Below are 57,227 nucleotides of genomic sequence, written 5' to 3' on the forward strand. Positions count from 1 at the left end.
CCCGCCCTGCGCCGCCCCCACCGCCGCGGGCGGCGGGCACGCAGCGCGGCCCGCCCGCCGTCGTCGTTGTGCTGTCGTGTGGTGCGCCTAGGCGAGTGAGATCTGGCCGTCCTCGACGGTGATCTCCACCGGCGGCAGGTCGATGTCGGCCGGGCCCTGCTCGAGCGTGCCCTCGATCGTCCACGTCGATTGGTGCTGGGGGCAGATGATGTTGCCGTCCGCGTCGGGGGCCGCGACGGTCGCGCCCTGGTGCGGGCAGACCGCCGTGAACGCCAGGAACTCGTCCGCGGTCGGCTGCACGATCACGGTCTGGTCGACGACGATCCCGCCGCCCACCGGCACGTCCGAGGTCGCCGCGATCCCGCCGCCCTCACCGGTCGAACCGCCTTCGGTGCCGCTCGAGCCCGTGGTCGAGGAGTCGGAGCCGCTCGGGGACTCCGTGCCGCAGGCCGCGAGCGCTCCCGCGGCCCCCAGCCCGGCCAGTCCGCACATCATGCCGCGCCGGGTCGCCGCCTGACGGCGTACGAGCGGCGCCGTGGTGGCGGTATCGGCCGGGATTCGCACCGCCGGATCGGACCCGTTCCGGGTGTCGGTCATCGTTGAGCTCCTTGCGCTTCAGGTGCGGCGCCGTGAACGGCCGCCGCAAGGCGAGCCGGGGCGCTGCCGCTGCGACGCCTGCGGCGCAACGCTAACGCCCGAATGCCGAGCCTTTCACGCGATACGTCCCCGATCAAGCCTTCTAGTTGAAACTTCATCGAGTTCTCAGCAAGCTCACAGCCCCGCTACACCCCCAGCGACCTCGCGATCAGCATCCGCTGCACCTCATTCGTCCCTTCACCGATCTCCAGCACCTTGCAGTCCCGCCAGGCACGCGCCACCGGCGTCTCGTTCATGAACCCGTACCCGCCGAAGATCTGCGTCGCCTCCCGCGCGTTCTCCACCGCCGCCTGCGACGCGTGCAGCTTCGCCAGCGCCGCATCGGTGCTGAACGGCTCGCCCGCGTCCGCCTTCAGCGCCGCGTCCTGCCACGCCAGCCGCGACGTGTGCGCCCGCAGCCGCATGTCCGCCAGCATGAACGCGATCGACTGGTTCGACGCGATCGGCCGCCCGAACGCCTCGCGCTCCTTCGCGTGCGCCACGGACTCGTCCAGGCACCCCTGCGCCGAGCCCGTCGCCAGCGCCGCGATCGCGACCCGGCCGCTGTCGAGCAGTTCCAGGAACTGCACGAATCCGCGGCCGCGCTGGCCGAGGAGGTTGGCCTCGGGGACGCGGCAGTTGTCGAAGTAGACGGGCCGGGTGTCGGAGGCGCGCCAGCCGACCTTGGAGTACTCGGGGCCGATCTCGAGGCCGGGGGTGCCGGGCTCGACGGCGATGCAGGAGACTTCGCCGGGGCCGGTCTGGGCGGTGGTGACGATGAGGTCGGTCATCTCGGTGCCCGCGTTGGTGATGAAGCACTTCGCGCCGTCGATGACCCATTCGCCGTTCTCGAGGCGGGCCTTGGTGTCGGTGTGGCCGGCGTCGGTGCCGCCGCCGGGTTCGGTGAGGGCGAAGGCGACGAGGCCTTCGCCGGCGGCGAGGCGCGGGAGCCATTTGGCCCGCTGCTCGGGAGTGCCGTAGCGGGCGATGCCTTCGGCGCCGAGGGTCACGGAGGCCTCGACGGTGACGGCGACGGAGGCGTCGACACGGGCGATCTCCTCGAGGGCGAGGCCGAGCATGAAGAGGCCGGCGCCGGCGCCGCCGTACTCCTCGGGGAGGGTGACGCCGAGGACGCCGAGCTTGCCCAGCTCGCGGACGAGGTCGGCGGGGAATTCGCCGCGCTCGTAGAAGTCGCCGATGACCGGTTTGATCTGGTCCTGGGCGAAGGCGCGCACAGCGGCGGCGAATTCGGTCTGCTCGATGTCGAGTCTCATGGCTGGCTCCCTGTTGATGTGCGGATCGCAGGCGTCGCGGGCGGCGGCTACACCGGTGTGATCGGGTGTCTGCGGTCGGAGAACCGGCGGTCCTTGTGGGTCAGCCGGCGGTATCGGGCGATGAGGTCATCGCGGAGGTGGGCGGGTTCGATGATGTCGTCGACGACGAGTTCGCCGGCGAGGCGGCGGAGGTCGACGTCGGCTTCGTACTCGGCGCGCTTGTCGGCCACGAACCGCTCCCGCGTCGCGGGGTCGTCGATGGCGGCGATCTTGTTGGCGTACACGGCGTTGACGGCCGCTTCGGCGCCCATGACGGCGATGCGGGCGGTGGGGAGGGCGAGGCACGCGTCGGAGCCGAAGGCGGGTCCGGCCATGGCGTAGAGGCCGGCGCCGTAGGCCTTGCGGACGACGACGCAGAGTTTGGGGACGGTGGCCTCGGCGACGGCGGCGATCATCTTGGCGCCGTGGCGGATGATGCCGCCGTGCTCGACGGCGGAGCCGACCATGAAGCCGGGGACGTCGGCGAGGAACAGCAGCGGCACGTTGAAGGCGTCGCAGGTGCTGACGAAGCGGGCGGCCTTGTCGGCGGAGTCGGAGAAGAGGACGCCGCCGCGGACGGCGGAGTTGTTGGCGACGATGCCGACGGGCCTGCCGTCGAGGCGGGCGAATGCGGTGAGGAGCTCGCCGGCCCAGCGGGCCTGCACTTCGAGCATCGAGTCGCGGTCGACGAGCCCGTCGAGGAAGTCGTGCATGTCGAACGGCGCGGATTCGCTGGCGGGGATGCTCGCGGCGAGGTCGACCGGGAGCGGGGGCCGGGCGGCGCGCACGGGTGCGGGCTGCGTCCAGTTGGAGGGCAGGTAGGAGAGCCAGCGCCGGACGGAGGCGATGGCCTCGTCCTCGTTGCGGCACAGGAAGTGGCCGACGCCGGACTGCTCGCAGTGGACGCGCGCGCCGCCCATGTCCTCGAGGGTGGTCTTCTCGCCGGTGACCATCTCGACCATGCGGGGGCTGCCGAGGTACATGGAGGCGTTGCCGTCGACCATGGCGACGATGTCGCAGAACGCGGGGATGTAGGCGCCGCCGGCGGCGCTGGGACCGAAGAGGGCGCAGGCCTGCGGGATCTTCCCGGAGGCGCGGACCTGCTCGTGGAAGATCCGGCCGGCGCCGCGGCGGCCGGGGAAGAGCTGGACCTGGTCGGTGATGCGGGCGCCGGCGGAGTCGACGAGGTAGACGATGGGGTGCTGCTCGAGCTGGGCGGCCTCGACGGTGCGGATGATCTTCTCGACGGTGCGCGCGCCCCAGGACCCGGCCTTGACGGTGGAGTCGTTGGCGACGAGCCGGATGGGACGGCCCTGCACGGTGGCGGTGCCGACGACGACGCCGTCGGCGGGGAGGGTCGGGTCCGGGTTGGCCCAGAGGCTGTCCTCGCGGAACGAGTCGGGGTCGCACAGGCGCCGGATGCGCTCGCGCGCGTGGTACTTGCCCGCGGCGGCGGCGGCCTGGTGGTATTTGGCGGCGCCACCGCGCTCGATCCGCTCGCGCTCGGCCGGGTAGTCCCCGAATTCCACGTTGCGGCCTCCTTGCCGAAACAGCGTCCCTTAACGATCGTTAAGGCAAGCATATTGTGTCCCGCCGATCCCCGCGTGTCAACGCATTCGCGTTTCGTGTAATTCAGTTGTTCACCGGCGGGTTCACATCCGGCGCAGAGCGCTGTGCGCCTGCGGTCGCAAACCCGGCCCGTCCGCCCACTCGCATTTCGCCCCGCTCACGCCCGGCCGCAACCGCCCCGTTCACTCCACGAACCCGCCGCGGCTACCCTCGGGGAAACCACCGCGCCACTCCCACACCGCCACCGCACCGCGCCCCCGCCACGTGCCCCGGCACGCCGCCTCCCCCGGAGTTCGATGAGCAACCCCGTGAGCACCAGCGACGCCCCGACCGCGCCCCCCGCGCACGCCCAGCCGGCCCCCCGGCCGCCGCGTCTGCGCGAGATCGACGGCCTCCGCGGCCTCGCCATCGTCGTCATCGCCGTCTACCACATCTGGTTCGACCGCGTCTCCGGCGGCGTCGACGTGTTCCTCCTGCTCTCCGGCTTCTTCATCACCGCGAGCCTCCTCCGCTCCGTCGACCGCACCGGCTCGGTCGCCCCCCTCGCGTTCGCCGCCCGCATCGTCCGCCGCATCTTCCCGCCCGCCCTGGTCGTCGCCGCCGCGAGCGTCGTCATGGCCGTCCTCTGGCTCCCGCGCGCTACCTGGATCCAGCAGCTCGGCGACCTCCTCGCCGCCGCCCTCTACTACGCCAACTGGCACCTCGCCTTCAACTCCGTCGACTACCTCTCCTCCAACAACGGCGCCAGCATCGTCCAGCACTACTGGTCGATGGGCGTCCAGACCCAGTTCTACGTGCTGTGGCCCCTCCTCATCGCCGCCGCGACCGCACTCGCCGCCCGCACCAGACGCAGCCCCCGCCGCACCCTCGCCGCCGCCCTCGCGCTCGTCTTCGCCGCCTCGTTCGCCTTCGCGCTCTGGGAGACCGCCGAGAACCAGGCCTTCGCCTACTTCGACCTCCGCGCCCGCCTCTGGCAATTCGCCGCGGGCGGCCTCCTCGCCCTCGCCCTCCCGCGCCTCCGCACCGCCTTCTCTGACCCCACTGCGCCGCAAGCGAAATGGACGGCCGCGCTCCTCGGCTGGGCGGGCGTCGCCGTCCTCCTCGCCGCCGGGTTCTTCCTCGAGAGCACCCAGTTCCCCGGACTCGCCGCGCTCTGGCCCGTCGGCGGCGCCTGCGCCGTCGTCATCGCCGCGTCCCTCAGCCCCGGCGCCGGCGCCGGGCACCTCCTCAACACCCGGTTCGTCCAGTGGCTCGGCGACCTCTCCTTCACGCTCTACCTCTGGCACTGGCCGATCCTCATCTGCTACCTCAGCGCGACCGGACGCGACACCGCGACCCTCCCCGGCGGCCTCGGCGTCCTCGCCGCCGCGACCGCGCTGGCCGCCGCCACCAACTGGGCCCTGGAGCGGCGCCTCCCCGCCACCGGCCTCGGCCAGCGCACCAAACGCGGCGCGTTCGCGCTCGGCGCGGCGTTCATGGCGCTCGCGCTCGCCGCCTGCGCCGCCATGGCCGGGTACATCGCGTTCGAGCGCGACCGGCTCGCCGAGGCCGCGAACGACCCGGGCCGCTACCCGGGCGCGGCCGTCCTCGCCGAGGGCGTCGAGGTGGCCGAAGCGGACTTCACGCCCTCCACGCTCGACGCCGCCCTCGACTACGACCCGGCGCTCTCGGGCCGCTGCAACCAGACCATGGAGGGCTACGAGCCGATCCGGTGCGACTTCGCCCCCGCCGCCGACGCCGGCGAGGAGTCGGACGGCGACGAGGAGGAGGACGAGGACGGGGCTGCCGACGGCGCGGGCGCCGCCGCCACCGTCGTCATGTACGGCGGCTCCAAGATCTGGCAGTGGCTCCCGGCCGTGCTCGACGCCGCCGCGGACCGGAACTGGCACGTCATCGCGTTCACCAAGAACGCCTGCATCATTGAGACCGGCCAGGAGGCGCTCGGAGAGGAGCGCTACCGCTCGTGCGCCGCGTGGAACGACGCGGTCGTCGCCGAGATCGACGCGATCCAGCCCGACCTGGTGCTCACCTACGGCTCCCGGGTCGGGTACGAGGCGTACGAGACGTTCCCCGACTACACCGACCGCTACGAGCAGCTCCTCGCGACCGGGACGACCGTGGTCGCCCTGCGCGACACCCCGAGCCCCCGCTTCGACATCCCGCTCTGCGTGGACCTCAACGGCCCCAACGCGAACGAGTGCACCGTCGACCGCGCTTCGTACTACGACGAGGGCGCGTTCGAGGCCCTGGAGGTGCCCGCGGGGGTCCACAAGGTCGACCTCACCGGCTACATCTGCGACGGCGACGCCTGCCCGCCGGTGGTCGGCAACGTCCTCGTCTACCGCGACGACGCGCACCTCACCAACACGTACGCTGCGACGCTCGGCCCCTACCTCGGGGCCGAACTCGCCGACGCCCTCGCGAATCCGGCTGCGGGGTAAGCGAAAGGCCCGGCTCACCCGAGCCGGGCCTGAGCGACGGTGTTACGCGGTGACGGCGTCCAGTGCGATCTCCACCATCTCGGAGAACGACTCCTGGCGGTCGGCCGCGGGCAGCTCGGTGCCCTTGAGGATGTGGTCGGAGATGGTGCACAGCGCGAGGGCGCGGGCCTTGAACTTCGCGGCGAGCGTGTAGATCGCCGCGGCCTCCATCTCGATGGCGAGGATGCCGTAGTCGGCGAGCTTCGCCTCGACCTCGGGAGCGTCGGTGTAGAACGTGTCCGAGGAGTACAGCTGGCCCACGTGCAGGTTGATCCCGCGCGCGGCCGCGGCGTCGGCGGAGGCGCGCAGCAGCCCGAAGTCCGCCACCGGCGCGTAGTCGACGACGCCGTTGAAGCGGATGCGGTTCATCGAGGAGTTCGTGGAGGCGCCGATGCCGGCCACCACGTCCCGCAGCTCGATGTCGTTGTGGATCGCGCCGGCCGAGCCCACGCGCACCACCGTCTTCACGCCGTACACGTCGAGCAGCTCGTGCGTGTAGATCGACGCGGACGGCTGGCCCATCCCGGTGCCCTGCACGGACACGCGCTTGCCCTTGTACGTGCCGGTGAACCCGAACATGTTCCTGACCTCGGTGTAGCAGGTCGCGTCCGTGAGGAAGTTCTCGGCGATCCACTTCGCGCGCAGCGGGTCCCCGGGCAGGAGGACGCTCTCGGCGATGTCGCCCGGCTTGGCGGAGATGTGTGCAGTCATGACGCCAGCTTCTCATAAACATCCCATGAATTTGCGGAGACCGGCTGTGAGCTGGATCGCCGGGCCCGCTGCAGTGCGCGCCACCGGGGTCCGGTAGTGTTCTCCGCGGTGGCGTGTCCGAGCGGCCGAAGGAGCTCGCCTCGAAAGCGAGTGTTGGGTAACCCTCAACCGTGGGTTCAAATCCCACCGCCACCGCCAACGTTCCGGATGCCGGGCCTGTGATCACAGGCCCGGCATTCGTTGTTTCTCGCCAAGGGCGGCTAACCTGTCGGGACCGCGCCGCCACCCGGCGGCGCCGACGGCGCTGGAGCGCCGCTCACACGGAGAAAGGCGGCAGCGGGTGAGCCGATCATCGACGGGCGGGAAGATCTTCAGCGGGGCGATCATCGTCCTCTCGCTGCTCCTCGCCGCGATCCTGCTCCTGCACCGGTTCATCCCCAACCGCTGGTTCAACCTCGGCAGCCTCATCGAGACGTTCCTGCCCTGGTTCGGCCTCGCCGTCCCCGTCCTCCTCCTCCTCGCCGCGATCCGCCGCAAGCCCGTGGCCATCGTCTGCGCGATCGTGCCCGGCCTCGTCTGGTTCCAGATGTACGCCGGCCTCATCCCCGACAAGCGCTCCGGCGAAGGGGACTTCCGCGTCGTCGCCCACAACGTCAACGCCGACAACGCCGACACCGCGGGCACGGCCGCGACCCTCCTCGCCGCCGAGCCCGACGTCATCGTCCTCGTCGAGCTCACCGAGGACCAGCGGTACGCCTGGAGCGAGCTCCTCGACGGCCAGTACGAGTACTCCGTCTCCTACGGCACCGTCGCCCTGTGGTCCACCCACCCCGTCCTCGACTCCTACGAGGTCGACCTCGACCTCGGCTGGGCCCGCGCCTTCCGCGCCGCCGTCGACATCGACGGCGAGCCCGTCGCCTTCTATGTGGCGCACCTGCTCTCCGTGCGCGTCAACACCGAGGGCTTCACCTCCGCCCAGCGCAACGAGACCGCGCTCCTCCTCGGCGAGGCCCTCGCCGACGAGGAGCTCGAACGCGTCGTCCTCGCCGGGGACCTGAACGGCACCTCCCAGGACCGCGCGCTCGCCCCGATCACCTACCAGCTGCACTCGGCGCAGGCCGACGCCGGCAAGGGCTTCGGGTTCACCTGGCCGGCCGACACCCCGATGGCGCGGATCGACCAGGTCCTGTACCGCGGCATGGAGGCCACCGGCTCAGAGGTCCTGGACGCGACCGCTTCCGACCATCGCCCGGTCATGGCCGACTTCTCGTTCTCCTGACGTCCGGGACCCCTGGCCCCGAGACCCGTCGGCGCCCTCCGGAATGCAAAGTCCGGGCGGCGTGCAACCACTCGCGACGGTCCGGGCGTCTTGGAGACGTGACCGAAGACGACGCGACCATGATCCTGCCGACCGTCAGCGGCGGCGCCGCCAACGGCTCCGGCGACGACACCGCGGTGTTCGCGCGCGTCGCAGGCGGAGGGCCGGCCGAGCCCGTCCGCGCGCTCATCGAGCTCGACGGCGTCGGCATGACCTACCCCGGTCCGCCGCCCGTCGAAGCCCTCAAGCCGGTCGAGCTGCGCATCGACGACGGCGAGTACGTCGCGATCGTCGGCCCCTCCGGCTCCGGCAAGTCCACCCTCCTGAACCTCCTGGGGCTCCTGGACGCGCCCACCGCGGGCACGTACTGGCTCGACGGCCACGACACCTCCAAGATGAAGGAAGCGCACCGCACCCAGCTGCGCGCCGACAAGATCGGCTTCATCTTCCAGGCGTTCCACCTCATGGCCCACCGCACCGCGACCGAGAACGTCGCCATGTCCCTGGTGTACCAAGGGGTCCCCAAGCGCAAGCGGCGCCAGATCGCGCGCGAGAAGCTCGAACTCGTGGGCCTCTCCCACCGCCTCGACGCCCTCCCGACCACGCTCTCGGGCGGCGAGCGCCAGCGCGTGGCGATCGCCCGCGCTCTCGCGGCCGGGCCGAGCCTGCTGCTGTGCGACGAGCCCACCGGCAACCTCGACTCCAAGACCGCCGACTCCATCATGGCCACATTGGACGAACTGCACGCCGAGGGCCTGACCATCCTCATCATCACCCACGACCACGAAGTGGCCGAACGCGCCCAGCGCGCCGTCACCATCCGCGACGGCCAACTCCGCGAAGGCAACCACCTCCACGACGACGGCCACCACACCGTCCCCACCGACCGGGTCGCCCCCGGCACCCTGGTGATGCCGAAGGCGAACTGAACAGACTTCCTTCCTCCCAAAAGGACTGCGGGCCCGCGCCGAAAGGCGCGGGCCCGCAGTTCGCTTGCGGCGGTGTCAGTCCCGGTCGTCGGGCGGCGTGCTCGCGTCCGGCGGTGTGGCGCCGTCCGTGGGCTCGTCCTCCTTGTAGTCCTTGCCGTTGGAGACGAGGATGTAGATCGGGCTGCCGCTCGGCGCCGAGCCGGTCATCGAGGTCGAGAACGCTTCGCCCTCTTTGCAGTCGGAGTCGAAGGTGCCGGCCGCGATCGACGCGTCGAACCCGGCGTTCGCCACGCGCGAGCGGGCGTCGTCGGCGTCCATGCAGTCGATGGACGGGATCGACACCAGGTTCTTGCCGTTGATCATCGCGTTGGTCGGCTTGCTCCAGTCCTCCTCGGGGAGGTCCTTCACGGCCGACTTGAGGATCGAGACGCCGACCTCCTTCACCGAGACCTTCAGATCCGCTGTGGCCACATTGGACCGGAAGCTGGCGTCAGGGTCGCCGACGAACGTCGCGGTGGTGGCGTTCGGCGTCGACCCGATGAACCAGTAGGAGCGGTCGGAGTCGGCGGTGCCGGTCTTGCCGAACAGCGGCCGGTCGAAGTTGCCGGTGTAGGAGGCGGCGGTGCCGTTCCCGGAACAGCGCGTGCCCTCCGGGCTCTGGCCGACCACGCAGCGCCCGGCGGAGACGGCCGCGTTCGCGACCTCCTTCGGGAAGGCCTGGTCGCATTGCGGCGCAGCGGCATCGGGCAGTTCCGCGCCGTCGGCCCCGAACACCTGCATCACGGGCAGCGGCTCGCAGTGCAGCCCTTCGGCTGCGACGGTCGCGTAGGCCTCGGCCATCTCCAGCGGCGTCGTCGCGTCGAACCCGAGGGTGAAGGTGCCGTAGTCGTTCAGCGAGTCGCTCTCCGCGTGCTGGGTCGCGGTGCTGTCAGGGGCGAAGTCGATGCCCGAGGCGACCGCGGCCTCGTAGGCCTTCTTGGTGCCTACCGCCTGCTGGAGCTGCACGAACGCGGTGTTCGAGGAGCGCCCGAACATGGCCCACATGTTCATCGGCCCGGAGGACCAGCCGCCGTCGTTGGACGGGCACCAGTGGCGCTGGTCGTTTTCGGTGGTGCTGCCGCACGCGGACGGGTCGCTCGCCGCGGTGAGGTACTGCGACGTGAGTCGCCCGGGCGAGGGGAGCGCGGTCCGCAGCGGGAAGCCCGCGTCGAGGGCCGCGACCATCGTGAACATCTTGAACGTCGAGCCCGCCGGGTAGCCGGAGACCTCGTCGTTGCCGCTGAGGAGCGGGATCGTCGTGTTCGGGTAGTTCGAGGGCTTGGAGTCGTCGCCGTCGGTGCGGGGCTTGTTCTCGGTCTGGTCGAGACTGTAGTTGCGGTTCACGGCCATCGCGCGCACGTGCCCGGTGCCCGGGGTGATGGTGACGGATCCGAGGGCGGCGGAGTTGTTGACGCTCACCTCTTCGGTGAGGCGCTCGGTGGCCTGGTCCTGGAGTTTCGCGTCGAGGCTGGTGACGATCTTGAAGCCGCCGCGCTTGAGCAGGCTCATGCGGTCGCGTTCGGTCTCCCCGAAGGCTTCCTGGCTGGTCCACCACTCTTTGAAGTAGTCGCAGAAGAAGCCCCAGTTGGGGGTCGCGACGTCGACGCATTCGCTGCGGACGGGGCGCGGGTTCAGGCCGAGCGGGAGTTCCTTGGCCTCGTCGGCCTCGGCCTGCTCGAGCTTGCCGAGTCCGACCATGCGGTCGAGGATCCAGTTGCGGCGGTCGACGATGGCCTGGTCGTCGCCTTCACCGTCGAGGAGGCCGTCGGCGAGCGAGGGGAACTTCGGCAGTGAGGCGAGGGTCGCGGCCTCGGCGGCGGTGAGCTCGCTGGGGGACTTGTTGAAGTACGTATACGACCCCGCGTGCACACCGTAAGCCTGGTTGCCGAGATAGATCACGTTCAGGTAGCCCTCGAGGATGTCCTCTTTGGACATCGTCTCTTCGATGCCCATGGCGTACCTGGCTTCTCGGAGCTTGCGCTCGTACGTGTCCTCGGAGGCGGCGATGACCTCGTCGATGGTTGAAGCCGAGTAGATCAGGGTATTGCGTACGAACTGCATGGTGAGGGTCGACGCCCCCTGGGAGTCGCCGCCCTGGTTCGCCACGGCGGCGCGGATGATTCCGGCCCAGTCGACTCCGTTGTGCTCGTAGAACTTCGAGTCCTCGGCCGCCAGGAGCGCGTCGATCATGACAGGAGAGACCTCGTCGAGGGAGACCTCGCGGCGGTTCTCCTCGTAGAAGGAGGTGATGAGCGTCTCGCCATCGGACGCGTACACATAGGTCGTCTGCGGCAAGGTGGGTTTGGTGAGTTCTGTCGGCAGCGACTCGAATGAGTTGACGCTGTTCTCGGCAACGAGGCCGCCGAGTCCGACGAGGGGGAAGGCGGCCGCGGCTGCGAGCACGCCGGCGAGCACACCGCAGATCAGCAGTGCGATGCCGTCCCTCAGGGGACTCCGGTCGCGTTTCAAGGTCTCCACCGCCTCAGATTAGAACGAACGTCGGGAAGTGCGAACCGGCAGCATCCTCGAACCGGAAGGCGACTCACATGCAAGGCGACATGAATGCCCGCAATTGATACGCCCCCATCCGGAAGGGGAGATGCGCTCGTATCGGAATCGTTATTATCGCGAGCTGCCATCGCGTAGTGAACCGTAGGGGTGAAGCCGTACCGCGGAGTCCGATTTTCGTCTCGGAGAGTAGTCAAACCCTTACGAGAGGTGTAAGGTCCGTTCTGACGGCCACATTGAGTGATCGAGAGGTCACTCTGATGTAGTCGTCGGGGGGTATGAAGGGGAAAGATCTCACGGGGAGGTCATGCGGATGGGACTGCTGATCGACTGGACGACCAAGGCGCTATGTCAGGAAGGTGATCCTGACGCCCTGTTCGTGCAAGGAGCAGAGCAGAACAACGCCAAGAAAGTGTGCCGAGGCTGTCCGGTACGGCTGGAATGTCTCGCCGACGCGCTCGACAATCGCATCGAGTTCGGCGTCTGGGGCGGCATGACCGAGCGGGAGCGGAGGGCACTGCTGCGCAGGCACGCGGACGTCCGCTCCTGGAGAGCGGTCTTCGAGGTCGCACTTGAGGAGGAGCAGCGAAGCGCCCGCAAGGGCAACCGGCGCCGGATACCGGTGGACGTCAACTTCTTACCGGCGAGCCTCTCCATGAAAGGCTTGAACGCCGCGCCTGGACGGCATCCCCGTCCGGGCGCGTTTTTCATGCCCGCGCCCCACCTGTGGATAACACTACGCCTAAGGAACAGGCAAAATAAGCAATACTCGCAAAGTTATCCACAGGCTGAAAAAGAGTGCTTGGCATCCGGTACCGGACATGTGATTGTTGATAGATAAAAACGGTTGCTCCGCCGGTGGTGGTGGAAGTGCGGAGTGGCGATCCGGTCCTGGCAGGACTGGCGGCGAATGTGGGAACCCCGGGGGCCGCCCCCGAAGACCGCGCGGGAGTGCACTCCCGCGCGGCTCCTGCCAGGAGACCTCGCGAGGAAGACGCGGGCGCATCGGCAAAGGCGCCGATGCGCTCGCACCACAACCTCACCGACCGGCACCAGACCAGCCGGCCAAGACCAAGCAGCAAGATCAACCCAGCACCGAACCAGGCACCCGACCGACCAGACGGCAGCCAAGCACCTGAACCAACGATCGCCGACAAACGCACGATCCGAAGCGCCTCGGCGAACCGCTCGACTACTCCGAGCCCACGCTCGGCGCAAGCGCCCGCCCAGGACCCGGCCAACAGGATCCTGGACGGCGACCGGCTGGCAGGCATTCGACCAGCGCTCGACAGCTAGCAGCCGTTAAGCGCCCGCGGCCACCGCGCCGAAGGCGCGCAGGTCGTCGAGGTCCACGACCTCCACGCCCAGCGCCGGCAGCCGCCGCTGCGGGACCTCAGGGCACGCGGCCGCATAGCGGGCCGCGACCCGCTCCTCGGCGGCCCGCCGCCGGGCCAGGTCCGCGTGGGTCCGCAGGACCGCCGCGACCGGGTCGTCCGCGTCGGACTCCTCGAGGGCCGCCGCCGCACCGAGCGCCCGCTCAGCCGTCAGATCGGCCGCGACCGGGGTCAGGCGGTTCAGGATCATCCCGTCGAGCGGCATCCGCTCCTCGGTGAGGCGCCGCGTGAAGTACACGGCCTCGCCCACGGCCGCCGGCTCCGGGGCCGCGATCACCAGGAACGAAGTCTGGTCGTCCTGCAGGGTCCGGAAGGTCGCCTCCGCGCGCTTGCGGAAACCGCCGAAGGTGTCCTCCAGGCTCGCGGTGAACTCCGCGACATCGGTGAGCAGGTGCCCGCCGAGGACCTTGTTGAACACCCGCGTGAACACCGCCGCGCTCGCGCCCATGAGCGACAGCATCGACCGCCGCGCGCCGGGCGTCGAGGCCGACAGCAGCCGGATGACCCGGCCGTCGAGCAGCCGCGCGAGCCGCGCCGGCGCGTCGAGGAAGTCGAGCGCCGACCGCGAGGGCGGTGTGTCCAGCACGATGAGGTCCCACTGACCGGTCGCGCGGAGCTGGCCGAGCTTCTCCATCGCCATGTACTCCTGCGTGCCCGAGAACGTCGACGACACCGCCTGGTAGAACGGGTTCGCGAAGATCTCCGCCGCCCGCTCCGGGGTCGTATGCGAGGCCACCACCTCGTCGAACGTGCGCTTCATGTCGAGCATCATCGCGTCCAGCGAACCGCCGCGCACCGCCTCGACCGCCTTCGGGACGTTCCCGAGGGCCTCCATCCCCAGCGACTGCGCGAGCCGCCGGGCCGGGTCGATCGTCAGGACCACCGTGCGCCGCCCGTGGACCTCGGCCGCGCGCAGCGCGAGCGCCGCCGCGGTCGTGGTCTTCCCGACGCCGCCCGAACCGCAGCAAGCGATCACATGCTTGCCCGCGTCGCCCAGCAGGGCGTCGATGTCGAGCTCAGGGACCTCAGCCATTGCGCCGTCCTCCGATGATCAAGGGCCGCAGGACGCGGGCGAGCTGGTAGAGACCCGAAAGATCCACGCCCTCGGGCAGCAGCGGCAGCTCGGCGACCGGGCGGCCGAGCCGCTCAAGCCGATCCCGGTACGCGTCCACCGACTCGATCTCCGCCCTCGCCGCCGTGTACTCCTCGACCAGGCCCGAAACCATTGCGTCGTCCGGGTTCAACCCGACCCGCTCCAGGCCCGCCATGATCTGCGCCGCGTCGACCTCCACGGCCTTCGCCCCTGCGACCTTGTTCAGCACGAGCTGCCCCACCGGCAGATCGGCGGCCATGAGCTCCTTGTACGCGTCCACGGTTTCCTGCACCGGCATCGCCGCCGGCGTCGTCACCACATGCACCGCCGTCAGCGACGAATGCAGCATCCGCGCCACCGACCGCGAGTGCTTCCCGATCGGGCCCGTCTTCGCCAGCCGCCCGCTCTCCACGGTCACGTTCAGGAACTTCACCACCCGGCCCGTCGGCGGCGCGTCGAGCACCACCGCGTCATAGGCCATCCGCCCTGACTCGGTGCGCGACGCCGCCTCCTTGAGCTTCCCAGTGAGCAGGATGTCCCGCAGCCCCGGCGCGATCGTCGTCGCGAAGTCGATAGCCCCGAACTTCTGCAGCGCCTTCCCGGCCGACCCGAGCCGGTAGAACATCGTCAAATAGTCGAGCAGGGCCTCGTCCGCGTCCACCGACTGCCCGAAGACCTCCCCGCCGTCGAGCCCCGCGGCCAGATGCCGCTCCTCGTAACCCAGCGACGGCGCCTCGAACAGCGGCGCGATCCCTTGGCGCCCTTCGACCTCCGCCAGCAGCACCCGCCGCCCGGAGCCGGCCAGGGCCAGCGCCAGCGCGGCCGCGACCGAGGTCTTCCCCGTGCCGCCCTTCCCGGTGACGATGTGCAGGCGCGGCACCGGGAACGCTGAGGCAGTCATTCACCGGAGTCTAGTCATTCCGCGGTGATCCCGCAGATGAGCCATTGCGGCTCGCCTTCCTCGGCCACGAGCGCGAACTCCCACGTGGCCGGGTGCGAGAAGGCGTCGTCGCCGCCGCCGACGCGGATCTCGGCGGTGACCGTGGCCGCGCCGACCGACCGGCCCGTCTCTTCGACCTCGCCCCAATGGAAGTCGCCGGGCCCGTCGAGGAACGAGAGGGCCGCGACGGCCTCGCTCAGGTCGCTGTCGGCCTTGTCGGCGCACAGCCAGGTGGCGGCGGCTTCGGCGTCGCGCTGGCCGAGCAGCGCATCGAGGAACGCGTCGACGGTGCGCTCCGGCGTGTCGGTGACGTCGGCGACGTCCACGAAGAGGCGCATCGCGCCGAGGACGAGCGCGACGCAGAACGCGGCGACGGCGGCCGCGATGATCCACGTCCACAGGCGGTTCGGCCGCTCGCGCGGCGGTTCGTGCCGCCCGGGCGTCGCGGCTTCCTGGACGTGCCGCCCGTGGCTCTCGAGCGGCGGGGCCGCCGTCGCATCGCCGGACGGTTCGTCATGAGGCGCGGATTTCGAGAAAGGCGCAGCCGAAGATGGCGCGGTCGAGGACGGCGCACTGGTGTCTGACGACACGGGAACTCCCTGGTTCGACTGGTGCGGTCCGTGACGGCGCACCGTAAGGACTTCGGGGGAGGCGACGCACTCTGAGCGTAGCGGTGCGACGCCGTCTGATCAAGACGCCGTACTGTGGGCGCATGGAGAAATGGGAGTACCTCACCGCGCCGCTGCTGATCCACAACACCAAGATGATCCTCGACAACTTCGGGGACGAAGGCTGGGAACTGGTGACCGTCCTGCCCGGCCAGAACTCGGAGCAGCTCGTGGCGTACTTCAAGCGCAAGAAGGAGCAGTAGCGGTGACCGATGTGGACAAGGCGCTGGCGCGCCTGGGACTCTCGCTGCCGGAGGTCGTGAAGCCGCTGGCCGCCTACCAGCCGGCCGTCCGCTCCGGGGACTACGTGTACACCTCGGGGCAGCTGCCGATGGTCGACGGTTCGCTCGTGGCGACCGGCAAGGTCGGGGCCGAGGTCGACCCCGAGCAGGGTTACGACCTGGCACGCATCTGCGCGTTGAACGCGCTGGCGGCGGTGGCGTCGATCGCGCCGCTGGACCAGGTCGTGCGGATCGTGAAGGTCGTCGGGTTCGTGGCTTCGGCGCCCGGGTTCACCGGTCAGCCGAAGGTGCTCAACGGCGCTTCGGAGCTGCTCGGGGAGGTCTTCGGCGAGGCCGGGACGCACGCGCGCAGCGCGGTCGGCGTGGCCGAGCTGCCGCTGGGCGCTCCGGTCGAAGTCGAGCTGATCGCCGAGCTCGCCCCGAGTGCGAAGACCGTTCTGGTCTGATCGTTCGTTTCCCGGCCGGTACCGCACGTGCGGTACCGGCCGGTTTTGCGTTCCGGGCGTCCGGGGCGCGGCCGCCGCGCGTCAGGTGATGGACGGCAGGACGCGGGTCTCGACCTCGCCGAGGGCGATGGTGGTGCCGCGGGGGCCCGGGGCGGTCGCGGTGACCTTCACCGTGTCGCCGTTCTCGAGGTTGAACTGGCCGGTGACGGCCTCGCCGGAGCCGTAGAGCATGCCGGCGCGCAGGAGCGCGCCGCCGGAGGTGAGCTGCGCGAGCTGCTGCGCGGGGGTCCAGTAGGACTCGGCGAAGTCGGCCCCGGCGACGGCGACGCCGTTCACCTCGATGCTCAGGTGCAGGTCGAACCCGTACCGGTCGGATTCCTTCAGGTAGGAAGCCATGTCAGCCTTGGGCTCGGGGGCGGCGGTGCGAGCGGCGCCGAGCGCTTCGATGGGCGTCACCCAGGCGCTCATGGAGGTCGCGAACGACTTGGACGCGAACGGGCCGAGCCCGTCGGTCTCGAGCTCGGCGAAGTCGCGGGCGGTCCAGTCGTTGAGGAGGACCGCGCCGAACACGTGGTCCTCGAACGCGTCCGGGGACACGGGCCGGCCGAGCTCGGTCTCGCCGCCGATGAGGAAGCCGACCTCGGCTTCGATGTCGAGGGCCCGGGTGGGCCCGAAGGCGGGCTGGCCGTCGTCGCCGCGGCGGTGCCCGGCGGGGCGCACGAGGTCCATCCCGGAGGGGACGATCGTCGAGGCGCGGCCGTTGGAGGCGCGCGGGTGGATGCGGGCGGCGTCGGGCGCGCGCATGGTGAAGTCGACGTAGTCGGTCACCAGGAGCGGGGCGTGCATGATCGCGTCGCCGAGCGGCGTGAGCCAGTTCGACGCGACCTCCCGGATGCTCGATTCGGTGAGGGCCTCCTGGACCTGGGTCCGGATCTGCTTCCAGGCGGGCTTGCCGAGCGACAGGAGCCGGTTGAGGGCGGGGTCGCGCAGGGCGGTGCAGGCGGCGCAGGTCTGGCAGTCGCCCGAGAGGACCGCCTTGTGCATGTCGAGGATCTGGTCGCCGATGCGGACGCCGATCCGCGGCAGGGTCTCGTCCGCGGTCGAGAAGACCCCGAACGGGAGATTGTGAATGTTGTAGGGACTCTCGTCGGCCCCGGGAACCCAGCAGGTCGTCACTAGCTCGTCCTCCAAAGATCGTGGTGAAGGAGTAACGAGCGCCGCGCGGGAAAGGTCACTCGGGGTTGCGGTGCCTGCGCAGAACTGTGAACCATCCCACCCATGCGGCGACGGCGACGACGGCGAAGAAGAGGCGCGCCCCGGGGTCGATCTCACTGCCGAGCAGGGCCGGGACGGCGAAGACGACGGCGATGCCGAGGAGGACGGAGCGTCCGAGCGCCCCGCGGAAGAGGCCGGTGCCGTAGATCTTGCTGCGCCAGGCCGGATCGGCCGCGTCGGCGTCCACCCAGCGGCGCGGTGTGCGGCGGGCCTCGGGCGGCAGGCGGTCGCCGGGGGCGAAGCCCTGCAGGATCTCCTCGGCCCCTGCGAGGCGGTCGGGTTCGAGGTCCTCGGCGGCCTGGCGCGAGCGTTTCGCGAGGTCGTCCATGTCGAGGCTCTCGGCGATCGCGGCCAGTGCCAGGTGCGTGCGGGGCTGGGAGGGCGCGAGGTTCACGGCGTTCCACGCGGCGTCGAGGGCGGGCTGGGCGGCGCCGGCGCGGCGGGTGATGAGCGCGTAGTGGACGTGGTGCTGCCAGGACTGGCGGTCGAGTTCGAGCATGCTGGCGGCGGCCTGGAGGGCTTCGTCGCGCCTGCCGGTGTCGGCGAGGGCGTAGCCGCGGGTGATCATCGCCCGCGGGTGCCCTGGTTCGTGGGCGAGGGCGGCTCCGGCGTAGGTGAGCGCCTCGTCGGGGTCGTGGTCGGCGAGCGCGCAGGCGGCGGCCATGGCGTTCGCGTCGGGGTCGAGGGGGTCGACGCGCAGGGCGGCGTCGACCTCCGCGCGGGCGTCGGCGACCTGGCCGAGGTCGTACAGCATGTCGGCGCGTTTGAGGTACTCCGCGACGGTGCGGCGGGTGGGGTCTGCGTCCATGGGATAACTTCCGAATGGCGGTCAGTGCTGGTACAGCAACGCTACCGCGGTCGCGGCGAGACCTTCGCCTCGTCCGGTGAAGCCCAGGCCGTCAGTGGTGGTCGCGGAGAGGCGCACGGGGGCGCCGACGGCGTCGGCCATGGCGGTCTCGGCTTCGGTGCGGCGCGGGCCGATCTTGGGGCGGTTGCCGATGACCTGCACGGACACGTTGCCGATGGTCCAGCCCGCGGCGCGGACGCGGCGGGCCGTTTCGTCGAGGAGGGCGGCGCCGGAGGCTCCGGCCCATTCGGGCCGGGCGGTGCCGAAGTTGGAGCCCAGGTCGCCGAGGCCGGCGGCGGAGAGCAGGGCGTCGCAGGCCGCGTGGGCGGCCACGTCGCCGTCGGAGTGTCCTGCCAAACCGGCCTCGCCCGGCCATTGCAGGCAGGCGAGGCGGCATGGTTGGCCCTCGTCGAAGCGGTGCACGTCGCTGCCGTGCCCGATGACGAAGGGCGTATGGGGACTCGCGTTCGCGCTGGCGCGCTCGTGGGAGTCCTCGGTGTGATCGAAGCTCACGCTGATGCGGTTCTGCGGGGGACCGGCTACTTGACCGGGGCCTCCGAGAGCAGGACCTTGTCGAGGATGTTGTCGGCCTCGGTCTTGATGCAGTCCTCGGCGAGGGCGATCTCGCCGGTGAGGATCTCGCGGGCCTTGGAGAGCATGCGCTTCTCCCCGGCGGAGAGTCCGCGTTCGCGGTCGCGCCGCCACAGGTCGCGCACGACCTCTGCTATTTTCAGCGGGGAGCCCGAGGCGAGCTTCTCGACATTGGCCTTGTAACGCCGCGACCAGTTGGTGGGCTCCTCGGTGTGCGGGGCGCGCAGCACCTCGAAGACCTCTTCGAGGCCTTCGGCGCCGACGACTTCCCGGACGCCGACGAGCTCGACGTTCTTGGCTGGAACCTTGACCGTGAGGTCACCCTGTTCGACGCGCAGCACGAGGTATTCCTGTTCGATACCGCCGATGGTGCGAGTCTCTACAGCTTCAACGAGTGCGGCCCCGTGGTGGGGGTAGACAACGGTCTCGCCGACACTAAAACCCATAGGATCGAAACCCCTTTCGCTGTGTCCAGCTTAACACGGGATCGGGGGTTTCCCCGACAGCGGATCGCCGCGAATTCCCTGGTCAATTGGTATGTGACTGATTACTCTACGGCACCTTGGGCTTCCGGGCGGCGGGCAGAGGAGACAAATGAGGCCTGCGTCCCTCTTTCGTGTCCGACCCGTCCGACGCGGCCGCCGGGCCGCTCCTCAATGGCGTCCGTTCGCGGAGTGCGGCCTCGGCGGCCGGGGCGGGGACCTGGCGCGATGATCGCTCAGCGGGGTGATTTCGTTGCGCCGCAGCGGAAGAGGGTGCTCCGCGGGCCTGGGTGAGATCCAGGGCTCGCCTCGCGCCCGGCCAAGGGAAGCGAGGAGTGCTCGTCGTCTACGCTGTCGTCAGCATGCCTGTCGGAACTCAGGGAGGACCAGCAGTGGTCAGGGGAATCAGCACGGCGATCACGGTTCGTCGCGCGGCCGCCATCGCGATCGCGGGCGCCGCTGCGACCGCTCTGTCCGCATGCGGCGCGAGTCTGGGCGCCCAGACCGAGGTCAAAGACAGCGCGATCGCCGGCGTCAACATCGACGAGGGCACGATCGCGCTGCGCGACCTGCAGGTCGAGTTCAGCTCCGCCGAGGGCTACGCCGCCGGTGACGACGCGGCCCTGCGCCTGTGGATCGGCAACGAGGGCAACGAGGAGATCAGCCTCGCGAGCATCACCTCCGAGGCCGGCACGGTGACGTACGTCGACCCCGCCGCCCAGGCCGCCGAGGCCATGGAGGAAGCCCGCGAGGGCTCGAGCGAGACCCCCGCCGGCGATGAGACCACCGGCGCGGAGTCCACCGAGGAGCCCAGCGCCGACGCGACCACCGGGGCCCCCGCGGCCGAAGGGTTCGACGGCGAAGAGGCCTACGAGCCCATCGCCATCGCCCCGGCCGGTTACGTACGCCTCGACCAGGGCGTCGAGGCCGGCACCTACTTCCTGATCGAGGACCTGCAGGAGGAGCTCGTCTCCGGGGACACGGTCACGATCACCTTCACGTTCACCGACGGCACGACGTTCGACGCCGACCTCCCGGTCGGCCAGTCGCTCGAGGCCGAGGAGCGCTCGTACTACGAGCCCGAGGAGCCGGCCGAAGGCCACTAGAACGCGAACCACGCTTGCACTGAGGGCCCCGATCGAGTGAATCGGGGCCCTCAGTGGTTCGTTCGGCCGGTTTTCTGTCGGACCCGGTTGCCACGATCGGCGCAGTCTTTCCCCTCTAGTGGTGGGTGGGGGTTGTGGACGGTAGAACGGCCGCAGCGAACCGCTCAGGTCCGAACCGGATCGCGCTGAGGGCCGAGCAGAGCGCCCTCACCGGTCCAGCGGCACGAGAGGGCCCGCGGAGACTGCCCTCACCGGCTCACCGGCTCACCGGCTCAGCGGACCGAGGGCCCACGCATCGCGGCCTGGCCGGTTCAGCGGACCGAGGGCCCGCGGAGACTGCCCTCACCGGCTCAGCAGACCGAGGGGCCCGCGCATCGCGGCCTATCCAGCCCAGCTGACCGAGGGCCCCCGGAGCCCGCCCTCGCCGGTTCAGCGGCACAGAGGCCAGCGGCCGTCCACCGCCTCCTCACGGCCCTTGCGGCGGAAGTACGCCTCCAGGCTCGCGGCGTCCTCGGCGTGCCACAGCACCTGCCCCGCATGCAGCTCCGGCGCTGTCAGGCCCCCGACCTCCGGGTACATCGCGCCGATCGCGCGCGCCAGGGCCACAGTCGCGACAGCGTCGCCCGCCGCAGAGTGCGCCTCCGAATGCGCCACACCGTAATGCGCGGCCGTCACGCCCAGGGTCCGCTTCCCCTTGCGGTACCGGTCCACGCGCTTGTCGAGCACCGAAGGGTCCACGATCGCCATCCGGGCCCAGTCCGGTTGCTCGATGCCGTGCCGCTCCAACTCGTACGAGAGGAGCGTGCAGTCGAAGCCGGCCCGGAACGCGACCACCGGCACCCCGGCGTCCACGGCCCCGCGCAGCGCCGCAGCGACCTCCGCGAGGGCCTCGGCGGGGGCGAGCCCGTCCGCCCGCACCTGCTCGTCGGTGATCCCGTGGACCCGCGTGGCCCCCGGCGGGATCGGCACGCCGGGGTCGATCAGCCAGGTGCGCGGCGTCTCGACACCGGGGTGGGGGCCGCTCACCAGCGCCGCCTGGACGATCCGGTCCCGGTCCAGCGCGACACCCGTCGTCTCGGTGTCGAAGCCCAGGAGGGGTCCCTCAAACCATCGTTCGCTCATGGCCACACCGTACCGGGAGGGTCCGACAATCCCCTATATGCTCTGCGGGCGCGGGAGCACCCCGACTTTTCCGTGCATACCATCCCCGAAAGGAGCATGTGGACTTCATGGACTTCCTCGACCCTGTAACGAATGCCGTCCAGTCCTGGGCGGACGGCCTCAACGAGGAGTACGGCTCGGCGGTGGCGACCGTGGGCGAAGCGGTGTGGGGCCCCGTACTCATCTTCACGCTGTTCGCCGTGGGCCTCATCTTCACGATCGTGCTCAGGGGCATCCAGTTCACCAAACTCGGCTACGCCCTCTGGCTGGCGCTGTTCAAACGCAACGAGAACGCGGCGTCCAAGGGGGACCTGAGCCATTACCAGGCCCTCTCGGTGGCGCTCGCGGCCACGGTGGGCGTCGGCAACATCGGCGGCGTGGGCGCGGCGATCGCGATCGGCGGCCCCGGCGCCCTGTTCTGGATGTGGGTGACCGGCTTCCTCGGCATGGCCACCAAGTACTCCGAGGCGCTCCTGGGCGTCAAGTACCGCGTGACCAACAAGAACGGCGAGCAGTCGGGCGGACCCCAGCGGTACCTCTCCGACGGCATCCGCGGACCCGTCGGCAAAGTCCTCGCGTTCCTCTTCGCGCTGTTCGGCGTGATCGCGTCATTCGGCATCGGCAACGCGGTCCAGTCCGGGAACGTCACGAGCGCCCTCGACGCGCAGCTGCCCGCCGACTCGTGGTGGACCCCGCAGCTGACCGGACTGGTCATCTTCGTGCTCGTCGGCGTGACGATCCTCGGCGGCATCAAGTGGATCGGCCACGTCGCCGCGGCGCTGGTGCCCTTCATGATCGTGTTCTACGTGCTCGGTGCGCTCACGGTGCTCGCGTTCAACTGGGACGTGCTCGGGACGACGTTCGCGATGGTCTTCGAGCAGGCCTTCACCGGCGGCGCGGCCGTCGGCGGCTTCACCGGATCGGCCATCCTCCTGACGATCCAGATCGGATTCGCGCGCGGCATCTTCTCGAACGAGTCGGGCCTGGGCACCGGCGGCATCGCCGCCGCGGCCGCCAGGACCGACCAGCCGGTGCGCCAGGCGATGGTCTCGATGACGCAGACGTTCATCGACACGATCGTCGTCGTCACCCTGACCGGCCTCGTCGTCATCTCCACCGGCGTGCTCGGCGCGGTCGACGCCGACGGCGAGCTCGTCACCTCCTCCGCGCTGACGCGCCTCGCGTTCGAGGAGGGCCTGGGCGGACCGGGCACGACGGGCGGCGCGATCGGCGGCTTCATCGTCGCCGTCGGACTCGCCACGTTCGCGTTCTCCACGATCATCGGCTGGTCCTACTACGGCGAGAAGTGCCTCGAGCGGTACACGGGCCGGGCGCTGATCCTGCCCTACCGGATCGTGTACGTGCTCGTGTCCTACCTCGGCGCGGTCACCAGCCTCGACCTGCTCTGGGGGCTCTCCGACATCGCGAACGGGCTGATGGCGCTGCCGAACCTGATCGGGCTCTTGATCCTGACCCCGGTGGTCTACCGCGAGACCAAGGCGTTCTTCGCCCGCCCGGACTGGCGCCTGCTGCCCACGAACGCCTTGGACGGCGCGACCGACGACCCGCCCACGGCCACGCACCGCCTCGTCCTCGACCGGGACTGACACGGGAGTCGCGCGAAGGGGCGTGAACACCCGCTCTCGGCGACGCTTGCGAGCCGTGAATCGGCATTGTCTACCGTGGTCCCATGGCGGAACCCCGAAGCGGTGGGACGACTGAGCACACCACGACCCTGGAGGCGGTGCTCGAGCGCGTCACCTACGCGAACGAGGAGACCGGGTACACCATCGCCCGCGCCAGTCCGGCGCGCGGCGGCGGCGACCTCGTCTCCGTCGTCGGGCCGCTCCTGGGCGCCCAGGTAGGCGAGTCGCTGTCGCTCACGGGCCGCTGGTCCAGCCACCCGAAGTACGGCCGCCAGTTCGAGGTCCGGTCCTACCGCACGGTCCTCCCCGCCACCGTCCAGGGCATCGAGCGGTACTTGGGGTCCGGCCTCATCAAAGGGGTCGGGCCCAAGACCGCCGCGAAGATCACGGCCCACTTCGGCGTGCAGACCCTCGAGGTCATCGACGCCGACCCCGCCCGCCTCATCGAGGTCCCCGGCCTCGGCCCCAAGCGCACCAAGCTGATCGCGGCGGCCTGGGAGGAGCAGCGGGCCATCAAGGAGGTCATGGTCTTCCTCCAGTCCGTGGAGGTCTCCACCTCGCTCGCCGTGCGCGTCTACAAGCAGTACGGGGACGCCGCCATCGGGGTCGTCAAGAACGAGCCGTACCGTCTCGCGAACGAGGTGTGGGGCATCGGGTTCCGCACCGCCGACTCGATCGCCCGCGCCGTCGGCATCCCCCACGACGCCCCCGAGCGCATCAAAGCGGCCCTCCAGTACACGCTCTCGCAGGCCTCGGACGCCGGCCACTGCTTCCTCCCCGCCCCGAACCTCGTCGCCGACACCGTGGAGCTCCTCGGCCTCGAACCGGGCCCCGTCGCCAAGGCACTGGATGAGCTCGCCGCCCAAGGCGAGTACGTGATCGCCGACGAGGTGCCCGCGAAGGACTCCACGGTCCCCGCCCGCTATCTCGCGCCGTTCTTCCACGCCGAACGCGGCCTCGCCGCCGGGCTCACCACGCTGCTGCGCACCGGCGAGGACCGGCTCCCGGCCTTCGCGGACGTCGACTGGGACAAGGCCTTCGCGTGGCTGGGACGGCGCTCCGACGCCGAGCTCGCGCCCGAGCAGGCCGAGGCCGTGCGCCTCGCGCTCACGGAGAACGTGGCGGTCCTGACCGGCGGGCCCGGCTGCGGCAAGAGCTTCACCGTCGCCTCGATCGTGGCCCTCGCGAAGGCCAAGGGCGCCAAGGTCATGCTCGCCGCCCCCACCGGCCGCGCCGCGAAGCGCCTCGCCGAGCTCACCGGCTTCGAGGCCCGCACCCTCCACCGGATGCTCGAACTGCGGCCCGGCGGCGACGCCGCCTACGACCGCGAGAACCCCCTCGACGTCGACCTGCTCGTCGTCGACGAGTCGTCCATGCTCGACACGGTCCTCGCGAACAAGCTCGTGAAGGCCGTCCCGCCCGGCGCGCACCTCCTGCTCGTCGGGGACGTCGACCAGCTCCCCAGCGTCGGCGCCGGCGAAGTCCTCCGCGACCTCCTCGCCGCGCCCGCGATCCCGCGCGTGCGCCTCACCCGCATCTTCCGCCAGGCCGCCGAGTCGGGCGTGGTCGCCAACGCCCACAAGGTGAACCACGGGGTGCTCCCCGAACTCGAGGGTTACCCGGACTTCTTCTGGTTCGTGTGCGACGACAACGAGCAGGTCGCCGACCGCGTGGTCGAGATCGTCGCCCACCGCATCCCGAAGCGGTTCGGCGTCCACCCGGTGCGCGACGTCCAGGTCCTCACCCCCATGCACCGCGGCGGCCCCGGCGCCGGGAACCTCAACGCCCGCCTCCAGGAGGCGCTCGCGCCCGCGAAGGAGGGCCTGCCCGAACGCCGCCACGGCGGCCGTGTCTTCCGCTTGGGCGACAAGGTGATCCAGATCCGCAACAACTACACGAAGGGTAAGGCGGGGGTCTTCAACGGCACCGTGGGGCTCGTCCAGGCCATCGACGCGGCCGCCCAGACCATGACCGTGCGCACCGACGAGGACGAGGAGGTCGACTACGAGTTCGCCGAACTCGACGAGCTCGTGCACGCCTACGCCATCACCGTCCACCGCTCGCAGGGCTCGGAGTACCCCGCCGTCGTCATCCCGGTGACCACGAGCGCCTGGACCATGCTGCAGCGCAACCTGCTCTACACCGCCATCACGCGCGCGAAGCGCCTCGTGGTGCTCGTCGGCTCGAAGCAGGCCCTGGCGGTCGCCGTGCGCACCAAGGGGACCGGCAAGCGCTACACGGGCCTCACGCACCGCCTGGCGGGCTGACTCAGTCCTCGTCGGGGCCGGAGGCCTCGCCGGAGGGCTTCCGGGCCCGGCGGTCCGCGCGCAGCGCGCCGACGATCGCGGCGATCGACCCGCCTATGAGCATGAGGACCAGCGCCACCAGTGCGACGTTCGGATCGCGGCTCACGGGCGTGGCGTCAGCGGTAGTTGGTGAACTGGAGCGCGACCTCGAGGTCCTTGCCCTTGAGCAGGCTGATGACCTCTTGCAGGTCGTCGCGCTTCTTGCCCGTGACGCGGAGCTTGTCGCCCTGGACCTGGGGCTTGACGCCCTTGGGGCCCTCGTCGCGGATGATCTTGCCGATCTTCTTCGCGTCCTCGGTCGAGATGCCCTGCTTGAAGGTCACGTCGATCTTGGTCTCCTTGCCCGACTGGCGCGGCTCGTCCGCGTCCAGGGCCTTCAGGGAGATCCCGCGCTTGATCAGCTTCTCCTTGAGCACCTCGAGGGCCGCCTTCACGCGGTCCTCGGTCTCGGCCGTGATCAGCGCCGCCTCGTCGCCGGAGCGCTCGACGGTCGCGCCGGTGCCCCGGAAGTCGAACCGGGTGGCCAGCTCGCGCTGGGTCTGGTTGATCGCGTTGTCGAGCTCGGCCAGATCGATCTCGGAGACGATGTCGAACGAGGCGTCAGCCATGGCAGTCCGGTCCTTCCTTGCGGTTTCAAGGCTCAGCGTGGGGCGGCGCGAGGGGCGCGACCGCCAAGCTTAGTCCTGTCCCACCGGCCCGGGCGGGCGCATTGCGGCCCGGCCGCAGTGAACGCCGTCTCAACTGGGGATAACCCGCTTGCGCGCGCCTGCGGAGGAGAGGTTATTCTTGCTCTCGCTACAAGCCGCGGCAGGTTACCCAAGTGGCCAAAGGGAGCTGACTGTAAATCAGCCGTCATCGACTTCGCAGGTTCGAATCCTGCACCTGCCACCAGTAGCGGAAGGCCCGCGACCACCAGGTCGCGGGCCTTTCTGCTGTGCCCGGATCCTACACCATATATCCTATAGGATTTCAGTGCTGGGGCGCGGCTTCGGCGGCCGCGCGGGGGAGCCAGGCGGCCGTCTCCCAGCCGCCTTCGGGCCGAACCTGGGCCCTGAGCTGGCCCCCGACCGCTTCGACGCGTTCGCCGAGGCCGAGCAGGCCCATGCCGCCGCCGGAGTCGGAGAGTCTGCCGCGCGCGGCGCGGCCGTCGTCGCGCACTGACACCTCGAGCCCGTTGCCGCTCGCGGCCGCGACCACGACGCGCACGCGGGTCGCCCCGCGGGCGTGCTTGCGCACGTTCGTGAGGGCCTCCCGCACGATCCGGTGCGCCGTCGCCGCGATCTCCGGCGCGACCGCGCTGCCTGCCAGCTCCGGCGAGATGAAGCAGGTCGTGTCGGTGCCCTCGCGGTTGAACCGCTCCACCAGGTCCTCGATCTGCGCGAGGTCCCCGAGCGGGTTGGTGCCCGCGCCCCCGTCGTCGTTGCGGAGCATCTTCACCATGCGCCGCATCGAGGTGAGCGCGGCGAGCCCGGCCTCCTCGATGTCCGCGAACGCCTTCTTGGGGTCCGTGTTGGTCACCTGTGCGGCCTGCGCGAGCACCACCATGCCCGTGACGTGGTGCGCGACGAAGTCGTGCATCTCGCGGGCGAGCTCGAGCCGCTCGGCCTGCCGCACCTCTTCCTGCGTCTCGCGCCGCAGCTTGTCGAGGCTGCGCAGGTATGCGCCGAACCCGATCATCGTCATCATCGCCATGAAGATCATGACCGTGCCGCCGACCGCGGTGCCCTCGGTGCCGGCGAACAGCCGGTATCCGATGAGCATGACCGCCGCGCCGTTGGCGAAGGCGACCCACCGGCCGGGCGGGGCGTCCCAGTGCCGCACCGAGAAGAGCATGAGCAGGCCCAGCGCCAGCAGCTCGGCCGTCCCGACCCCGCGCACGCCCTGGTCGTAGACGACGTCGAAACCCGTCGCCGCGAGCGACGCGAGTGACGCGGCCGCGATCCACCGTTTCCGCCCGGGCCGGTACCAGACGTATACGCCGATCACGAACAGCGATACGGCCGCCTGGATCCAGGAGGACCAGTCGACGAACGGCGGCCGCTTCCCTGGCGCGCTCGACGACAGTTCGGCCGCGAGGACCAGCAGCAGGCTCCCGATGATGAAGATCTTGAGCAGCAGCATCACGAGCCGGTTGAACCGGCCGTGCAGGGCGCGCGACGCGGACGTGGAGGTCATGCCACGACGGTAACCGCCTTTCCGGGACCCTCGGTCGAACGGCCGACCCGTGCCGCCCGAAACCGGCCCGCGAGCCGAGGCGGCGGACTCCCGTGCCGGGCGAAGCTGGTGCCATGAACGAATTTCTGGAGATCAGCATGGTCGTGAGCCTGGTGCTCACCCTCGCGTTCCTCATCGCGGGCACGGCGCTTCCCTTCATCTCGACCGAAGAGGAGGCCCGGCGATGAGGCCCCCGATGCTCACCGCCCGCGCCCTCACCAAGCGCTTCGGCACCGCACCCGCCCTCGACGGCGTGGACTTCACCATCGGCCCCGGCGAGTCCGTGGCCGTGACCGGGCCCAGCGGCTCCGGCAAGTCGACCCTCCTGCACTGCCTGGCCGGGATCATGCGGCCCGACTCGGGCGAGGTGCGCCTCTTCGACGAGCGCATCGACACGCTCTCCGAGCGCCAGCGCAGCCACCTGCGTCGCACCCGCTTCGCGTTCCTGTTCCAGTTCGGCCAGCTCCTGCCGGAGCTGCCGGCGGACGAGAACGTGGCCCTGCCGCTCATGCTCGGCGGCACGCCGCGCAGGACCGCGCTGGAGCCGGCCCGTGCGGAGCTGCGGCGGCTCGGCCTGGAGGGCAAGGAGGGCCGGCGTCCCGGCGAGCTGTCCGGCGGCGAGGCCCAGCGGGTCGCGCTCGCCAGGGCGCTCGTGGTCCGCCCGGCGGTGGTGTTCGCGGACGAGCCGACCGGCGCGCTCGACCGCGCCACCGGCGACCAGGTGATGGGGATCCTGCTCGACACGGTCAGAGAACTCGACGCGGCGCTGGTCGTGGTCACGCACGACCCGCGGATCGCCGCGCGCTGCACCCGGACCATCGAGATCCGCGACGGTCGCCTCAGCGGCACGCCGCGGACCGGCGACGGCGAGGGCGAGAGCGCGCACGAGCCGGTCGCCGCGGGCCTGCGGGCCGGTTCGGCGCCGCAGGGCGCGAACGCGCTCCCGGTGCGGCACGGCACTCCGGCAGTCGACGGGTTGGATTCGGCTGGGGCGCAGAGCGACTCGGGTTCGAGCCCGGTCACGTTTGCGGCGGGATCGGTCGCGGCAGGGGCCCAGGGGGCTCGCGGCGGCGACGCGGCCTCTGGCGGCGGCAGCGCTGTCGGTTCTGCGGTGCCGAATCCGGGGCTCGGTGGTGCCGACGCGGAAACGCAGGCCCGAACGGTCGGCTGCGGTGGCGACGCGTTTGCCTCTGGCGGCGGCAGTGCCGCCGGTTCGGCGGTGCCGAATGCGGGGCTCGGTGGTGGCGACGCGGTAACGCAGGTCCGAACGGTCGGTCGCGGTGGCGACGCGTTCGCGTCCGGCGCGGCCCGGGACGGCGGCGCCTCTGGGGTGCGGAGCAGCGGCGGGTCCGTTCGCGGTCCGGCGAAGGGCTTCGGGTGGATCGCGGGTGGCGCGTCGTCCGCCGCGCGTCGTCCCGCGGGCCCGGACTTCGGTCCCGAATCGGTCGTCGAGGTGTGGCGATGACCGAGCTCGCCTGGCGGCTCACCCGCCTCGGGGGCCGCAGCGCCCTCCTGAGCACGGGCCTGACCGCGCTCGCCGTCGCCGTGGCGACACTGCTGCTCCAGTTCGCGGTGGCCGGGAACTTCGCGTTCGACGAGCGCGCCGACCGCACTGCTTGGCGCGACCCGGCCGCCGCGTCCGGCAGCGGTGCGGCGATCATCGCCACGGCTTCCGACTACTTCGGCGGCGACTCGGTCGCCCGTGTGGACCTCGCCGCCTTGAGCGGTGACGCGCCCGTCCCGCCCGGCATGGACGCGTTCCCGGCACCGGGCGAGGTCTGGCTCTCCCCGGCGGCGGCCGACCTGCTGGAAGGCGTTCCCGCCTCCGACTTCCTCGCCCGCTACGGCGATGCGCGCATCGCCGGTGAACTCGGCGCCGAGGCGCTCGCGCACCCGAACGAGCTCGTGGCCGTGGTCGGCCGCGACGCCGCCGATCCGGCGATGACCGCCGAGCGGACCAGCGCGGACGGCGTGTCGCCCAGGGGGGTCGACTCGTTCGCGGTCGGGAACGCCGACACCGTGTACGGGTTCTACATGATCCTCATGGTCCTGGCCGCGATCCTCATGGCCGTGCCCGCCGCGGTGTTCGGCGCGGCCGCCGCGCGGCTCACCGTGGCCCGCCGTGACGAGCGGCTCGCCACGCTGCGCCTGATCGGGGCTACTCCGGGCCAGGTCATGCGGCTCACGTTGATCGAGACGACGCTCGCCGCCGCGGCGGGGGCGATCGCGGGCACGCTCGCGTGGATGGCGGTGACGCCGCTGGTGGCGCTCATCCCGATCGACGGCGGGCGCTGGTATGTGAGCGACCTGTGGGCCGGGGCGCCGTGGATGCTCGTGGTGGCGCTCGCGGTGCCGGTCCTGGTGGCCGTCTCGGCGCTCATCGGCCTGCGCGGCGTCGTGATCAGCCCGCTCGGGGTGGCGCGGCGCGTGAAGACCAAGGGCCTCAAGGCGATCCGCCTGGTCGTGTTCGCGGTGCTCGCGGTCGCGTTCATGGTCGGCACGAACCTCATGGGCGGCGACATGATCGTCGTGGTGGTCCTCATCGGCCTGTTCGCGGGGACGCTCGCGGCGGTGAACCTCGTGGGTCCCTGGATCGTGCAGAAGCTGGGCCGGATCCTGGCCCGGACGGCGCGGGGCCCGTCGCGGCTGCTGGCGGCCCGGCGGCTCGCGGACGATCCGAAGTCCGCGTGGCGAGCGGTCGCGGGGGTCGCGATCGCGGGGTTCGTGGCCGGCTCGGTCGCGATGTTCCCGATGCTGCAGACGGACACGAGCGCGCGGGAAACGGAGTCGGTGGCCGTCCTGGTCCCCGACTCCGAGGCGGACGCCCTCGCCGCCGACCTGTCCGGTCGGCTCGGCGACGCGGCCGAGGTCGCGGTGGTCGAGTCCAGCGGGTACCTCACGGGCGGTGACGGACAGGTGGTGCTCGAGGCGACCACGTCCGGTTCGCAGCTGGAAGCGGTGCGCAGCACCATGACCGCGGCCCTGCCAGGAAACCCGCCCGAACGCGAGGTCGATTCGAGCATCATGTCGAACCGGCTCGTCGGCTCCGTCCGCACCGGCGTCACGGTCGTGCTCGCGGTCGTGTTCCTGACCGCGGCCGTGTCGGCGGCGATCAGCGCCATCGGCTCGGTCCTGGACCGCCGCCAGACCTACCGGCTGCTGCACCTCGCCGGGACGGAGCAGCGCGTCCTCGACCGGGCCCGCCGCCAGGAGACCCTGCTGCCGCTGGGGATCATCGGCGGCGCGTCGATCCTGACCGGGATGGTCCTGACCTCGCCGGTCATCGGCGGGATGGGCTTCGACGCGAGCGGCGCGCTGATCCTCGGCGCCACGGTGGCGGTCGGCGTCGCCGCGGTGATCGCGGCCGGGGCCCTGTCGCGGCCGCTGCTGCGCTCGGTCATGCAGGACGTGAGCCCTCGACCGGATTGATCGAAAAGCTCCGGGGCCGTCACGCTGGGGGTGTGGCGGCCCCGGTCCGTGTCCCATCCCACTGGCGGCGCCCGGTTTCCGAATGTGATAGTTAGGGAAACCTAAGTTGCTCGCGCTGAGGTTGCCGGCCGGCCCGCAGGCGCCGCCGTTCGAGGGCGCGAGCCGAGTACCGGAGGAGCCGACATGGCTGAAGCCAGAGGACGCCGGACCCCCAGGGTCACGACCGCCGAAGTGCTGCGGACCGAGCGGATCACGCCGCACATGATCCGCGTCGTGCTCGGCGGTGAGGGCCTCGCCGAGTTCGATTGCGGCGAATGCACCGACCACTACCTGAAGCTCCAGTTCCCCGCTCCGGGCGTGACCTACCCCGAGCCGTTCGACCTGGCCCGCATCCGCGAGGAGCTCCCGCGCGAGCAGTGGCCGGTCACCCGCACCTACACCGTGCGCAAATGGGACAAAGCGGCCCGTGAGCTCTCGATCGACTTCGTCTACCACGGCGACGAGGGCGTGGCCGGCCCCTGGGCCGCGAACGTCCAGCCCGGTGAGCTCGTGCGATTCGCCGGCCCCGGCGGCGCCTACGCTCCCGCTCACGACGCCGACTGGCACCTCCTCGCCGGCGACGAGAGCGCCGTCCCGGCCGTCTCGGCGGCCGTCGAGCGCCTCGCCCCCGGCGCCCGCGCCCACGTCTTCCTCGAAGTCGAAGGCCCCGACGAGGAGCAGCAGTTCAAGTCCGCCGCCGACCTCACCGTGACCTGGCTCCACCGCGGCGACGCCCGCGTCGGCGAGCGCCTCGTCGAGGCCGTGCGGGCCTTCGAGTTCCCCGCCGGCGACGTGCACGCCTTCGTCCACGGCGAGGCCGGATTCGTCCGCGACCTGCGCCGCCTCCTCCGCTTCGAGCACGAGGTCCCGAAGGAGCGCCTGTCGGTCTCCGGCTACTGGCGCCTCGGGCACGACGAGGACGGCTGGCAGTCCAGCAAGTCGGAGTGGCGCAAGGTCGACGACGAGGACGAGGCCAAAGCCGCAGCGAAGTAGGCGAGCACGGAAAAAGGGCCGCGCATGTGCGCGGCCCTTTTTCCGTCGCCTCGAATCAGTCCGAGGTCGCGCTCGCGGTCTCCTCGACCGTCTCGGTCGTCGTCTTCCCCGGGGTCTTGACCCACTCGGGGTACTGCGTCATCCACTGGTCGAGCGTGTCGTCCTGCAGTGCGGACCACAGCGCGTCGGCCGCCTCCTGCTCGGCGCCCTCGTGGGTCAGGACGATCGAGACCTCCTCGCCGCCCAGGTAGGTCTGGTCGGTCGTCGAGGGCACCTGGATGCTGGTGATGCTCTCGGGGTCGATGTCGCGCAGGTTCACCGCGAGGTCGGTGATGGTCCACTTCTCGGGCTTGTCAATGGTCAGGGAGTCGCCGAAGCCCTCCAGGATCTCGGTCAGCTTGCCCGGGTCCGTGAGGTAGCCCTTCTCCTTGAACGCCTTCAGGAGCGCCTTGATCGCCTGCTGCTGCATGGCCTGGCGGCCGTAGTCGCCGCCGCGGCCCTCCTCCCAGTCCGAGTCCCAGGACCAGCCGTAGCGCTGCCGGATGAGGTCGAGCGACTCGTCCTTGTCGTACATCGCGCAGCCCTCGGGGAAGACCCGCTCGTCGCCGTGGATCGACTGGATCTCGTGCCAGGGGCAGAGCTCGATCTCGCCGACCATGTCGACCAGGCCGAGGAAGCCCTCGAAGTCGACGGTGGCGCCCATGTGGAACTCGACGCCCGTGAGGTCGTAGATCGTCTGCACCACGTTCGGGCGCGTCACCTCCCAGTCGCCGCTGATCGACGCCGAGTGGTTGATCTTGTTCTCGCAGGGGTTGTTGCTGTACCCGGGGCCGCAGTCGGGGATCTCCACCCACAGGTCGCGGGGGAGCGACACCATCGTGGTCTCGGTCAGGTCCTCGTTGATGTGGACGAGGATCATCGTGTCCGAGCGGGTCGAGTCGCCCTGCTTGTCGACGCCGAGCACCAGGATGTTCAGCGGGCCCTTGATCTCCTCGACCTCCGCCTGCGCGTCCCCGAGGATGTTCTCGTTCGGGACGGCGTTCTCGGCGGTGGTCGACGCGAACTGGGTCACGCCTGCGGTCGCGCCGGCGACGACCATGGTGAGGCCGCCCGCGTACATCATCAGGTGCGCCCACCAGGGCGCTCCGCTCTTGCCGGCCATGTGTCACTCCTGGGGTCAGATGCCCATTGCCGTAGGAGTCACGTTCGAGCGGGTACCGGCGGTTGCATCGGAGCCCTGTGGTCTTGCCGGGCCGTGTCAGTCGACGGTGGCGGCGTCCGTCGGCTCGGTGGTGGTCTCGGTCGCGGCGTTCCCGGTCTGCTTGACCCACTGCGGGTACTGCGCGATCCACTGGTCCATGGTGTCGTCCTGGAGCGCGCTCCAGAGGGCGTCCGCCGCGATCTGCTGCTCGCCCTCGGCGATCACCTCCGAGTCGCCGACCTCGGTCTTCATCGAGGTCGCCGGCACCCGGATCGACGTGATGTCCTCGGGGTTGAGGTCGCGGAGGTTCATCGCCAGGTCGACGGCGGTCAGGCCGTCGGGCAGGTCGAGCGTGAGCTTGCCCTGCAGGCCCTCGAACAGCTCGGTCAGCTTGCCGACGTCCTTGTGGTACCCGTCGGCCTTGAGCTCCTTGATGAGCGCCTTGATCGCCTGCTGCTGCATCGCCTGGCGGCCGTAGTCGCCGCCGAGGCCGTTCTCCCAGTCGGTCCAGCCGTACCGCTGGCGGATGAGGTCGAGCGACTCCTCCTTGTCGTAGTAGGCGCAGCCCTCGGGGAAGAAGCGCTTGTCGCCGTGGATGGACGTGATGTCCTCCCACGGGCAGAGCTCGATCTCGCCGACCAGGTCGACCAGGTCCATGAAGCCGTTGAAGTCGACGGTGGCGCCCATGTGGAACTCGACGCCGGTGAGGTTGTAGATCGTGTCGACCACGTTCGCGCGGGTCTTTTCCCAGTCGTCGCTGATCGACGCCGCGTGGTTGAGCTTCTGCATGCAGGGGTCGTCGCCCCAGTCGGGGCCGCAGTCGGGGATCTCGACGTAGAGGTCCCGCGGCAGCGACACCATCGACACGTCGGTCAGGTCCTCGTTGACGTGCACCATGATCATGGTGTCCGAGCGGGTGGAGCCGCCCTGCTTGTCCACGCCGAGCACCAGGATGTTCAGCGGGCCGGTGATGTTCTCGACGTCCATCTCGGCCTGCGAGCCGCCGAGGATGTCCTCGTTCTCGACCGCGCCGTTCGCGGTCATCACGCCGATCTGCGTCACCGCGGCCGCGCCGCCGGCGACGACCATGGTCAGACCGCCCGCGTACAGCATCACATGGGCCCACCAGGGGGCGCCGCTCTTGCCAGCCATGCTCCTCCAAGCGTCAGGTCAGCATTATTCATTATGTATAACGCTTTGATAAACGCGAGGGGTTGCAACGGGCGGGTCCTGCGAAGATACCTCAGTTCACCGTCGGCTCGTCGCTGGGCGACTCCTCGCCGGCGGCCTGTCCGCCGTCGGCCGGAACGGTCGCGCAGTCCGGTTTCGAATCGCCGCTGAGCCACTTGTCGTTCGCGCACGCCCACTCGTTGATGGTGTCGTTCGCGATCGCGTCCCACAGCGAGTCGGCCGCGGTCTGCTCGTCGGTGCCCTCGTGGATCAGCACATACGAGGTCCCGTACATCTCCCCCTCCGAGGAGGGCGTGCCGATCGAGATGATCTCGTTCGGGTCCACGTCGCGCATCTGCGTGATCAGGTCGATGAGGTTGTAGCCGCCCACGTCCAGGGTCAGCGCGTCACCGAAGCTGTTGAGCAGGTCGACGGCCTTCGTCGGGTCGGTCGCGTAGCCCTTCTCCTTGGCCCGCTCCAGGATCTTCTTGATCGCCTGCTGCTGCATCTTCTGGCGGCCGAAGTCGCCCCAGGTGCCGTTGGCGTAGTCCTCGTCGGAGTCCCACCCGTACCGCTGGCGCACCAGGTCGAGGGCGTCCTCCTTGTTGTACTCGGCGCAGCCCTCCGGGTAGGTCTTCTTGTCGCCGTGGATCGAGGTGATCTCGTGCCAGGGGCACAGCTCGATCGTGCCGAGCTCGTCGACCATGTCGAGGAAGCCCTCGAAGTTCGCGATCGCGCCGCCGTCGAACTGGATCCCGGTGAGGTGCGTGATCGTCTCGGCGGTGTTCTGGAACGACTCGCCCCAGTCCTCGGAGTACGCGAACGCCTCGGTCAGCTTCGTCTCCGAGTCCGGGATGCCCGAGGGGATCTCCACGTACAGGTCGCGCGGCAGCGAGATCATGCTGACCTGCGTGAGGTCCTCGTTGACGTGCACGATGATGTCCGCGTCCGTGCGGGCCTCGCCCCCGGCGCCCACGCGCTCGTCCGTGCCGAGCACCAGGAAGTTGAGCGGGCCGGTGATCTTCGCGCCCTCTTCGCTCTCGATCCGCTGGTCGCCGAGCAGGTCCGCCTGGTTCACCGAGTCCTCGAGGACGTTCACGCTCACCTGCGCGGCGATCGCGCCGCCGCCGGAGACGATCATGACCATCGAGCCGGAGACGACCATGGCCTTCGCCCACCAGGGCGACGATGCCTTGGCGACGGCATGCTTCATCGGGCTGCCCATTGCCTCTCCCGGAACGTTCTGCGGGGTGTCGAGGCGCCCGCGGGGGAGGCCGGCGCACTCAGGGGGGTGCACGCGCAGCTCAGTCGGCGCGTGGCGTTCCAGGAACCATAGAGCATGAGCATTGCGTACATGCTTCCTCTACCGTTCGGCAGCCTTGCGAGACAGGAGAAAAGGGATAAAAAGCAGAAATACAGTATGGCTCCCGCCACAGCCAACGCGAGGACCGTCGCAGCAACCAGTTTCGCGGCGCTGAGCGGCCGCTCGCCCACCACTCGGCCGGTCTCCCCGTGCACCGCGACCATCCGCCGCCGCCCCCGGTGCGGGTACGAGACCAGCCACGCCGGCAGCAGCACCAGCCGGTACCCCAGTTCCGCGTACGCCGTCTCGATGCTCGGCACGTGCTGCTCGTCCCCGCCCACCCGGGCCCGCACCTCGCGCTCCACCTCGGCCGCCATCCGGGCCTTCGCGAGCTCCAGGCCCACCTCCGGCTCCAGGTCGTACCCCTGCGTCCAGTACCCGTCGAGCATCCCCGGCTCGAACCCCACCGCCGCGTCGAGCCTCCAGTCCCGCAGCAGGTCGGCCAGGGCCGTCCCCTCCAGCCGCACCGTCGCCGCCACCGGCACCGCCGCGAAGTCCCGGTCCACCACGCCCGCCGCCGGCGCCCACCTGAGCCCGCGCACCCGGCCGCCGCCGCCCTTCGCCCACTGATAGTCGCCCCGAGCCGCCCGGTACCGCGACCGCGTACGCGCCCGCCACACCCAGAACGGCAGGTACGCGCCCCGGAACGACGACGACTCGTCGATCTTCCGGAACTCCCGCGGCGTGAACCACGGCCGCCGCGCCCACGCCCGCAGGAGGTGTCGCGCCCGGGCCCGGTCCACCCGGAACGGCACGATCGCCTCGGGGGCGGTCAGCTCCGCCGGGGTGTCGTCGGCGTACCGCAGCCTCGGCTTGGGCGCCAACGCGGTCCAGTCCGGGTCCACGAGCCGCCGCGAGGCCGGGCGCCCGTGCAGCTCCGTGCCGCACGCGTCGCAGGCGACCACTGTCGCGCCGGGGGCCGCCCGCAGCGGCTCGCCGCAGGCGCTGCACGGGAGCACACCGTGCGGACTTCGAGGCAGCAAAGCCCACCATCCTTCCATATCGGGCACTGCCTGTACTTTATGCGCCACAGGCAGGGCACGGAGGAAAACGGTTAGGGCACTTGACTCTTCGAGAACACAAGGCGAATGCCGCCACGACGTGCGCCACTGGATATATCGGCTCCGCGGTGGCAGGATAGAGCGCGTGACGCCACGGAGGGGGATCACGTCTGCGCGTGATTATGCCGATCAGTACCGGCGTCTGCGCGCCCTCATGCGGTCCGGCCAGGTCGCCGAGGCCGTCGCCGAGGCCACCTGGATCGTCTACAACTCCGACACCGTGCACCAGCGCGCCCAGGCATGGCTCTTCATCCTCCAGGGCCAGATCTCCCAGCGCGCCACCGACAAGATCCCCGGCACCATCGACCAGGCCGGCGCAGCCGTCTCCCGCTGCCAGGACCCCCGCCTCACCGGCAAATACCACGCCCTCGCCGCCTGGTACTACCACCACTACATCAAGGCCCTCGGCCTCACCGCCGAGCAGCTCGTCCTCTCCCGCCGCGCCCTCCAGGCCATGACCGAGGAGAGCCAGGCCGCCGTCGACGCCTGGTACGACCTCGCCGTGATCCTCTCCAACTGCGGCTACCAGCAGCAGGCCTCGCACGCGCTCGACGAGTGCCACACCCTGGCCGAGCGCACCGGGGTCGGCCGCTCCTCCGTCGAAGGCGTCGAGGTCCGCGTCCGCGACGCCCTGCTGCGCTACTACACCGGCGACGCCAGGGCCTGCAACTACCTGCTGCTCAAGGAGCTGCGCCGTGTCAAACCGGGCCTGCACGAGCTCGACACCCGCGAGCTCGAGTGGATCCACTACGCGCTGGCGCGGGTGAGCCTGCTCGGGGTGGGCGAGAACTGGACCGTGGAGCACCTGCTGCCGGAGGAGACCTCCTCAGTGGAGGCGATGGACCTGCGCACGCTCGCGCGGGCGTCGCGGCTCATCGCGCAGGCGCGCGGCCTGGAGGCACTGGAAGTGCTGGAGGCGCGCGACATCGGGGACGAGACCCTCGGGGTGATGGAGCCGCAGCACCTCAAGTCGCTGGCGCTGGTGGCGAAGGGCGACCACGCGGCGTCGATCCTGGCGGCGCACGCGACGACGTACGCGCTGTACAAGCAGATCAACGAGTTCCACTCGATCTACCTGGACTCGGCCGGGGCCCTGGTGGACCGGGACCAGCTGCGGCGGGCCGTCGCGGGCTGGGCGGACCGGGCGAACACCGACGACCTGACGGGCCTGCCGAACCGGCGCCGCCTCGACGAGTTCCTGTCCGGTGTGGACAGCGACGGGATGATCGCGGTGCTGGACCTGGACGGGTTCAAGGCGGTCAACGACACGCACGGCCACCAGGCCGGCGACACCATCCTGCAGCGGGTCGCGGCGCTCCTGTCGAGCGTGGTGCGCACCGGGGACCTGTTGGCGCGCACCGGAGGCGACGAGTTCATCCTGGTCCTGCCGGGCGCGACCGAGTACGACGCGGACGCGGTGTCGCAGCGCATCCGGGTGGCGGTGTCGAGCGAGAACTGGGAGTACTCGGTGCCGGGCACGCCCGTCGACGTGTCGATCGGGTGGGCGCGGCTGGCCGCCGGCGGCAACCCCTCGCAGACGCTGTGGGCCGCCGACCAGGCGATGTACCAGATGAAGCGGTCGCGCAAGAGCTTCTGGGAGGGGAGCGGCTTAATGGCCCCCCGTCAGGACCTCGGCCGTGACCCCGTTCAGGAGCACGGCTCGTAAACCGTGTCGAGGTCGACGCCGGCGACCGCGCCCGCGAAGCCCTCCTCCGCGTAGTGTGCGCACGCGGCGGCGACGTTGGCCGGATCGGCGGCGTAGTCGACGGCGAGCACGAGCTTACCGGCGTCGTGGATCGCGCGCGTGTTGGCGAGGTTCTCGGCGCACCACTCCTCGGCGCAGGGCTCGTCCGCGTTGAGGAAGAACAGCTCCTCGATCCCGATGCCGTCGATCGCGTCGAGGTAGCCGGGGTATTCGCGCAGCTCGGGGGAGTTCTGCGGCAGGACGGCGAGGTCGTCGCCCGCATAGGCGTCGACGGCGATGACGAGGTCGACCATCTTCTGCGCCAGTGACTCCCGGGTCTCGCCGGGGGCGAGCGCGAGGTCGATCTCCTCGTAGGCGTTCGGCACGTCGAGGTACACGCCGTCGAACCCGGCGGCCTTGGCCTGGTCGAGCCGCGGCCGCATGACCAGGTCCCACCACTGCGGGTCCCAGTACTCGACGAAGTACTCGTCGGGCCAGTCGCCCCACTGGTTGAGCACCATGTCAGTGGCGGCGACGGCCTCGTGTTCGGGCCGGTAGGTCTCGATGGAGCCCATGGTGAAGTACGCGTAGACGGTCTTGCCGGAGTCCTTGAGGGCGGTGATCTCCTCGGCGGTGAAGTAGCCTTCGCCGCCGTCGCGGGCGAGGTCGATGACGGCCGCGTCGTGCGGGGCCGCGACGAGCGCGCCGAGCCCGTCGTCCTCATAGCCGGAGAGCTGGTAGATCCAGGTCGCGGGCGCGTCGGCGGAGGGGGGTCCGACCGAGCCCGCGTCGGTCGGCGTCGCGGTGGCCGACTCGATCCCCACGCCGCCGCCGGAACAGGCGGCGAGCAGCAGCGGCAGTGCGAGCAGCGCGGCGCGAAGGCGTTTCATGCGCTGCAGCATAAGCGACGCGCGCCCCGAACCGGCTCCGCGGCGATCGGCCGCCAGGCGATGTCGGACCCGGCGCGTACCTTCGAAACCGGGGGCGCCTGCGAACGCCCGATTTGCCCCGGACGCTCCGCTCAGGTTCGCCGGTCAGTACGCGCTGATCGCCTCGGCGACCGCTTCCACCGCGAGGGCCCGCACCACGTCGACCGAGGCCTCCAGACCACCCGTGGAGGCCGCGACGAACGCGTCGCCGTCCATCCGCGTGTGCACCGGGCTGATCGCCTTCGCGAGGCCGTCGTGCGCGCCCTGCGCGACCAGGGCGCATTCGACCTTGTCGAGCCGCGCGTTGGTGACGACGACGCCGATGGTGGTGTTCCGCCCGAACGCGCCGGTCGCGAACCCTTCGGGCCGCAGCAGCTCGCGGTCCAGCGGCCCGGGTTCGCCGAACGCGTTCACCGCGGCGAGCGCGCACACCGCCACGGGCCCTGCCCACACGGTGGCCGTGCGCAGGCCGGACGGCAGGGTCACGCCCCGCCACTGCCCCACGGTGGCGCCCCGGCCCGCGCCGATCGGCCCGTCCAGGGCCGGCTCGAACGGCGCCATCGCCGCGTCGCACGCTTCATAGCCTTGGGCCGCACCGGGAACGTTGCCCGAGCCGTCGAGGTCGAAGAGCCCGAGGGTCGGCACGATCGGCACGGGCCCGCCGGTGGTCAGGACGCCGCGGTCGTGCTCGGCCAGCCACTGCATCACGCCGTCGGCCGCGGCCAGCCCGAAGGCGGATCCGCCGGTGAGGAGCACCGCGTCGATGCCCGTGTTCGCGCGCAGGGGGTCGAGCAGCTCGATCTCGCGGCTGGCCGGGGCCCCGCCGCGCACCTCGCCCGAAGCGGTGGTGGCCTCCTCGAACAGCAGCACCGTGCAGCCGGTGTGCTCGCCGGTCCAGTGCCCGACGCGAACTCCCAAGTCCCGCATCCGGAAAGAGTACCGCCGGGCCGCCCGGAACCGCTCCTGGAATTCGATAACCGAACGGTAACTAAGCTCATTGTGGACAGTGTTGCGGGACACCTGTGACCCACGCAAAATACCTGGATTTACCGGACGCCAACGCCTTAGCATTGATTACGAAGCCGAGGGAAGCAGGAACGGGGCGGTGAACCCGCAGACGTTCTGAAGGCCCCGGCCCGGAGGCGGTCCAGCGAGACCGCGCCGGACTCCCGCTTCGTCGACAATGGCGTCATCGACGAGCGGTTCCCCAAGAAATACAAAAACCGGCTCACCCTGCCGGGAAGGAATCATCATGAACGAGCTCGTAGGTGCATACCTCGCAGTCGACGCCGCCAACACCGTTGCCACCTCGGCCCTGCCGAACGCTCCGGTCGTTGACGACGGGCGTGCCGACAAGCCTTACGCTTTCGGCGTCACCCGCCCGGAGAAGGTCCGCCTCTCGACCGCCGGCGTGCTCCGCCGGGCGGCCGACCGCCTCGAGGGCCGCGCCCTCGCCGGTCTGGCCCGCTAAGGAACGAGGCGAGCGCGCCCACAAGGCGCCGGCCGAAGACTGAACTCGAAACCCACTAGAACGCGACGCGCTGCGGCTCCCCGAGGGCCGGGCGCGTTTCGTTGTTCTTGAAGCAGGCACAGCACCGAAGGCGGGCCCTGCCGCAAGGCGAGGCCCGCCTTCGGCGCCCCGCCACGCAAAAGGGCTCCGACCGCAGGTCGGAGCCCTTCACTGTCGCCTACTCTTCGGCGCCGGCCTTGCGCTTGCGGGCCGTGAGCACCATGAGCACGACACCGGCGATGAGCACCAGCGCCGCGGCCCCGATGATCATCCCGAGTGAGGTGCCGGTGTTCGGCAGGTGCCCGTTGCCTTTGGCGTTCAGGCTGAACTTCGCGATGTTGTTCGCCAAGTCGTCGTCGCTTCCGGAGCCGTCCCCCAGGAGCACTGCGAGCGTCCCGTCGGAGGCACTGCGCTTGGCGGTGATCTCGACATCCAGCTCGACGGTGTAGGTCCCGCCGCTCTCGATGCCCCCGAAGTAGCAGACGTAGTCGGCGTCTTCGATGACCTCCGGGTCGAGCTCGGGGAGGTAGTGGTCGTAGACCTCGGGCCGCCACGGGCTTTCGCAGAAGTCGGGTTCCCCGCTCAACTCGACACCGGTCGGCAGCGAGACCAGCACGATGAACGTGCCCGGGCCGTCGGGATGCGAGATCGTGTCGGCGGGTCCGTCGTTGCGGAACTCGACTTCGATGGTGGTCTCGGTGCCCTTGTCGCCCTTGAGATTCATATCGTCGACGGCCAGGTCGAACGGGTTCGCACTCGTCTCGATCGTGATCGGACCGAAGGTGTCGCTGCCGAACTCGGCTTCGGGCTCGGTGACCTCGCGCAGTTCGAGCACGTCGCCCGAGCCGGGGGCGCCGAAGCGGTCCTCGTACTCGGCGGCGTCGACCGGGTAGACGTAGTAGGCGCAGTTGCAGACCTCGAACGGGCCGGGCGCGTCCCCGTCGACGGCGTACAGGGCCGGAAGGGTCGGCGTGAAGACCGTGCCGGGCTCGTCCGGGGGATCGGTGATCGCGCAGGAGACGACCCATCCCTCGTCGACGCAGTTGGCGTAGTCGGCGGTGGCTTGGGCGCCCTGGTTGTACTCGGAGTCGGTGAACTCGATGACCACGGCCTCGGTGTACCCCGGAAGCGGGTCCTCCTGGAGGATCTCGGGCCAGACCTCGACGGTCGTCCCGGGGGCGGCGCCGGCGTACTCGACGGCGCCGTGGTCGTACGGCAGGTTGGAGTCGCTGCCGTCCAGCGCGAGGATCTCGACGTTCTTCGATTCGCTGGCGACCACTTCGCCGTCGACCGCGATTTCGGCCGTGTAGGGGTAGGTCCCGGCGTTGTCCGCATCGGGCACCTCGACCTGGAACTCCCACTCGACGACGTCCGAGGCCTCGGTCTGGATGCAGTCGACCTTGGTGTGGGTGGAGTTCACGGCGCACCGGCCCCCGAGGTCGCCGCCGGTGAACCGGAAGGCGTCGTCGGGGGTGCCGAGCGAGAGCGACATGGTGACCGTGTGCTCGCCGGGGAGGAAGTCGTCGCCGAAGACGGCGTTGAACTCCCGCAGGATCGGGTCCTCCTCGGAGGGGAACGGGCCTTCGAAGTCGAGGTAGGCAGAGGTGGGCTCGGGGACCTGGGCGGCGGCGGGCGCCGCGAATCCGAGGGCGCCGAGGCCCGCGGCGACGGTGGCGGCGGTCAGGCGCGTGGTCGCGCGTCCGAACCGGGTGCTGCGTGGGTTCATGGGATCGTCCTTGCTGGTGGGTTCGGGGCGGTCCTCGCCGGGCCGTACGTCCGAAGTGGTCTCAGTCACTTAACGCGCCCGATTCATGGCGCGTTGCAGTCGGGACTCGGAAACTTCACGACCCGTTCACCTCGGCACACGGCAGGGGCGGCCCGGCCGGCGGGCGGGCGGCCCGGCGGGCGGTGGTGGGACTCCGAGCGGGGCCCCTCGGGGGCGGCCCCACACTCCCCCCCCCGCCCCCCCCCCCCCCGCCCCCGCGCCCCCGCGGGCCCGCCGGGCCGCCCCTGCTCGCTTTGGTGCTACTCCTCGAGCGACCCTGCGGCGCCGGCCTTGCGGCGGCGGGCCGCGAGGGCCGTCATCACGACGCCTGCGACCAGGACGAGTGCGGCCACGCCGACGATCATGCCCATCGAGGTGCCGGTTTTGGGGAGCTTCCCGGTTCCGGTCCCGTTGCCGTTCCCGCTTCCACTGCCGTTGATGGTGATGTCGGCGGTGTCGTTCTTCGGGTCGGCGTCGGCGACGCCGGGGTAGCCCTCGTTGTCGATCGCGGCGATTTCGAGCGTGCCCTTCGCCTTCGACTTGTCGTCGGTGATCTTGACCGTGAGCTGGAAGTCGAACGACTCGCCGGCGCCGAGGCTCCAGAAGAAGCAGACGAAGTCGGCCGTCGCGGGGTCGACCTGCGGGAAGGAGTGCTCGACCATCGGGTCGTCGGGCTCGAGGCAGGAGAGGTCCTCGCCGTCGACCTCGACGAGTTCGAGGCCCTTCGGGAGCGAGCCGATGATGCCGTAGGAGCCGGGGCCGTCGAAGAACGAGGCGGCGTCGGCCGGGCCGAGGTTCTTCACCGGGACGGTGAGGGTGACCTCTTTGCCCTTGTCGCCCTTGGCGTTCACGTCCGTGACGGACAGGTCGAACGGGTTCTCGGCGGTGCGGACGTCGATGAAGCCGGCCCAGCCGAAGTCGTCGGGGTCGTCCCCTTCGGACACGGCCTCGAAGCCGAGCTGGTCGCCCGTCTCGGTGTCGACGTCGCCGTACTCGGCTTCGAGCTCCTCGGCGGTCAGCGGGCGGACCTCGAAGCCGCAGCCGCAGACGTCGACCGGCCCGGGGACCGTCTCGCCGACGCTGAAGGAGATCGGGGCGTCCGGGGCGAAAGTGGTGCCGGGCGAGTCCTCGATGTCGGTGACGATGCAGGTGACCCCGCCGTCGCCGTTCCAGTAGCCGTCGACGCAGTTCTCGTACGGGGCGCTCGCCTCGGCCAGGCCGGACATGACGTAGCCCGGTTCGGAGACGCCGTAGGCCAGGGCCACGGTGCCCGCGGGGAGGGGGTCGGTCTGCAGGAACGAGGGCGCGGCCTCGGCGGTGCCGCCGGGCTCGACGTCGAGCTGGGCGTAGCCGTAGCGGAACGACTCGACCGAGTGCGCGCTGACCTCGATCACGTCGTCGACGGTGGCGACGGTCGTGCCGTCGACCTTGAACTCGACCGTGTAGTCGTAGTCGCCCGGTTCGGCCTCGAGGACGGCGGCGTAGGTGTAGTCGAAGAGGACGCTCTCGGCCGCGTCCGCGGTGCATTCGACGACGGTGCCCGCCGCGTTCGGCACGCAGTCGCCGTCGCCGTCGTCCGCGATGGCGAAGGTGCCGTCGGGGGCGTCGATCGTGACGGTCGCGGTGAGCGTGCGCCCGGCCTCGAACGCCTCGGCGAAGTCGATCTGGGCCGTGGCGAGCGTGGGCTCGTCGCCGACGGTCACCGGCGAGTAGTCCTCGACGAAGGCCGCTTCGACCTCGGGGGTCTGGGCGGCGGCGGGGGAGGCGAACGCGGCGACGGCGAGGCCGGCCGCGCCGACGACGACGAGCAAGCGCTTGCCGGTGTGAGGGGGGTATGGCGGATGCATGGGTGTTTTCCTTTATGGAGTGACCGCGACGCCGTGGTCAGGGGCGATACCGGTCGAGGGCCTGTTGAACAGTAGACGCAGCCCCGTCACCCGCCGGTTGCAAACCGGTCCGCGAATTTTTTGTGAGCGCTTGCGGAGGCAGGCGAAAGGGCGCCCGGCCTGCGGGCCGGACGCCCTTTCGCTTGTTTGGCTTTAAGCCTTCCAACCCGGGATGGGGAATGCCTTCGTGTGCTCGCGGATCTCGCCCGCGACCACGTCCAGCTCCGTGTCCTTGCCGTCCTTCGCGGCGGCGACGGCCCGGTCGATCCAGCCCGCGATGAGGTCCATGTCGCCCTCGGTCATGCCGCGGGTCGTCACCGAGGCGGTGCCGATGCGCAGGCCCGACGGGTCGAACGGCTTGCGCTGGTCGAACGGGACCGAGTTGAAGTTCAGCTCGATACCGGCCGCGTCCAGGGCCTTCGCCGCCGGCTTGCCGGGGATGTCCTTGCTGGTGAGGTCGACCAGGATCAGGTGGTTGTCGGTGCCGCCCGAGACCAGGTCGAACCCGCGCGAGGTCAGGCCCGCCGCGAGCGCCTTCGCGTTCTTGACGATCTGCGCCGCGTACTCCTTGAAGGAGTCCTTCGCGGCCTCCTTCAGCGCCACCGCGATCGCCGCGGTGGTGTGGTTGTGCGGGCCGCCCTGGAGGCCCGGGAAGACCGCCTTGTCGATGGCCTTCGCATGCTCCTCCTTGGTGAGGATCATGGCGCCGCGCGGGCCGCGCAGGGTCTTGTGCGTGGTGGTGGTGACGACGTCCGCGAGCCCGACCGGGGTCGGGTGCGCCCCGCCGGCCACGAGGCCGGCGATGTGCGCGATGTCGGCCATGAGGACCGCGCCGACCTCGTCCGCGATGGCCTTGAAGCCCGCGAAGTCGACGGTGCGGGGGATCGCGGTGCCGCCGCAGATGATCATCTTCGGGCGCTCGGCCCGGGCGATCTCGGCGACCTCGTCGAGGTCGATGCGGCCGGTGTCGCGGCGGACCCCGTAGTGCACGGCGTCGAACCACTTGCCCGTGGCGGAGACCTTCGCGCCGTGGGTCAGGTGCCCGCCCGCGGGCAGGCCCATGCCGAGGACCTTGTCGCCCGGGTTCAGGAACGCCATGTAGACGGCCAGGTTCGCCGGCGAGCCGGAGTACGGCTGGACGTTCGCGTGGTCGGCCCCGAAGAGGGACTTCGCCCGGTCGATGGCCAGCTGCTCGACGACGTCGATGAACTGCTGGCCCTCGTAGTAGCGCTTCCCGGCGTACCCCTCGGAGTACTTGTTGGTCAGGATCGACCCCGTCGCCTCCATGACCGCCTGGGACACGTAGTTCTCGGACGCGATGAGACGGATCTTCTCGGACTCGCGCCGCCCCTCGTTCTCGATGGCCTGTTCGATCTCGGGGTCGATGGCCGCGAGCGAAGCGGTGAGGGCCTCGTAGGCGTCGGACATGCAATGCTCCTCGCTGATCGGCATGATCTCGCACGGCGACCGGGCAGGTGGCCTTGATGATGCGAGCATAGCCGGGCCCGCTGAGCTGGGCACCCCGCATTTCCCCGCCTGTGAGACGGGCCCGGCCCCGGCTGCGCCCGCCCGCGGATCACGGCCGGGCTCAGCCGGCGCAAGGCGCCACCGGGGACGAAACCGGGCACCGCCCGCGACCTCACCCGATCGCCCGTCGGAGACTCCATTGCGTACACGCAGTACGGTGCGACGTATGTCACCTAGATACGCCGCGAAGACCGTCGGCGCCGGGTTCGCGGTCGCGGCGCTCGCCGCGCTCGCGCAGCTCGGGCTGGCCTACGGCTTCGGGCTCCTCTCCTGGGCTGACGCCGCCCCCGGCGCCGCCGACCCCGTCCTCGAGTTCCGCTGGAACGCCAACCTCGCATGGGTGGCCTGGTTCTCGGCCGCCTCCTGCCTGATCGGAGGCCTCGCCTCGGGCGCGATCGGCTCCCGAGCCGCGCGGCTCGGGGCCGCCACGCGGGTCGGCGCCGTCCTCGCGGGCGCTGCGGGGGCCTTCCTCGTGGGGCCCCTCGTGTCGCTCTCGGCCGAGCAGGGCGCCGGGTTCGAGTCCTTCCCGACCGACCCGCTCATCGCCGCCGGGCTCGGCTCCCTGGTCGGCTTCGCGCTGGCGCTCATCGGGCTGAGCTCGCGCTCGGTCGCGGTGAACGTCGGCGCCTCGGTAGCCCTGGTGTGGGTGCTGGCGATCCTGTCCGTGTTCGTCGACGTCGGCGACCGCGTCTCCCCGGTTCACGAGCTGGCCGTCTGGGGTTCCTGGGCGGGCCCGGACACGGCCCTGGGGCGGCGCGGTCTCACGATCGCCGTCCCGTTCATCATCGGCTCCGCGGTCATCGGCGTGGTCGTCGCCTTCCTCGCCCGGCGCGGGCCGATCACCAGCTCCGGCTACCGCATCGCCGCGGCGTCCGGGATCGCCGGGCCGCTCATCGTCACCGCCGCGCACATGGTCGCCGGGCTCACCCCGGTCGACGACGCCCAGTCGATGTCCGTCCTGCTGGTCGGCCCGTACGCGGCCATCGCCGGGCTCCTCGGTTCGCTGGTCGTGTGCGCCCTGCCGAAGGCCGGCGGTCAGATCGACGACCGTCCCGAGGCCGAGCCGGTGCCGGCCGGGCTGGTCGAGTCGGTGCCCGGCTGGACCGTGCCCGAACCGGCCTCGGCGTACGACGATGCGCAGTTCGGCGACACGAAGGACCTGCCGGCGAAGTTCCCGCCCGAGCAGCCCAAGCGCCCGTCGCGGCGCGAGGCCCGGGCCGCCAAGCAGGCCGCGAAGCACGACGAGCAGAAGCGCGCCGACTGGGAGCCGCAGGAGGGCGACGACGATCCGAACCCGGACGTCGACTGGGTCCAGGAGCTCAAGGCCGTCGACATGAGCGACACCGAGCCCGAGCCGGAGAAGCCCAAGCCGGCGCGCCGCGCCAAGAAAGCCGTCAGCCGGACCCGCCGCAAGATCGACTCCGGCGAGTCGACCGACGCGGACGAATCCTGACCACCACCCCCGGAAACGGGAGCGGGGGGGGGGGGGGGGGGGGGGGGCCCCCGGGGGGGGGGGGGGGGCGGCCCCCCCCGGGGGCGGGGGGGGGGGCGCCCCCCCCCCCCCCCCCCCCCCCCCCGGGGGGGGCCCCCGGCCCCCCCCGCCCCCGGCCGCTCTCATCTGCTGCTCATACCTCCCACTCGTGGACCGGCCTGCCGTCGGCGGAGCGGGCCGCGTAGTCGAGCACCATGGCCCGCAGCGCGTCCCGCCGCTCCAGGCACTGCCGGTGCTCGGCCACCTGGACACGCGCGACCTGCCAGGTCGAGCCGTTCACGCCGCGGCGGCAGCGCGCCTCGATCACGCCGAGGAAGCGCCCGATGTCCCGGCTCACCACGCCCATCGCGGCGAGCCCTTCGGCGGCCGCGGGCAGCAGCTCCTCCAGGACCAGCGCCCGCACCGGGACGAGCCCGCGCCCGGGCCACCACTGGTCGGCCTGGATGCCGTGCCGCGCCGCCGAGCGGAAGTTCGCCGCCGCCTGGGCGAAGTCCATCCGCTCGCTGAGCGGGACCGGCGCGTTCGCGTAGTGCACGACCAGGCCGTAGAACAGCGCCATGTTCGCGCAGATGTCCATGGTCGTCGGCCCGGCCGCGACCACCCGGTTCTCCACCCGCACGTGCGGGCGGCCCGAGAAGACGTCGTAGACCGGGCGGTTCCACCGGTACACCGTCCCGTTGTGGTACCGCAGTTCGCGAAGCGACGGCACCCCGCCGGCCGCGGTCACCGCGAGCGGGTCCTCCTCGTCGCAAAGCGGTAAAAGCGGCGCGAAGTGCCGGTAGTTCTCGTCGAACAGCTCCAGCACCCCGTCGATCCACCGCTCCCCGAACCACGCCCGCGGCTTCGCGCCCGCCTTGCGCTGGTTCGCCCGCCGCGTGTCGGTGCCCTGCTCGAACAGGATCACCCGCGTCTCGGCCCACAGCTGCCGGCCGAACAGGTACGGCGAGTTCGCGCCCGTCGCCACCTGCACGCCCGCGATCGCCTGCGCCGCGTTCCAGTACCGCGCGAAGTCCTCAGGGGACACCTGCAGGTGGAACTGCACGGACGTGTTCGCCGCCTCCGGCGCGATCGTCGACGACGTGAAGTCGACCGACTCGGCCCCGCGGATGTCGATCCGCAGGTCCTCGCCGCGCTGCGACATGATCTCGTCGTTGAGGATGCGGTACCGCTTCGTGCGCGAGAGCGCGTCGACGCCCATGTGGTCGGTGTACAGCGTGGGCATCGTGCCGATGGGGCAGACCTGCACGCCCGCTTTCTCGCCGGCCTCCCGGACCTCCGACAGCACGGCCGCCAGGTCGCTCTCGTACCAGGAGATCCCGGCCCCGTCGAGGAGCCGGGGCGGCAGGTTCAGTTCGATGTTGAAGGCGCCCAGTTCGTGCTGGGCGCCGTAGAGCGCGTCCTCCTCGCCCGAGGTGTGCAGGTGCTCCAGCACCGCGTCATTGGCGAACGCCGGATCCCCGTTCGGCTCGACGAGGTCGAGCTCGAGCTCGAGTCCCGTCATGGGCCGGTCCCGGTCGAGACGCCGGTCGGTCAGGAGCTGCGCGAGGGCCGTCCGACCTGCCTGGAGTCTCGCCGTGTACGCGGGATGATCCCAGTGCCGCAGGGCAGAACCGGTCACCTCGTCCCCCATATTTTCCTCCCCAGGAATGAAAGGTCCATCAACCTTAAGACTTTCGGTCATGTGCTGGCTACCAAGGGAGAAGCACTTTCGTCCCAAATGGTGTGGATCGCGCTCATATTAGGGACCGGGGGTAGGTCGTAGTGTCGGGATCTTGACACAACAGGGTTTCGGAAGTTCACTATCTGTATCAAGGCAGCTCACGGCGGACGTCATTCAGCACACGTTCCGCGGCCGGTCGGGGACGCTTCGTGCGCCCTATAGGATGCCCGCGTGACCGACCTCCGCCCGTCCCCACGGCCATCCGACTTTCTCGCCGCCCACCGCGGCGGGGGCCTCGCCACCCTCCTCGATCAGCGCGGTGCCGCCTATTTCGCCTACGCCGCTTGGCGTATGGGCCTCAAGCCCACGCACCTCTCGTTCGTGAACCTGCTGCTCGGCGTCGGCGTGAGCGTCGGCGTCATCGCCTACATCCCGGCCGCGCGGGACGGCGCGCCGTGGTGGCCGGTCGCGCTCGCCGCGCTCGTGCTCTGGCAGGTGGCGTACATGCTCGACTGCGCGGACGGCCAGCTCGCCCGTGTGACGGGCACCGGCTCCGAGGCGGGCGCGCGCGTCGACATCCTGTGCGACATCGCGATCCAGGCCTCGGTGGTGTCCGTGGTGGTGGCCGTGACCAGTGCTTACACGCCCGAGCTGCCGGCGTGGTGCGGCGCGGCGTTCGCCGCGCTGTGGATGACCAACCTCGTCACCTCCGTTATGGCCAAAGAGGATGACAGCGTCTCGATGGTCAAGAGCACCAACATCGTCGTACGGCTGATCAAGCTGGTGCGCGACTACGGCTTCATCATCGTGGTGATCGCCCTGGCGCTGATCTGGCCCGAACTCATGGCGGTCGTGCTGCTCGGCTTCGGCGCGGTGAACGCGCTGTTCCTCCTGGCGAGCATCGCGAGCAACGCTCGAGCTTCGCTGCGCTGAGGCCTACAGGATCAGGCCTTAGCCGGCGGCGATGAGCTCCTCGTAGATCTCGATGAGCCGCCGCAGCGTCACCTCGGGCGCGAACACCGCTTCGTAGCGCGCCCTGGCGTTCGCGGCGTACGTCGGGTCCTTCGCGACCGCTTCGAGCCCGTGCGCGAGCGCTTCCGCAGTGGGTTCGACCGCCACGCCCGCAGGGGCATCGGTGTCGGCCCCGGCGATGTACGGCGCGCCGCCCATGCGGGTCGCCACCACCGCGCGGCCCGCCGCGAGCGCCTCGATACCGGTGGTCGGCAGGATGTCCTGCCAGATCGAGGGCACCACGACCGCGGCCGAGGCGGCCAGGGCCGCGTCCCGTTCGGCGGGTTCGAGCTGGCCGAGGTACACGATGTCGTCCCGTTCGGCCGCGGCCGACTCCACGAGGGACCGCAGCGGCCCGTCGCCGGCGATCCGCAGCACCCGCCCCGGCAGGTCCGCCCGCGCCCAGGCGTCGAGCAGCAGCGCGACGCCCTTCTCCGGCACCAGCCGCGCCCCGAACAGGAAGCCCTCGCCGAGCGGCACCGCCCCCGGGTCGGCGACGGCGTTCGGTTTGACCCGGATCTGCTCGTCGCGGATCCCGATGCTCCGCAGGTACACGGCCATCGCGTCGGTGAGCGCGATGAACCGGTCCACGCCGCGCCACGTCCCCTGGTGCACGCCGAGCGCGACCGCCATCACGGCGCTCTGCGCGCGCGACCCCCGGTAGCAGGCGTGCTGCACGCCCGGCCGGTTCCAGCGCTTGCCGTGGCAGTCGCGGCAGTCGTGGCCGTCCCTGAAGTAGAGCCCGTTCATGCAGTCGTGCCGGTAGTTGTGAATGGTCTGCACCACTTTGACCCCGTGCTTGTGGGCGGTGCCCACGACCGACGGCGACAGCAGCGGGTACGGGTTGTGCAGGTGCAGCAGGTCGGGCCGCTCGCGCTCCAGGAGCGCGGCGAGCTCGCGCTGCGTCCCGGCGGCGTGGATCGGCGACGCGGCCAGTGCTGCTTTCCTATGCGCGGGAAGCGAGGCGATCTCGTCCGAGGAGCGCAGGAACGGCACGACCTCGACGCCGGCCTCGCGGAGCGCCCCGATCTCGTAGTCCACGATCGTGTTCTCGCCCGACGGCTGCGCGGAGGAGTACCTGTTGTGGGCGATGACGATCTTCACGGGGCGCGGTCCTTCTGCGGTGCGATGCGGTGCGGTCTCGTGCGGTGGGCTCGGGGGGTGGCGCGGGCTGCTTTCCGCTCGGCCGAACATACCGCAGGAGCGGAATAGGTGTAGGTTGTCGGGTACCGTGTCGGCGGGCCGCCCAGCTCGAGCAAAGGCGCAGACGGAGACGCAGCGCTGATCTCCGCCCGCGGACACTCACCTCCACCGTAAGCTGACGACCGCAGGGATGTGCAGTGGCTACGAGCCTGGAACGCCCAGCAAAGGATCTCCACGGAAGTGGGGGTGCTCCGTACGGACGGACGGGGACGCCGGTGGCCAGAACTCGCGAATCCGGTGACCCGCAGCTCGTCACCAACGGAGTCACCCGCTCCACCTGGCGCCGCCTCGTCCGCGCCTCCAACTGGCACCGGTACTACCAGGCCGCCCTGGTGGGCGCCGACCTCCTCGCCGTCGTGCTCGCCACCGTCATCACGGTGAACCTCACCGCCTCCCCGAGCGCCGGCTTCGACACGGACAACCAGCAGCACTTCTTCTACCTCACGGTGTGGCTGCTCCTGCCGCTCGCGTGGCTGCTCGCCCTGTGGGGCACCGGCTCCTACGACCGCCGCTACTTCGGCATGGGCAACGAGGAGTTCAAGCGGGTCATCCGCGCCGCGATGTTCATGCTGGCCCTCGTCTCCTTCGCCGCGCTCACCTTCAAGGCGGACGTCTCGCGTGTCGCGGTCGCGGTGATCCTGCTGGCCGCGGCCGTCTTGGTCACCACGTTCCGCTACGGCGCCCGCTACGGCCTGCACCGGATGCGCGCGAACGGGCGGGGCGTGCAGCGCGTCCTGCTCATCGGCTCCTACCCCGAAGCCCTCGAGGTCTACCGGACGGTGCGCCGCGCTTCCGCGGCCGGCCTCGTCCCCGTGGGCATATACGTGACCGAGGGCGCGTCCTCGGTCCGCAATCTCGACACTCCGGTCCCGGTCTTCGCCGGGACCGATGTCGTGACCTGCGCCGAGCAGCTCGAGGCGGACACGCTCGCGGTCTGCGGCTCGGCCTCGGCCGACGCCTCGGACCTGCGCCGCCTGGCCTGGCAGCTCGAGGGCACCGGCCGCGACCTGGTGGTCGCCCCGCAGCTCACGGACATCGCGGGTCCGCGCGTGCACATCCGCCCCGTCGAGGGCCTGCCGCTCCTGCACGTGGAGGAGCCGAAGATCTCCGGCATCGGCTGGCTGATCAAGAACGTCCTCGACATCTCCTCCTCGGTGCTGGGCCTCGCGCTGCTCTCGCCGCTGTTCCTGGGCGTCGCGATCGCCATCAAGATGGACAGCCCCGGGCCGGTCTTCTTCCGCCAGAACCGGGTCGGCCGCGACGGCGAGACCTTCTCCTGCTGGAAGTTCCGCACCATGTACATCGACGCGGAGGAGCGCCAGGCCGCGCTCATGATGCACAACGAGACCGACGGCCTGCTGTTCAAGATGAAGGACGACCCGCGCATCACCAACGTCGGCAAGTGGCTGCGCCGGACCTCCATCGACGAGTTCCCGCAGCTCGTCAACGTGGTCCGCGGCGAGATGAGCCTGGTCGGCCCCCGCCCGCTCCCGGCCGAGAACGGCGACTTCCTCGGCGACGTGCGCCGCCGCCTGCTCGTACGGCCCGGCATCACCGGCCTGTGGCAGGTCTCGGGCCGCTCGGACCTGTCCTGGGACGACGCCGTCCGCCTGGACCTCTACTACGTCGACAACTGGTCGCTCACGACTGACCTTCAGATCCTGTTCCGCACTGTCGCTGTAGTGTTGCGTCGAAAGGGCGCGTACTGACCGGGTCCGGCGGCGCGCATTGAAGGAACTCTCAGCTTGCGCCCAGGTGAACGCCGGGCCAACCCTGTTAATCTTGGATCTTGATGACTACTTACGGAACCGGCAGCCGCATCCTCGTCACTGGCGGCGCGGGCCTGGTGGGCAGCCACCTGGTCGACGCGCTCCTGGCGAAGGGCTGCGACGTGACCGCTGTCGACAACTTCGTCACCGGGTCCCGGGAGAACCTCGCCGAGCACCCGCGCCTGACCGTGGTCGAGGCCGACGTCACCGAGGGCCTGCCCGTCGGCGACGCGCCCTTCGACGCGGTCCTTCACTTCGCGTGCCCGGCCAGCCCGGTCGACTTCGCCACCCTCCCCGTGGAGATCCTCCGCGTCGACTCGATCGGCACGTTCCACGCGCTCGACCGCGCCCTGGCCGACGGCGCCCGCTTCCTCATGGCCTCCACCTCCGAGGTGTACGGCGACCCGCTGGTCCACCCGCAGCCGGAGTCCTACTGGGGCAACGTGAACCCGATCGGGATCCGCTCCTGCTACGACGAGGCCAAGCGCTTCAGCGAAGCCGCCGTCGCGGCCTACCACCGCCACAAGGGCCTCGACGCGGCGATCGTGCGGATCTTCAACACGTACGGCCCGCGCATGCGCCCCGACGACGGCCGCGTCATCCCCAGCTTCGTCTCCCAGGCGCTCGCGGGCGAGCCGCTCACCGTCGCCGGCGACGGCACCCAGACCCGCTCGCTGTGCTACGTCGACGACCTGGTCAGCGGCCTGGTCCTGCTCCTGGAGTCCGGCGAGTACGGCCCGGTCAACCTCGGCACCGAGTACGAGCTCTCCGTCCTGGAGATGGCCGAGATCATCCTGCGGCTGACCGGCTCGTCCTCGAAGATCGAGTACATCGACCGCCCGGCGGACGACCCCGAGCGCCGCCGCCCCGACCTCACGGCCGCCCGCGAGCTGCTCGGCTACGAGCCGCAGGTCCACTACGAGGCCGGTCTCAAGGCGACCATCGACTACTTCTCGACGAAGTCGAGAACCTGAGTAGAGCGCGACGAAGTCGCGAACTTGAGCACAGTTCGACGAAGTCGCGAACCTGAGCAGAGCGCGGCAAAGCTGCGAACCGAGCGGAGCGCGGCAAAGCCGTAGGGTGCTCGGACTCACCGTCACCTGAGAGGATTCCGAGATACGACCCGGGCTTCCACGCCCGAGGTCGCTAGCGGTCACCACGTAAGCTGGGGCCATGACGCAATATGGCTCCAATTACCGCGGCAGCGCCTCGGTGCCGCCCGGAGGCGGCAGTGGTGGCGGAGCCCGGGTCGCCCAGGCGGCGGCCGGCGGCCCCACCCGCCGGGGCCTCATCGGCTCCGGGATCGGACTGGTGGTCTCCATCGCGGCGGCCGGCGGCGGCTTCGCCGTCTGGTCCACCGCCAACAGCACCAACGACGACCTCGACCGGGCGTTCGACCTCGACGCCATCCCCGAAGAGGACCGTCCGGAGCGCACCAACCAGGCCCTGAACCTCCTCGTCATCGGCTCGGACCACCGCGAGGGCAACGACGAGGCCGACGCGCGCTCGGACACCTCGATCCTCATGCACGTCAACGAGGACGGGAACGCCGCATACGGCATCTCGATCCCGCGCGACCTCTACGTGTACATCCCCGAGGACCCCGACGCCGAGGTCTCGGACACGTTCGACAAGTTCAATGCGGCCTATGCGTGGGGCGGCGTGAACCTGACCGTGCGCACGATCGAGAACCTCACCGGCGTGCGCATCGACCACATCGTCGAGATCGACTTCGGCGGCCTGGTCGCGGTCGTGGACGCCCTCGGCGGCGTCACGATGGACATCCAGGCCGCGGACGCCGACGGCTACATCACCGACGAGCCCGGCGTCGAGTCGATCCACGGCGACCACATGTTCTTCCCTGAGGGCCCGACCGAGTTGAACGGCGCCCAGGCCCTCGACTACGTGCGCCAGCGGTACCAGTACAACGAGGGCGACTTCGCCCGCATGCGCCACCAGCAGGAGCTCATCAAGGCGATCATGGACTCCGCGCTGAGCGCCGGCGTGCTGACCGACGAGGACAAGCTCACCTCCTTCATCTCCTCCACTTCGGACGCGGTGAAGGTGGACACGGAGTTCAACGCGGTGTCCACCGCGATCAACCTCATGAACATGCGCAGCGACGACCTGGTCTTCATGACCACGCCGCACCTCGGCACCGGCGAGCAGGGCGGCCAGTCGGTCGTCGTCTACGCCGACGACCCCGAGAACCCCGAGGCGAGCAACCCCGAGGCCGTGAGCCTCTGGGAGGCCGTGCGGGACGACAAGGTCGCCGACTGGATCGAGGCGAACCCCGAGGACGAAGGGGAGTAGCGACTTCCGCTGAAGGGCCCGGGCGATTGCGCTCGGGCCCTTCGACGTTCCCTCACGTTCTCGTGACCGCAGTGGACCGTTGTCGTCTGAAGTGGTTGGTGCGCCACATGATTCGTTTGAAGCAAATGTGAGCACTGTGGCCCGATGGGGTGATCCCGAATATCGGCAGTGTGATCAAGGTCGTAGGATATTTTCACCGTTCCTTCGACGAAGAGGCTGATCCGATGGCAGAGAACGCAGACGAATACGAGCCGGACTTCGACATCTCCAGGCCCTCCATCGCCCGTGTCTACGACGCGACCCTCGGCGGCAAGGACAACTTCGCGGTCGACCGCGAAGGCGCCGCCATGATCGCCAAGCACGTCCCGAAGATCCGCGAGGCCAGCCAGGACAACCGCCTCGGCCTGAGCAAGGGCGTGGCGTTCGTGGCGAAGCAGGGGATCGACCAGTTCCTGGACATCGGCGCGGGCCTGCCGACGATGGAGAACACCCACCAGGTGGCGCAGCGGATCAACCCGAACGCCAGGGTGTGCTATGTGGACAACGACCCGATCGTGCTCGCGCACGGCCGGGCCCTCCTGGCCACCAACGACTCCACGACGATCGTGACCGCGGACCTGCGCGACCCGCAGAGCATCCTGGACAACGACGAGGTCAACAAGTTCATCGACTTCACCCGCCCCGTCGGGCTGATGGTCGTGGGCCTGATGATGCACTTCCACCCGGACGAGGACCCGGGCAGCTGGATCAAGACGCTGCTCGACGCCTGCCCGAGCGGCTCCTACCTGCACATCACCGACTTCGCCGACACCGGCTTCCCCGAGCAGAAGGCGATGGAGAAGTCCTGCATCCAGGCCCTCGGCAACGGCTGGATCCGCACGCGCGAGCAGATCACGGCCCACTTCCAGGGCCTGCCGCTCGTCCCGCCGGGGCTCGACTACCCGACCCGCTGGTTCCCCGAGGAGCCCGATCGCGAAGTGCCCGCCGAGGAAGACCTCGAAGAGCACGAGCGCATCATCATGGTCGGTGTCGGCTACAAGGCCTGACCGACCGACGGCATCGGAGGCGCGTACCGGCAGGTGTGCGCCTCCGTCCGTTTTCCTTCGACGAAGAGGCTGAACCGATGGCAGACAACGAGTACGGGCCTGACTTCGACATCTCCATCCCGACCATCGCCCGTGTCTACGACGCGATCCTCGGCGGCAAGGACAACTTCCAGGCCGACAGGGAGGGGGCTGACGCGTACATGAAGCACGTCCCCAACTCGCGCGAGGTCGCCGTCGACAACCGCGCGGGCCTGGTCAAAGG

Annotated in this window: 47 protein-coding genes, 2 tRNA genes and 1 pseudogene (1 of these 50 only partly in view); 23 read left to right on the forward strand and 27 right to left on the reverse strand. The window is 70.4% G+C overall.

The genetic code is table 11. The features are described 5' to 3' along the window. Positions 1–87 precede the first annotated feature (87 nt). The 3 genes from O2L52_RS22045 to O2L52_RS22055 all read right to left on the reverse strand — a co-directional run bounded on the left by O2L52_RS22045 (position 88) and on the right by O2L52_RS22055 (position 3,478). Complete coding sequence (locus O2L52_RS22045; protein ID WP_270118264.1) at positions 88–597, reverse strand: Rieske (2Fe-2S) protein; 510 nt, start codon at positions 595–597, stop codon at positions 88–90. A gap of 185 nt (positions 598–782) precedes the next feature. Further along, positions 783–1,910 (reverse strand): acyl-CoA dehydrogenase family protein, encoded by a 1,128-nt coding sequence (locus tag O2L52_RS22050; RefSeq protein ID WP_270118265.1) that lies wholly within the window; start codon positions 1,908–1,910, stop codon positions 783–785. 47 nt (positions 1,911–1,957) lie between these two features. Then, a complete protein-coding gene (locus tag O2L52_RS22055) occupies positions 1,958–3,478 on the reverse strand; it encodes an acyl-CoA carboxylase subunit beta (protein ID WP_270118266.1) in 1,521 nt (506 codons plus the stop codon). Positions 3,479–3,826: 348 nt separating this feature from the next. Between O2L52_RS22055 and O2L52_RS22060 the strand changes: the two genes are divergently transcribed. Further along, on the forward strand, positions 3,827–5,959 hold the full coding sequence (locus O2L52_RS22060; RefSeq protein WP_270118267.1) for an acyltransferase family protein: 2,133 nt from the start codon (positions 3,827–3,829) through the stop codon (positions 5,957–5,959). Between the two features lie 42 nt (positions 5,960–6,001). On the opposite strand, the gene deoD is transcribed toward O2L52_RS22060, so the two are convergent. Beyond that, positions 6,002–6,709, reverse strand: a complete 708-nt coding sequence (deoD, locus tag O2L52_RS22065; RefSeq protein WP_270118268.1) for a purine-nucleoside phosphorylase — start codon at positions 6,707–6,709, stop codon at positions 6,002–6,004. Positions 6,710–6,816: 107 nt separating this feature from the next. On the opposite strand from deoD, the gene O2L52_RS22070 reads away from it, so the two are divergent. The 3 genes from O2L52_RS22070 (at position 6,817) to O2L52_RS22080 (ending at position 8,956) form a co-directional block, all read left to right on the forward strand. After that, a tRNA-Ser gene (locus O2L52_RS22070) sits at positions 6,817–6,907 on the forward strand. 142 nt (positions 6,908–7,049) lie between these two features. Then, positions 7,050–7,988: an endonuclease/exonuclease/phosphatase family protein gene (locus O2L52_RS22075; protein ID WP_270118269.1), complete on the forward strand. Its 939-nt coding sequence runs from the start codon at positions 7,050–7,052 to the stop codon at positions 7,986–7,988. Positions 7,989–8,236: 248 nt separating this feature from the next. Continuing rightward, positions 8,237–8,956, forward strand: a complete 720-nt coding sequence (locus O2L52_RS22080; RefSeq protein ID WP_344471691.1) for an ABC transporter ATP-binding protein — start codon at positions 8,237–8,239, stop codon at positions 8,954–8,956. A gap of 75 nt (positions 8,957–9,031) precedes the next feature. Here O2L52_RS22080 and O2L52_RS22085 read toward each other — a convergent pair whose 3' ends face one another. After that, positions 9,032–11,473: a transglycosylase domain-containing protein gene (locus tag O2L52_RS22085; RefSeq protein WP_270118272.1), complete on the reverse strand. Its 2,442-nt coding sequence runs from the start codon at positions 11,471–11,473 to the stop codon at positions 9,032–9,034. Between the two features lie 343 nt (positions 11,474–11,816). Here O2L52_RS22085 and O2L52_RS25515 point away from each other — a divergent pair. Continuing rightward, positions 11,817–12,092, forward strand: a pseudogene (locus O2L52_RS25515) (WhiB family transcriptional regulator); the annotation flags it as partial. Positions 12,093–12,805: 713 nt separating this feature from the next. On the opposite strand, the gene O2L52_RS22095 reads toward O2L52_RS25515, so the two are convergent. From O2L52_RS22095 to O2L52_RS22105, 3 genes are read right to left on the reverse strand one after another with little or no spacing between them, the layout of a single operon-like run. Continuing rightward, on the reverse strand, positions 12,806–13,930 hold the full coding sequence (locus O2L52_RS22095; RefSeq protein ID WP_270118274.1) for an ArsA family ATPase: 1,125 nt from the start codon (positions 13,928–13,930) through the stop codon (positions 12,806–12,808). Further along, positions 13,923–14,891, reverse strand: coding sequence for an ArsA-related P-loop ATPase (locus O2L52_RS22100; protein ID WP_270118276.1), 969 nt, complete (start codon positions 14,889–14,891; stop codon positions 13,923–13,925). The genes O2L52_RS22095 and O2L52_RS22100 overlap by 8 nt, the downstream gene beginning before the upstream one ends. A 14-nt stretch (positions 14,892–14,905) precedes the next feature. Beyond that, positions 14,906–15,520: a hypothetical protein gene (locus O2L52_RS22105; RefSeq protein WP_270118277.1), complete on the reverse strand. Its 615-nt coding sequence runs from the start codon at positions 15,518–15,520 to the stop codon at positions 14,906–14,908. A gap of 122 nt (positions 15,521–15,642) precedes the next feature. Between O2L52_RS22105 and O2L52_RS22110 the strand changes: the two genes are divergently transcribed. Together O2L52_RS22110 and O2L52_RS22115 are read left to right on the forward strand one after the other, a co-directional pair. Beyond that, positions 15,643–15,801: a hypothetical protein gene (locus O2L52_RS22110; RefSeq protein WP_205325936.1), complete on the forward strand. Its 159-nt coding sequence runs from the start codon at positions 15,643–15,645 to the stop codon at positions 15,799–15,801. 2 nt (positions 15,802–15,803) lie between these two features. Then, a complete protein-coding gene (locus O2L52_RS22115; RefSeq protein WP_270118278.1) occupies positions 15,804–16,286 on the forward strand; it encodes a RidA family protein in 483 nt (160 codons plus the stop codon). A gap of 81 nt (positions 16,287–16,367) precedes the next feature. Here the strand turns inward: O2L52_RS22115 and O2L52_RS22120 are convergent, their stop codons facing one another. The 4 genes from O2L52_RS22120 to O2L52_RS22135 all read right to left on the reverse strand — a co-directional run bounded on the left by O2L52_RS22120 (position 16,368) and on the right by O2L52_RS22135 (position 19,445). Next, a complete protein-coding gene (locus O2L52_RS22120) occupies positions 16,368–17,462 on the reverse strand; it encodes a fumarylacetoacetate hydrolase family protein (RefSeq protein ID WP_270118280.1) in 1,095 nt (364 codons plus the stop codon). A gap of 55 nt (positions 17,463–17,517) precedes the next feature. Next, positions 17,518–18,369, reverse strand: a complete 852-nt coding sequence (locus O2L52_RS22125) for a tetratricopeptide repeat protein (RefSeq protein WP_270118282.1) — start codon at positions 18,367–18,369, stop codon at positions 17,518–17,520. Between the two features lie 21 nt (positions 18,370–18,390). After that, on the reverse strand, positions 18,391–18,849 hold the full coding sequence (gene ispF, locus O2L52_RS22130) for a 2-C-methyl-D-erythritol 2,4-cyclodiphosphate synthase (RefSeq protein ID WP_344471688.1): 459 nt from the start codon (positions 18,847–18,849) through the stop codon (positions 18,391–18,393). Positions 18,850–18,947: 98 nt separating this feature from the next. Next, the gene (locus O2L52_RS22135) at positions 18,948–19,445 is read right to left on the reverse strand and encodes a CarD family transcriptional regulator (RefSeq protein WP_270118284.1); all 498 of its coding nucleotides are present in this window, start codon (positions 19,443–19,445) and stop codon (positions 18,948–18,950) included. 428 nt (positions 19,446–19,873) lie between these two features. Here O2L52_RS22135 and O2L52_RS22140 point away from each other — a divergent pair, with 428 nt between their 5' ends. Continuing rightward, positions 19,874–20,587 (forward strand): hypothetical protein, encoded by a 714-nt coding sequence (locus tag O2L52_RS22140; protein ID WP_270118286.1) that lies wholly within the window; start codon positions 19,874–19,876, stop codon positions 20,585–20,587. A gap of 429 nt (positions 20,588–21,016) precedes the next feature. Here the strand turns inward: O2L52_RS22140 and O2L52_RS22145 are convergent, their stop codons facing one another. Further along, the gene (locus tag O2L52_RS22145; protein WP_270118288.1) at positions 21,017–21,709 is read right to left on the reverse strand and encodes an exonuclease domain-containing protein; all 693 of its coding nucleotides are present in this window, start codon (positions 21,707–21,709) and stop codon (positions 21,017–21,019) included. 107 nt (positions 21,710–21,816) lie between these two features. Here O2L52_RS22145 and O2L52_RS22150 point away from each other — a divergent pair, with 107 nt between their 5' ends. Continuing rightward, on the forward strand, positions 21,817–23,355 hold the full coding sequence (locus tag O2L52_RS22150; RefSeq protein ID WP_270118289.1) for an alanine/glycine:cation symporter family protein: 1,539 nt from the start codon (positions 21,817–21,819) through the stop codon (positions 23,353–23,355). A gap of 83 nt (positions 23,356–23,438) precedes the next feature. After that, complete coding sequence (gene recD2, locus O2L52_RS22155) at positions 23,439–25,661, forward strand: SF1B family DNA helicase RecD2 (RefSeq protein WP_270118291.1); 2,223 nt, start codon at positions 23,439–23,441, stop codon at positions 25,659–25,661. Position 25,662: 1 nt separating this feature from the next. Here recD2 and O2L52_RS22160 read toward each other — a convergent pair whose 3' ends face one another. Next, entirely contained in the window at positions 25,663–25,806 is a 144-nt protein-coding gene (locus O2L52_RS22160) for a hypothetical protein (RefSeq protein WP_270118293.1), read from the reverse strand. Positions 25,807–25,816: 10 nt separating this feature from the next. After that, entirely contained in the window at positions 25,817–26,308 is a 492-nt protein-coding gene (locus O2L52_RS22165; protein ID WP_270118295.1) for a YajQ family cyclic di-GMP-binding protein, read from the reverse strand. A 198-nt stretch (positions 26,309–26,506) separates the two neighbouring features. On the opposite strand from O2L52_RS22165, the gene O2L52_RS22170 reads away from it, so the two are divergent. Next, positions 26,507–26,591 (forward strand) — tRNA-Tyr (locus O2L52_RS22170). 78 nt (positions 26,592–26,669) lie between these two features. Here O2L52_RS22170 and O2L52_RS22175 read toward each other — a convergent pair. Further along, positions 26,670–27,875 carry a sensor histidine kinase gene (locus O2L52_RS22175; protein WP_270118297.1) on the reverse strand — a complete coding sequence of 402 codons (1,206 nt, stop codon included), beginning with the start codon at positions 27,873–27,875 and terminating at the stop codon, positions 26,670–26,672. A 223-nt stretch (positions 27,876–28,098) separates the two neighbouring features. Here O2L52_RS22175 and O2L52_RS22180 point away from each other — a divergent pair, with 223 nt between their 5' ends. The 3 genes from O2L52_RS22180 (at position 28,099) to O2L52_RS22190 (ending at position 32,375) form a co-directional block, all read left to right on the forward strand. Next, positions 28,099–29,379, forward strand: coding sequence for an ABC transporter ATP-binding protein (locus O2L52_RS22180; RefSeq protein WP_270118298.1), 1,281 nt, complete (start codon positions 28,099–28,101; stop codon positions 29,377–29,379). Further along, positions 29,376–31,343: an FtsX-like permease family protein gene (locus tag O2L52_RS22185; RefSeq protein ID WP_270118299.1), complete on the forward strand. Its 1,968-nt coding sequence runs from the start codon at positions 29,376–29,378 to the stop codon at positions 31,341–31,343. Before O2L52_RS22180 ends, O2L52_RS22185 begins: the two co-directional genes overlap by 4 nt. Before the next feature lie 183 nt (positions 31,344–31,526). After that, complete coding sequence (locus O2L52_RS22190; protein WP_270118300.1) at positions 31,527–32,375, forward strand: siderophore-interacting protein; 849 nt, start codon at positions 31,527–31,529, stop codon at positions 32,373–32,375. A gap of 55 nt (positions 32,376–32,430) precedes the next feature. Here the strand turns inward: O2L52_RS22190 and O2L52_RS22195 are convergent, their stop codons facing one another. The 4 genes from O2L52_RS22195 to O2L52_RS22210 all read right to left on the reverse strand — a co-directional run bounded on the left by O2L52_RS22195 (position 32,431) and on the right by O2L52_RS22210 (position 37,092). After that, complete coding sequence (locus O2L52_RS22195; protein ID WP_270118301.1) at positions 32,431–33,537, reverse strand: LCP family protein; 1,107 nt, start codon at positions 33,535–33,537, stop codon at positions 32,431–32,433. A gap of 96 nt (positions 33,538–33,633) precedes the next feature. Beyond that, positions 33,634–34,728 (reverse strand): LCP family protein, encoded by a 1,095-nt coding sequence (locus O2L52_RS22200; protein ID WP_270118302.1) that lies wholly within the window; start codon positions 34,726–34,728, stop codon positions 33,634–33,636. 91 nt (positions 34,729–34,819) lie between these two features. Further along, entirely contained in the window at positions 34,820–35,959 is a 1,140-nt protein-coding gene (locus O2L52_RS22205) for an LCP family protein (protein WP_270118303.1), read from the reverse strand. Continuing rightward, the gene (locus O2L52_RS22210; RefSeq protein WP_270118304.1) at positions 35,956–37,092 is read right to left on the reverse strand and encodes a hypothetical protein; all 1,137 of its coding nucleotides are present in this window, start codon (positions 37,090–37,092) and stop codon (positions 35,956–35,958) included. The genes O2L52_RS22205 and O2L52_RS22210 overlap by 4 nt, the downstream gene beginning before the upstream one ends. Before the next feature lie 232 nt (positions 37,093–37,324). On the opposite strand from O2L52_RS22210, the gene O2L52_RS22215 reads away from it, so the two are divergent. Continuing rightward, a complete protein-coding gene (locus O2L52_RS22215) occupies positions 37,325–38,836 on the forward strand; it encodes a GGDEF domain-containing protein (protein WP_270118306.1) in 1,512 nt (503 codons plus the stop codon). Here O2L52_RS22215 and O2L52_RS22220 read toward each other — a convergent pair. Further along, positions 38,818–39,744, reverse strand: a complete 927-nt coding sequence (locus tag O2L52_RS22220) for an endo alpha-1,4 polygalactosaminidase (RefSeq protein WP_270118307.1) — start codon at positions 39,742–39,744, stop codon at positions 38,818–38,820. The genes O2L52_RS22215 and O2L52_RS22220 overlap by 19 nt on opposite strands. A 144-nt stretch (positions 39,745–39,888) precedes the next feature. Then, on the reverse strand, positions 39,889–40,710 hold the full coding sequence (locus O2L52_RS22225; RefSeq protein ID WP_270118309.1) for a P1 family peptidase: 822 nt from the start codon (positions 40,708–40,710) through the stop codon (positions 39,889–39,891). A gap of 325 nt (positions 40,711–41,035) precedes the next feature. Between O2L52_RS22225 and O2L52_RS22230 the strand changes: the two genes are divergently transcribed. Beyond that, on the forward strand, positions 41,036–41,254 hold the full coding sequence (locus O2L52_RS22230) for a hypothetical protein (RefSeq protein ID WP_270118310.1): 219 nt from the start codon (positions 41,036–41,038) through the stop codon (positions 41,252–41,254). 217 nt (positions 41,255–41,471) lie between these two features. Here the strand turns inward: O2L52_RS22230 and O2L52_RS22235 are convergent, their stop codons facing one another. The 3 genes from O2L52_RS22235 to O2L52_RS22245 all read right to left on the reverse strand — a co-directional run bounded on the left by O2L52_RS22235 (position 41,472) and on the right by O2L52_RS22245 (position 46,372). Beyond that, the gene (locus tag O2L52_RS22235) at positions 41,472–43,019 is read right to left on the reverse strand and encodes an LPXTG cell wall anchor domain-containing protein (RefSeq protein ID WP_270118312.1); all 1,548 of its coding nucleotides are present in this window, start codon (positions 43,017–43,019) and stop codon (positions 41,472–41,474) included. Between the two features lie 299 nt (positions 43,020–43,318). After that, entirely contained in the window at positions 43,319–44,905 is a 1,587-nt protein-coding gene (locus O2L52_RS22240) for an LPXTG cell wall anchor domain-containing protein (protein WP_270118314.1), read from the reverse strand. 192 nt (positions 44,906–45,097) lie between these two features. Beyond that, entirely contained in the window at positions 45,098–46,372 is a 1,275-nt protein-coding gene (locus tag O2L52_RS22245; RefSeq protein WP_270118315.1) for a serine hydroxymethyltransferase, read from the reverse strand. Between the two features lie 265 nt (positions 46,373–46,637). Here O2L52_RS22245 and O2L52_RS22250 point away from each other — a divergent pair, with 265 nt between their 5' ends. Further along, a complete protein-coding gene (locus tag O2L52_RS22250; RefSeq protein WP_270118316.1) occupies positions 46,638–47,924 on the forward strand; it encodes a hypothetical protein in 1,287 nt (428 codons plus the stop codon). 172 nt (positions 47,925–48,096) lie between these two features. Here O2L52_RS22250 and O2L52_RS22255 read toward each other — a convergent pair whose 3' ends face one another. Next, positions 48,097–49,593, reverse strand: a complete 1,497-nt coding sequence (locus O2L52_RS22255) for a glutamate--cysteine ligase family protein (RefSeq protein WP_373897007.1) — start codon at positions 49,591–49,593, stop codon at positions 48,097–48,099. 261 nt (positions 49,594–49,854) lie between these two features. Between O2L52_RS22255 and O2L52_RS22260 the strand changes: the two genes are divergently transcribed. Then, positions 49,855–50,556, forward strand: coding sequence for a CDP-alcohol phosphatidyltransferase family protein (locus O2L52_RS22260; RefSeq protein WP_270118318.1), 702 nt, complete (start codon positions 49,855–49,857; stop codon positions 50,554–50,556). Between the two features lie 18 nt (positions 50,557–50,574). On the opposite strand, the gene O2L52_RS22265 is transcribed toward O2L52_RS22260, so the two are convergent. Then, positions 50,575–51,738 (reverse strand): glycosyltransferase family 4 protein, encoded by a 1,164-nt coding sequence (locus tag O2L52_RS22265; RefSeq protein WP_270118319.1) that lies wholly within the window; start codon positions 51,736–51,738, stop codon positions 50,575–50,577. A gap of 236 nt (positions 51,739–51,974) precedes the next feature. On the opposite strand from O2L52_RS22265, the gene O2L52_RS22270 reads away from it, so the two are divergent. The 5 genes from O2L52_RS22270 to O2L52_RS22290 form a co-directional block, all read left to right on the forward strand. Next, positions 51,975–53,546, forward strand: a complete 1,572-nt coding sequence (locus O2L52_RS22270) for a sugar transferase (RefSeq protein WP_373897008.1) — start codon at positions 51,975–51,977, stop codon at positions 53,544–53,546. Positions 53,547–53,629: 83 nt separating this feature from the next. Beyond that, on the forward strand, positions 53,630–54,580 hold the full coding sequence (locus tag O2L52_RS22275; RefSeq protein WP_270118321.1) for a UDP-glucuronic acid decarboxylase family protein: 951 nt from the start codon (positions 53,630–53,632) through the stop codon (positions 54,578–54,580). Between the two features lie 199 nt (positions 54,581–54,779). Then, on the forward strand, positions 54,780–55,919 hold the full coding sequence (locus O2L52_RS22280; RefSeq protein ID WP_270118323.1) for an LCP family protein: 1,140 nt from the start codon (positions 54,780–54,782) through the stop codon (positions 55,917–55,919). Positions 55,920–56,143: 224 nt separating this feature from the next. Then, positions 56,144–56,965 (forward strand): SAM-dependent methyltransferase, encoded by an 822-nt coding sequence (locus O2L52_RS22285; RefSeq protein ID WP_270118324.1) that lies wholly within the window; start codon positions 56,144–56,146, stop codon positions 56,963–56,965. A gap of 77 nt (positions 56,966–57,042) precedes the next feature. Further along, a protein-coding gene (locus tag O2L52_RS22290) for an SAM-dependent methyltransferase (RefSeq protein ID WP_270118325.1) crosses the window boundary here: on the forward strand, positions 57,043–57,227 show its 5' end (the start). 631 nt of this gene lie beyond the right edge of the window; 185 of the gene's 816 nt are visible here — the first part of the coding sequence; it begins with the start codon at positions 57,043–57,045; its stop codon lies beyond the right edge, outside the window.

The organism is Glycomyces algeriensis (assembly GCF_027622855.1).
GTDB classification, from domain to species: domain Bacteria; phylum Actinomycetota; class Actinomycetes; order Mycobacteriales; family Micromonosporaceae; genus Glycomyces; species Glycomyces algeriensis.

Bases quoted from the DNA above. Each gene is read 5' to 3' on its own strand.
- O2L52_RS22045 (WP_270118264.1), bottom strand. From the start codon at position 597: ATGACCGACACCCGGAACGGGTCCGATCCGGCGGTGCGAATCCCGGCC.
- O2L52_RS22050 (WP_270118265.1), bottom strand. From the start codon at position 1,910: ATGAGACTCGACATCGAGCAGACCGAATTCGCCGCCGCTGTGCGCGCC.
- deoD (WP_270118268.1), bottom strand. From the start codon at position 6,709: ATGACTGCACACATCTCCGCCAAGCCGGGCGACATCGCCGAGAGCGTC.
- O2L52_RS22080 (WP_344471691.1), top strand. From the start codon at position 8,237: ATGACCTACCCCGGTCCGCCGCCCGTCGAAGCCCTCAAGCCGGTCGAG.
- O2L52_RS22095 (WP_270118274.1), bottom strand. From the start codon at position 13,930: ATGGCTGAGGTCCCTGAGCTCGACATCGACGCCCTGCTGGGCGACGCG.
- O2L52_RS22100 (WP_270118276.1), bottom strand. From the start codon at position 14,891: ATGACTGCCTCAGCGTTCCCGGTGCCGCGCCTGCACATCGTCACCGGG.
- O2L52_RS22110 (WP_205325936.1), top strand. From the start codon at position 15,643: ATGGAGAAATGGGAGTACCTCACCGCGCCGCTGCTGATCCACAACACC.
- O2L52_RS22125 (WP_270118282.1), bottom strand. From the start codon at position 18,369: ATGGACGCAGACCCCACCCGCCGCACCGTCGCGGAGTACCTCAAACGC.
- O2L52_RS22135 (WP_270118284.1), bottom strand. From the start codon at position 19,445: ATGGGTTTTAGTGTCGGCGAGACCGTTGTCTACCCCCACCACGGGGCC.
- O2L52_RS22145 (WP_270118288.1), bottom strand. From the start codon at position 21,709: ATGAGCGAACGATGGTTTGAGGGACCCCTCCTGGGCTTCGACACCGAG.
- O2L52_RS22150 (WP_270118289.1), top strand. From the start codon at position 21,817: ATGGACTTCCTCGACCCTGTAACGAATGCCGTCCAGTCCTGGGCGGAC.
- recD2 (WP_270118291.1), top strand. From the start codon at position 23,439: ATGGCGGAACCCCGAAGCGGTGGGACGACTGAGCACACCACGACCCTG.
- O2L52_RS22165 (WP_270118295.1), bottom strand. From the start codon at position 26,308: ATGGCTGACGCCTCGTTCGACATCGTCTCCGAGATCGATCTGGCCGAG.
- O2L52_RS22175 (WP_270118297.1), bottom strand. From the start codon at position 27,875: ATGACCTCCACGTCCGCGTCGCGCGCCCTGCACGGCCGGTTCAACCGG.
- O2L52_RS22180 (WP_270118298.1), top strand. From the start codon at position 28,099: ATGAGGCCCCCGATGCTCACCGCCCGCGCCCTCACCAAGCGCTTCGGC.
- O2L52_RS22185 (WP_270118299.1), top strand. From the start codon at position 29,376: ATGACCGAGCTCGCCTGGCGGCTCACCCGCCTCGGGGGCCGCAGCGCC.
- O2L52_RS22190 (WP_270118300.1), top strand. From the start codon at position 31,527: ATGGCTGAAGCCAGAGGACGCCGGACCCCCAGGGTCACGACCGCCGAA.
- O2L52_RS22195 (WP_270118301.1), bottom strand. From the start codon at position 33,537: ATGGCCGGCAAGAGCGGAGCGCCCTGGTGGGCGCACCTGATGATGTAC.
- O2L52_RS22200 (WP_270118302.1), bottom strand. From the start codon at position 34,728: ATGGCTGGCAAGAGCGGCGCCCCCTGGTGGGCCCATGTGATGCTGTAC.
- O2L52_RS22205 (WP_270118303.1), bottom strand. From the start codon at position 35,959: ATGAAGCATGCCGTCGCCAAGGCATCGTCGCCCTGGTGGGCGAAGGCC.
- O2L52_RS22215 (WP_270118306.1), top strand. From the start codon at position 37,325: ATGCGGTCCGGCCAGGTCGCCGAGGCCGTCGCCGAGGCCACCTGGATC.
- O2L52_RS22220 (WP_270118307.1), bottom strand. From the start codon at position 39,744: ATGAAACGCCTTCGCGCCGCGCTGCTCGCACTGCCGCTGCTGCTCGCC.
- O2L52_RS22225 (WP_270118309.1), bottom strand. From the start codon at position 40,710: ATGCGGGACTTGGGAGTTCGCGTCGGGCACTGGACCGGCGAGCACACC.
- O2L52_RS22230 (WP_270118310.1), top strand. From the start codon at position 41,036: ATGAACGAGCTCGTAGGTGCATACCTCGCAGTCGACGCCGCCAACACC.
- O2L52_RS22235 (WP_270118312.1), bottom strand. From the start codon at position 43,019: ATGAACCCACGCAGCACCCGGTTCGGACGCGCGACCACGCGCCTGACC.
- O2L52_RS22240 (WP_270118314.1), bottom strand. From the start codon at position 44,905: ATGCATCCGCCATACCCCCCTCACACCGGCAAGCGCTTGCTCGTCGTC.
- O2L52_RS22245 (WP_270118315.1), bottom strand. From the start codon at position 46,372: ATGTCCGACGCCTACGAGGCCCTCACCGCTTCGCTCGCGGCCATCGAC.
- O2L52_RS22250 (WP_270118316.1), top strand. From the start codon at position 46,638: ATGTCACCTAGATACGCCGCGAAGACCGTCGGCGCCGGGTTCGCGGTC.
- O2L52_RS22255 (WP_373897007.1), bottom strand. From the start codon at position 49,593: ATGGGGGACGAGGTGACCGGTTCTGCCCTGCGGCACTGGGATCATCCC.
- O2L52_RS22275 (WP_270118321.1), top strand. From the start codon at position 53,630: ATGACTACTTACGGAACCGGCAGCCGCATCCTCGTCACTGGCGGCGCG.
- O2L52_RS22280 (WP_270118323.1), top strand. From the start codon at position 54,780: ATGACGCAATATGGCTCCAATTACCGCGGCAGCGCCTCGGTGCCGCCC.
- O2L52_RS22285 (WP_270118324.1), top strand. From the start codon at position 56,144: ATGGCAGAGAACGCAGACGAATACGAGCCGGACTTCGACATCTCCAGG.